Source organism: Lacihabitans sp. CS3-21 (assembly GCF_024343675.1).
Classification (GTDB): Bacteria; Bacteroidota; Bacteroidia; order Cytophagales; family Spirosomataceae; genus Leadbetterella.
Genome location: NZ_RJUD01000112.1, coordinates 115,344 through 173,014 on the forward strand (window position 1 = coordinate 115,344; position 57,671 = coordinate 173,014).

A 57,671-nucleotide genomic window follows, 5' to 3' on the forward strand; every position below is an offset into this window, starting at 1 on the left:
TACACTTTATGGCAATACTTGCTTTACGGCCAATTTGGTTACAAATCCATCATTTGAAGACCCTCAAACTTGCCCGACAAGCTTTGTACCCACACCTTCATCGCCTGGGCAATGGTTGAGCCCCAATCTGGGTTGGACCATACCTACAAGTGGCTCATCAGATTATTTCAACACCTGTGCCGAATACCAGGCTACCATAGAAACGCCTCGAAACACCACATTTGGAATTCAAACACCACGAAATGGCCAAGGTTTTGCGGGTTTGTTTGCAGGTGGAACAGAATATCGTGAGTACCTGCATACAGCTTTGGCATCGCCTATGCAAATTGGTAAAAGGTATCTGTTGAGTATGTATGTCAGCAGGTCTGATTATTATGCTGTAGCTACAAATAATCTCGGTTTTGGCTTAAATGTTAGCCAAAAAGTGGATTTTGCCAGCGATACCCTACAGGTAGAGAAAATGATACTTCCAAGCTCTAATGTGGTCATTCATGAAAAAGACAATTGGGTAAACATAGTGGCAGAAATAACGGCCGACCAAGCTTACCAACATTTGTATTTGGGGAATTTTCGAAGTCAAGCCAACACCATCAGCCAGGCAGCCACCGACATTAGCGGCGGAACAAGCGGAGGTTATGGTGGGCAGTCGGCATCCAGCAATGCATATTATTTCATAGACGATGTTTTTGTAGGCGAAATAGCCAATACCATCGCCTGCGGAGCCAATAACTGCAACAGTACTATTGTGCTAAGCAGCCCAACGGACGACATTTCTGGTGGCACTGCCAACAAAAAAACCAACCTAGAGCTAAAAGCCAACATCACCATACAAGGCAACGCCAATGTGCTGTTCCAGTCCAACAAATCCATCCTGATGGATGCCACCCAAGGTGTTTTTGAGGTGAAAAACGGGGTGGTATTTGAGGCGAAGATTGGTGGGTGTGTGAATTGAGGTTTTTGTTTTCTTTATAATTGACCACCAGAGACTTTTGTTTTTGGTGGTTTTTTTGTTGATTTTAATTTCGGAATGAAAGTTTCAATATTTTGTGTAGACATTTAGAATGTCGGAGAAGAAATGATAAAAAGTAGAATATGCTGTTTTAAAGTAATTACATTAATTTAATCACTTAAAAAAAACATCTGTCAATTTATCTTAAGGAATTAATTATTTTTAGCCCCAAAAACAATCTAGAATGAAACTAACTAAATTAATCTACTTTTACTTATTTATTATTTCAGTCAATGGTTATTCGCAAAATTCAGAAATTGGTAAATCATTTATTAACGCTTTGTTTGTAGTAAAAAACACCCAAAAAGCTTATGCTTTTTTTGATGATAACATAAAAACTAAAATTTCTGAATTACAATTAAAAGAAACCGCAGAAAAATTAGAAACTCAGTTAGGCCAATTTAAATCAATAATCGAAACTAATAATGAAAAAGAAACTTGTTTCTATTATTCTGATTTCGAAAAAATGAAATTAGACTTAAAAATATCATTTAACGAAAATAATAAAATTACAGGTTTTTTCATTATTCCCCACAAAGAATTCCATAGAGAAAATTCACTCGGGAAAGACCTTAGTATCAAAAGTAATAATATTGAATTGAAAGGAACTCTTTTAGTTCCTGAAAAAGAAAATTTAAAGAAACTCCTCATATTTGTTCACGGTTCAGGCCCGAATGATAGAGATGAAACTGTTTTTGAAAACAAACCATTTAAAAACATTGCTGAGAATCTTTATTTTAAAGGTATTTCAACATATCGATTTGATAAAAGAACATTATCAAATCCAGAAAGTTTTAATGATAAAAGTAGCATTGATGACGAAGTAACTAACGATATTTTAAATATTGTATCATATTTCAAAAACAAAATTGAATTTTCAGATTATCAAATAATTGTTTTAGGACATAGTTTAGGAGCATATTTATTACCTAGAATTGCAAATAAATCAAATAATATTTCTAAAATAGTACTTCTTGCCGGTAATTCTCGCCCATTGTCTACGCTAATAGCTGAGCAATATGATTATTTATATAAATTAACTCCTACCGAACAATTAAAACAAGCATCGCAAATAATAAAGGAGCAAATCAAAGTATTAAACTCAAAATCCTTTAATTTAAATACTCAAAAAGAAAAATTACCTTTCAACTTGTCTGCTTTTTATTGGAAATCTGTTTTAGATTATAATCCAACAAAAGAAATAAAAAAGGTTAAAATACCAATTTTAATTCTTCAGGGAGAAAGAGATTATCAAGTAAGTATGAAAGATTTTGACCTTTGGAAAGCAAGTTTAAAAAATAATAAAAGTGCAACATTTATTAGTTATCCAAAACTAAACCACTTGTTTATTACTGGCGATAATCCATCAAATCCCAAAGAGTATGAATTAAAAGGGCAAGTGGATGAAAAAGTAATTAATGACATTATAAAATTCATTATTCAATAATTAAAACTGGCTGTAAAAAGAATACTAATAAACATCACCTAAGTAAATGATAATCAATTACTAAGACAAAATCCAGTTTTCTCCACAAAAACAAACCCAAAACCACCTATATTTACCTAACAAACCATTTGACTTAAAACCCTTTTAGACCCTTGAATATGAAAAAACTGAGTTTACTTTTTATTCTGATATGCTTTGCTGTTGTTGATTTGGTCGCCCAAATACCTATTAACAAGGCATTGAATGATTTTTTTGAGGCAAAATTTGAGGAACAGATTCAGCTGAGTCCTTTCAATGCCACCAACATTGGCGACAACCGATTCAACAACCAATTGGCCATAGAGTGTACGGATAGTTATCGGGCTAAATTGAAGGAAATAGCCAGCTGAACAAAGGTTGGCTCTTTCGTTAGGGCGAAAAGCGGGTTTTACCCTTGAAAAAAATATTTAAATGGAGTTCACATCAACTACTGATGGCAGACAAAAAGAATTATAAACCAATGCAAATTAACCAAAACAAAAAACACGTTACCATAATCTTCTTAGCATTATTCCTCTTAACAAAGGTTTGTTATTCCCAGATAAAGCACGAAACAAAAGCCAAATATGTGGGTGGGGCTAACAGTGCTTTGCCTGGGTTAAATATAGGCATTGTGCTGGGCAGGGTAGATACATCGTATTATATGCGTTGCCAATTGTACATACCTGCCATGCAATACAGCGAGATATACCTGTCCAGAAAAAGTAATCTATCGTTTGTGCTCAAAAGCGGTAAAAGTGTGGATTTGAGCCTCGAAAAGATTCGTACCTCCATAGAGAGTTACCGAGAAATGAACGATTTTATGATTCAGCGTTCACAAGACGGATACATCACTAAACTGATTATTCCGGTGGCTCGGCAACAACTCCTGGAAATAGCCGCAGAACCACTTGAAATGATAACTTTGCCCTACTTTAAAAATCCAACCAAGTCCGAGGAACTAGTATTTTCAAGACCCCCATTTTTTAAAAGCCGAAGTTTTATTCAAGATGAAATTTATCATATTTTGGCAAGGTAAGATTTTTGTCAATCCTGAGTCTACATTCAGGTGACTTTGGACTATGCAAGGAAGCCAAACAGGTAAAAAGACCCCCGTGCAGAACCTCCTCACTCACATGGATTAAATTCTCTACAATTTTGTTATTTGATGAGATAATGATTGTGGATGTTTGGTATTAAACTAGACGGAGTTTATTCAATATTCACCTTATTTAATTGCATCGATAAGTCTTTTTGAACTCATAATTCACAGTCCCGTTCGAATCATTATAACCTACAACTCTAGTCTCATTTCCATATTCATCGTATTCATATTCTAGCATTTTTAGTAAGGTATTGTTAGGGCCAAGTGAGAACTGATATTTAATGTTTGATTTGAGTTTTTGATTATCATGATAGGTGAATTCTTCCAAGAGATTGTAAACCAAAGAATTATAAGAAATGGTTTTGTTTTTTAATAGTTTGTTTTCGTAATAAGTGCTTTTAATGACATAGGTGAATTTTCCATTTTTAAAGTTTCTCTCAAAAACTAATCGGCCGTTTTCATAAATATAGTCGGTAGAATAGCCATCTTGGTTTGAATATTTAATGATTTGCCCACTATCGTTATATTCATACTTATTGATAATTTGGCTATCTGGATGTTTGGCGGTCGTTTCAATTAAAAGATTTTTTGAATTGTATAAATTAATGATTACTATTTTCACGATTCCATTTTCTATACTTTCAGATTTGATAACCTGGCCTTTCTCATTATATGAAGTAAATAATTTAGACAAAGTAGAAAAACTGTCACTAAAAACTAGAGAAATTTGATTTCCCTTTTCATCATATTCATAGATAGTTTGAGACCCAGGAGCCACTTTGGTATGTTTACTAATTTTTCCATTTAAATGATATTCAAAGGTGCTAGTTTCAAATATTGTAGATTCATTTTTAACTACAAATTTAACGAGCTGAGATTTTGAATTATATGTATTTTCATAATTTCTAATATTGACAGACCCATTGGCATTGAGAAAAGTAAGCTTTGAAATATTATTCAATTTGTCATATTCGTATTTTATTAAACCTTTACCATTCCCGACTAGTCGTTCTTCAGACATAAGTAAACATAACTTATTCTCTGAAATTGGCTCAGGATTATCGCTTGGCTTACAAGAGAGAATTAAACCTAAAAAAAGCAAGAAATGTGGAAGTTTCATGATATTTTAAAAATTTAACAAATATAGATTGCATCCATTTCATAGCAAAACCTTTCAAATGATTAAACTTTGATTTAAGAACCAATTGTACAAGGTTATTTCCTTCGTGCAGGTGAAAAGTAGGTTTTATCGGAAGGAATTTCAGAAAATCCTGATTTCCAACACAAAAAACCACAAAAAGTGGCAAAGAAACTTAATCTTAATCATTACCTTTATTTTAATAGAAAATCTTTGAAATAATTGAAACCATTTCTTGAAAAAACTTAAATTGATTTAAAGTCTTTTTTAATTTATCATTCCAGAAAATGGAGATTCAATTATTTGAAAAAGATTCCTGATTTTGCCGAATATTACTCAAATACCATGAATAAAACATTCTCATTTTTGCTATTTTTATTTATTTCAACCTTTGCTTTTGCTCAAAAGAATAAACCGAATATCATTGTTATTTATGCGGATGATTTGGGCTACGGTGATGTTTCTGCGTATAAAAAAGGGACATTGTCAACTCCAAACATAGATAAATTGGCCAATGGTGGCATCCGATTTACGAATGGATATTCGACTTCTGCCACCTGCACGCCCAGCCGATTGGCTTTGCTCACGGGCAATTATCCCTGGAAAAACGACAAAGCAAAGGTTTTGCCCGGCGATGCTCCTTTGTTGATTGATACCTCCTTGATAACCGTACCCAAAATGTTGAAAAAGTCAGGTTATCAGACTGCAGTAGTCGGAAAATGGCATTTGGGAATTGGTAAAGGTGCAATCGACTGGAACAAGGAACTTTCGTTTAGTCCAAATGATGTTGGTTTTGATTATTCGTATATCATGGCAGCTACCACGGACAGAGTGCCGACGGTTTATATTGAAAACAGAAAAGTGGTTGGAATTGAAGAAAGCGACCCGATTTTCGTGAATTATGATAAAAACTTTTCGGGCGAACCCACTGCATTAACCAATCCTGAACTCATGACGCGTCAGAAGTGGCATCATGGGCATAATTACAGTGTACATTTTGGCATTCCCCGAATAGGCTATCAAAAAGGAGGTAAAACGGCACTTTGGAACGATGAAGAAATGTCGGATGTATTTCTCGAAAAATCCTTGAATTTTATCGAAAACAATAAAAAACAGCCATTTTTTCTTTTCTATGCATTACATCAGCCCCATGTACCTCGTACGCCTCACCCGCGTTTTGCCGGTAAATCGGGTATGGGGCCTCGTGGCGATGTCATTCTCGAAGCTGATTGGTGCGTGGGCGAAATCTTAAAAAAATTAGAAGCCGAAGGCATCGATAAAAATACCTTGATTATCTTTTCAAGCGACAACGGGCCAGTTTTGAATGATGGTTATTATGATGAGGCAGTCGAAAAATTAGGAAATCATACACCCGCCGGTGGGCTACGTGGCGGAAAATACAGCTTGTACGAGGCCGGAACAAGGGTTCCATTTTTGGCCTATTGGAAAGGTACTATCAAGCCACAAGTTTCGGATGCTATGGTTTGTCAGATGGATTTTTTAAGTTCATTTGCGGCATTGGTGGGTCAACAAGTGCCATTAACAGATAGTCAGAACTTGCTAAATGCATTTTTGGGGAAAACAAAAAAAGGAAGGAGCAATTTGGTTATCGAATCTTCAACAAGACTGGCGTTTCGGAGTGGAGATTGGGTGATGATTCCGCCTTACAAAGGTGCGGCGGTTGCCAAAGAAGTAAATGTAGAATTGGGTAATTCGATTGATTATCAATTGTATAATCTAAAATCTGACCTTGGCGAAAAGAACAATTTAGCTAAATCTAATCCCAAAAAAGTGGAACAAATGGTCAATGATATGAAGCAAATTGTGGGTGATAAATACAATTTCAATGCACATCCATTGGAATTAAAGTAAATAACTAAAGTTTAGGAGGAAAAAAAACGTTCATTGCAAAGGACATACAAAACTACACTTAATTTTAAATGCTAATTTTCAAGGAGTTAAATTTTTCGATTTGAATACTAATTTTTCCTAATATTTTTTGTGTAGTCCGTTGAAAAATTTCGTTACCACAATTTTTTTTGAATGATAAGTGCCAAAAAAGAAATTTTTCAGAGGATCATTACACAAAAAGTGTTTTTTTTGATTCTTTTTTCGAACGGTGCGACGACTCGCAAAAAAAGAATGCCCGCCTGGCAAGGCACGCAAAGTATATAAATGTTAGATATATTTTAACCCGAAACTTTAGTAGATAACTCTCTGATTTGAATAATAAAACCTAATCTGTTTATAATGAAGAAAATTTTAGTATTCACCGCTATCGGATTATTGGTGCTTGGTCAAATATCTTTCAAGAAACCTGATATTCAGCCCAATGTGATTCTATTTTTTATAGACGACATGGGTGCCATGGACTTGGGTTGCTATGGCAATGTATTTAACCAAACGCCAAATATTGATAAATTGGCTCAAAATGGTGTTAAGTTTAGCAATGCTTATTCGGCCTGCACGGTTTGCTCTCCTTCAAGGGCTGCCCTCATGACAGGGAAATATCCTGCTAGATTGCATATCACTGATTGGATAGCGGGACATGTCAAAAAGAATCCAAAGTTATTGATCCCGGATTGGCAACAATTTTTGCCTCAATCTGAAAAAACAACGGCAGAATACTTAAAAGAAAAAGGCTATTCTACCTGGCATATCGGTAAATGGCACTTGGGCGAAGGCGAACAATATTACCCTAAAAATCAGGGTTTTGATTTAAATATTGGTGGTTCAAACTGGGGACATCCTAAAAAAGGTTTTTTTGCACCTTATCAAATGCCCAATCTCGAGGAGGGCCCAAAGGGCGAGTATCTTACAGACAGATTAGCCAACGAAGCTATCAAACTTATAGAAAATCATGACGCAAGCAAGCCTTTTTATCTCAATTATTGGGATTATGCGGTGCATACGCCTGTGCAGGCTAAAGCTGAGAAAATAGAAAAATACAAAAAGCAAGTCACCACACCCGACAAGCAGAAAAATCCTACTTATGCGGCCATGATAGAAAGTTTGGATGAAAACATCGGCAGAATAATGGAGACCTTGGACAAGAAGAAATTGCTCGAAAACACCCTCATCATATTTGCTGCAGATAATGGTACTTTGATGGGTACGGCTTCAAGCAAGCCATTGAGAGAGGGAAAAGGCTGGTGTTATGAAGGCGGAACTCGCACTCCGCTTTTAATGTTTTGGAAAGGAAAAATAGAAGGCGGTAAAGTAATTGACGAACCCACCATCACCATGGATTTGATGCTCACAATTTTGGATTTTACGCATACCAAGCCAATAGGAAAATTAGATGGGAAATCATTAAAACCAGTTCTTTTCGATAACAAAAACTACCACAGACCACTCTTTTGGCACTATCCGCACTATCATGAAGGTAACAATCCATACAGTGCAGTGCGATTAGGCGATTGGAAATTGATTGAATTTTTCGAAGATAACAAAATAGAATTGTACAACTTAAAGGATGATATTGGCGAAACGGAAAATTTGGTTGCCAGCCATTCAAAAAAAGCCGAAGAGCTTCAAAAACTATTACACAAATGGAGAAAATCTGTTAATGCTCAAGTGCCAAGTCCCAATCCTGATTATATTTCGATTGGTAAATAGCAGAAATAATCTATTTGTCAACCAGTTTATGATTAGCAAATAATTTTTATTCGTTGATAGTTTCTCATTATGGGCTTTGGACTAGGAGAGGGAGCCAAAAAACTTAAGCAGTGTCCTTACTGAGACGCTGTTGGGGTGAGAAAATTCATTTGATTGAAACCATTTCCAAAATCTCATTTATCCTTTTTTCTTTTGTGATGGAGGTTTTGGCACTCATTATTCCATACAGCATAAATTTCTGTTTTGATTTACTTAAAGCTTGAAACTTTTGCTTTGTACCGTCATTTTTGGTAAAAGCCAATTCTAGTTCTTCAGGTATTTCGAGGGCGTCAATACTGTCGAGGATGATCCATGAACCATTTTGCTTGGCTATTTCTATACATTTGATGCCTGCTTGCGTCATTTTTTTGTTGGCCAAAAGGCTTTCAACTTTGTCTTTATTGACTTGGCTCCAGGTACTTTTTGGCTTTCGTTTGCAGTAATATTGTTTGTATGAATGTTCATCGACGCTTACAGCTTTGCTATCAATCCAACCAAAACATAAAGCTTCGTCAACAGCATCGGTCCAAGCAACTGATGGCTTGCCTGCATTTTTTTTGTAATGAATAAGCCAAACAGCATCTTGATGGACATGGTTTTTCTCTAACCATTCACGCCAATGCTGTTTGGTTTCTGGATAAAAATGTTCTATTTCTCGTTTGGTCATTTCTTAGGTATTGCCTGCAAAATTAAGCAAGAAACTAAAATTCCTATCATATGAAAACCACCAACCACTAAACCATAAGACCTTGGGTGTGGGATGTTTGGGTTGATGGCGATATCAAAAGTATTGGCTACCAAAAAGCCCAAACCTATGATTAATGCAAATTCAATAGCTGCTTTATTGGTGTTGATATTGAGTAGTACCATCATTAAGGCCGTAGTAATTATGGTAGGTAGAATAGTGAGAGGTGGACCATAAAAGTAAATAGGGTCTAGATTAGCGGGCATTAAACCCAATTTGCCTAATGAGTTAGCGTATTGGTTTGGAAAAAGTATGGTGAACCAAAGCCAACCTAAAAATGAGTAAAATAGCAAAGAAATGAAAACACCCAACCAACTGATTTTTGAAATTTTTTGTAGCATATTTTTTTGATTTAATTAATGATGCCACAAAGAAAATGTGAGCTCAGGACAACCTTATGTCAGGGGTATTTAATGCTCATGATATTTTTCAAAAAATTCTTGAAGGGTCATTTTGTGAGGGGTAAATTTTTCTCGTTGAATTTGCAATTGCTGAATTCTATCCAAGCGGAAATAGCGAAATTCTTTTCGTAAATAACAAAAACCTACCAATAACCAGCCTTCTGTAATGTGTAATAAAGCAAAAGGCTCGACAGTTCGTTTACTTTCTTTATTCTCTGCATTGATGTAATCAAATTTCACGAGTAAAAAATTAGTAAGTGCAATTTGCAAGGAAGATAAAATTTGACTCTTTATTTCAAAGTTATCAAGTTTTCTGAATTTTGTTCTTAATGAAAGCAAGTTAGCTTTATCTTTCTCTGATTGTCTTAAAACAGCCTTTACCTTATCGATGGCTTCGGCATAATCTTTAATCAATGAGCTGTCTCTGCTCTTTAAAACCAGTTGTTCGGCCAATATTAGGGCATTGGCCTGTGCTTCAGAAAACATTACGGGAGGAATTTTGTAGCCTTCCATGAGGCAATAGCCTTTGCCGTCTTCGGTTATGATGGGCACACCGCTTTGTTCCAAGGCTCTAATGTCGCGGTAAATGGTCCTCACACTCACTCCGAATTTCTCGGCCAAATAAGTGGCTGTGATCAACCTCTTGGATTGCAATGATGTAAGTATGGCCACAAGTCTAGAAAGGCGTTTGGTGTCCTTGTCCTGCATTTGATTTTATTTCTTTTATACAAAAATAAAAGATACAAATGACAAGGGTATGTCAGGAGTCTTTAGAATAAATTTGGTATTGTTTGTTGGGGTTGATATTTAAAAATTAATATTCCTTGATTCAACCATTGGAGGATGATTATGAGTAAAAACACTAAATTTTTTGTGTAGTTGTAATTCGGCATTAATTTGCTTTTGACTTTATGTCTAATCGAAGGACAATCTTATTATAAATTCACAAGAATGTGAAATTTTCAATTTCAATTATTATTTTAATTTATGAAATAGCATACTATTAGAAAGCAGTTTTCAGATAAAGTGGTTCGCTATATTGAATGTGCATATTCCTACAGAATACCCTTAAACAAGAAACGAATACAAGAAATAGATGCTTTGCTCATAACAAAAGTAAATGAAGAACTAAATAAAATTGAAAACAAATCAAGCATACTGATTTGGAATTAATTTTTTCAACAAAGGAGTAAATGTAAGTGGTGCATCTTAAAAAAATAGTGCAAGATATGATTAACATACCTTACACTATTTCTCTTTTCTAAATCGCTTAAAGAACCTATCTATTTAAAGCAAAATTCCTAATCCATACGATTTATTGCATAATTAAATCTAACCTAAGCCCTAAACCTACTCCCAAACCGCCCCATAATTGGCTTCCCAAAGCTTTTTGTTCAGCTCTGGTAATCGCTCGTTCTTAATTTTAAGGCCTTTTTCTTTAAAACTTTGCCATTGTGGGTCCATTTGGGCTCTCAAATCTATTGAGGGCTGATTCAAGCGATACCAGTCGTTCTCGGTTTGGTTGATGAGATAGAGATAGTCTGAGGTGAATTTATTCGGAAAGTTCTCTACGTCATCATAGGCTTTTGACTTACGCTGCACCAAGGCTTCGTCCCAAGCTTTGAGGTCTTTTATCAATGAATCTACAGCAGCAATCAATTTTGAATCAGCAGACTTTTTGGTAAGCGTGCTCTTTAATTTGCTCAATTGTAGTTGTTTTTTATACAACTCATTGATCATCTCATGCATATCTTTGATGTTGGTGTGCATTTGAGCCATGGTTTTTAAATAGTCTGCTTTTTCGATATTTGTGTCTTTCAAATCAGGATGCGAAAGCAATTCTGCTTGGGTTTTTAGGGTGTCTTTGTCGATGATCAATTGTATTTGATACTTGCCTTCAGCCAATTTGTACCCTCGGTAGCTTCCTTCGATATACACGTCTGGTATGCCAGGTAAGTTATTTGTACGCATATCCCACACAAACCTGTTTAAGCCCTTGTTTTTTGGAAGTTTGGGCTCAGCACTTGGACCTCCATCGTATTTTTTAAAGTCAGGATTGGCCTCTGAGCTTAAGGTTCTTAGGTTTTTGCCATTGCTATCAAGTATGTTTAGGCTAATTTTCTTTACCGAATCTGTTTTTGATACATAATAGTTCAAAACCAAACCCGTGGCAGGGTTGATACCCGCACTTTGACCTTCGCCCTTAAAGTCTATTATGGCCTGATTCATCACGCTGCCACTAGCAGTAATCCATTGGTTTTGAGGTGAAAATAGCTTGTGTTTTTTGGGAGTTTCTTTCAGCAACTGTCTCAGCAAATTCAGGTCATCCAATATCCAAATCGACCTTCCTGAAGTACCCGCTATTAAGGCATTTTTATGAATCTTCAAGTCTGTTATTGGGCACACAGGCAGATTTAATTGGAAGGTTTTCCAGTTTCCACCGCCGTCGGTCGAGTAATAAAGGGCATTTTCTGTGCCTGCAAATAGCAAGTCTTTCTGAACATTATCTTCTCTAATAACCCTAGAAATGCTATTTTCGGGCAAACCATTGTTGATTTTTATCCAAGTTTTACCATAGTCTGTCGATTTGTAAAAGCCAGGTTTATGGTCGTTGAATTTGTATCTGTTGGTGGCAATATATACCGTTGATTTGCTATGGGGCGAAACTTCGATGGCATTTATTTGGCATTCTTCTAAGCCTGCAGGTGTTACATTTTTCCATGTTTTGCCATTGTCTGTGGTCACTTGTACCAAGCCATCGTCGCTACCTGTGTAAATTACGCCTTTTTCTAGGGCAGATTCGGCGATGTAAGTGAGCGTTCCGTAGTTTTCTGCACCTACGGCTTCGTTGGTAAAAGGTACTCCGGCTTTTCCTTGCTTAGCCTTTTCGTTTCTGGTCAAATCTGGTGAGGCTTCACGCCATGTTTTGCCTAGGTCACTGGTTTCAAGAAGCATTTGTGAGCCATGGTAAAACACCTTGGGGTCATGAATACTACAAATGATAGGGGCATTCCAATTAAATCGGTATTTCATGTCTTTGGCGTCTTTGCCCAAATATTGTATTGGGGCTGCCATTACATTTACAGAACTTTTATTTCTAGTGTCTAATACCTCGATTGTACCTTGATAACTGCCACCCAAAACATATCTTGGATTGTTTGGATCAAAAGCCAAAAAGGCACTTTCGCCACCTGCAGAATATTCCCAGTCTTTGCGTTCGATACTGCTTCCGCTGATATTCCATGAAGGTATTTTGACAGAGGTATTGTCTTGCTGGCCTACATAAATGTTATACGGAAGCAAGTTGTCGGTATTTATTCTATAGACTTGTGCCGTGGCCATATCTTGGTGCGACCAGCTACTGCCGCCATTGAAGCTAACCGCTGCACCGCCATCGTCAGCTATAATCATGTTTTTGCTGTTTTTTGGATTGATCCACAAATCATGGTAGTCGCCATGCGTACCCGACATGTTGGACCAGGTAACACCGCCGTCGGTGCTATTCAAAGCTGGAGCACTCATGATATACACATTTAGGTCATTGTTGGGGTCAACAAATAGCTCGATATAGTACCAAGACCTTTGAATCAGTCTGTGGTCGCCACTTACCAGAGACCATTTTTTACCACCATTCATAGATACATACAGGCCTCCTTCATTTTTCTCCCAGTCAGCTTCTAAAAGTGCATACACTTTTTGAGGGTTTGATGGACACATGGCTATGGCAGTTTTGCCCAATAATTTTGGCAATCCTTCTGTTAATTTCACCCAAGTGTCGCCGCCATCAGTAGATTTATAAAACCCGCTTCCAGGTCCGCCACTTTTTACTTCCCAAGGTTTACGACCGTGGTCCCACATGGCAGCATAAATGATCCGTGGATTGGTAGGGTCGAGAGACAATTCGCTACAGCCTGTGGTTTCATTGATATACAAGGTTTTAGTCCAGTTTTTTCCGCCATCGGTGCTTTTAAATATGCCACGCTCGGCCGATGGTCCATGAAGAGGCCCTTGTGCACCCACCAAAAGAATGTCTTCATTTTTTGGATGTATTACAATTCTAGATATGTGTTGGGTTTTTATTAGGCCCATGTTTTTCCAAGTTTGTCCTGCGTCGGTGCTTTTATACACGCCATCGCCAAAACTCGTCATCACACCTCTTGGTGCGTGTTCGCCCATGCCCACATATACCACATTGGCGTCATTTTCAGCTACAGCAACGGCCCCAACAGTACCCGTTTTAAAATAGCCATCTGACACATTCTTCCATTGATGGCCTGCATCGTTGGTTTTCCAAAGTCCACCACCGGTTGTACCCATATAATAGGTTTGAGGGTCATTAACTACGCCAGTGGCACACACTGAGCGACCACCTCTAAACGGGCCTATATTTCTAAATTTTAGATTATTAAACAAGGAGCTATCCTTTTGGAAATCTGGAAAAGATTGGGAAAATGCAGAAAGGGAGAAGAAAAAAAATAGGATAGAGGCGAGTTTTTTCATAAAATTTAAAATGGTCTTTTTGTTTTTGAAATGTTTATGGTTAGTCAGGTTAATGGTCAAACTTCTGAATTGAAGCTATTGAATGGATAAAAATAGTTAAATATTTTTAGGTTATTGATATTTTTATGCTTGTCTTTTTTAGAACTATTATTGTATTTATATAAGACACGTATTTAATTTTAATTTCTGTTTACAAGTTTAGTGAAAAAGTCTTAGAAAGAAGAATATTAGTATAGTAAGTGAGGCGATCAATATTGATTCTGAGAAGTTGAGATTGTTCAGACCAAAATTTAAGGTCAGCTTGGAACTTCTGACTTTGCGGCTTCTAAATTGGCAAAATGACAGAAAATGGGTTTCGTAGAAAAAAGATAAAAATTTGAACCAGAAAATTTATAAAATAATATTCAACATTCGCTTCTTGATTTTACTAATTTTCCTATTAATGAAAGGGTAAGTTCTATTTTTGGATAAACCCAAGTTTAACAATAAATCACCCTGAACATAGGAACTTGCAGAACTTAACTTTTGAAGAAAGATTTTGATTTCAAAGATATCTTTAATTATTTGATAATATGAATTCTTTTTATCCTCTTGGTATTTCGACATGTAATCATCTAACTTTGAAGAAGAAAAACTGTTAATATTTAAATCCTCTATTTCAGACAAAATAAGCAAAAGAGCAAATAAATTTCTTTCGATTATTACTCTCTCTTTATAACCAAATTTAAATTTTTCTTGAAAAGATGCTTTTATGGCATCCTCAAGGTTATCAAATATTATTAGAATTTTGTTTTTCAATGTATTCCTTAATTTTTAAAAGTGTAGCATAAATATCATTTTTAAAGTTTTGATTAAATTTTAAACTTGACTTTAGGTTTTCAATACCCCTTTCGTATTTTAATTTATCTCTCAACATGGACTCATAAACTGCTAAACTTATTGGTATCCCATCTATTTGATTTAGAGTTACTAAAAAACAATCTATTCTTCCAAACCTTGGCAGATTCGCTTTATGACTAACAAGAATCGATGCATTTCTTAACAGAGTAAAATAAATACTTATATCAAATATTGGAATATTTCCTATTCTGTTTTGAGATTCAGTAATGTTGTTGAAAATATCAATAATATACTCAATTTCTCTTAAGTGATTATTGAAATTTTTTAGTCTATTGAACTTTTTATGCAAATAGTTGTCTCCATAAAGAACTCTGCCTTCAAGCTTTAAGTGCCATAAAAATAAAGAACCATAATCTAACATTTTATCTAATGATGATTCCTTATAGATTGCAATTGAGTCCGTATTTTCTATAATTTCGCTGTTATTTGTTAGGTTCTTTATTTCAAGAAGAGTTGTATCTGATTCATTATATTTATCATCTATAATTGCACATAAGTCAATATCAGAGTTAATATCATTTTCTTTTTTTGCAGCAGAACCAAATAGAACTATGCTTTTTATAATATTTGAAGTCATTCTATTTTGATATTTTTCGATAAAAAGTCGCTGAAAGCAATCCCATGTACAATATACCTGTAAAACTAATCAATGTTAAGAAAATTTCACCTTTGGTATCTGTCGGTTTGAAAGCTATATTAGAAAAGTTTACAGAAGTTGCAAAAGACAACCTTAGGGCATCAAAGAAGTTTATAGGTTGAGGCACCTCTTGAGAATTGTTTGAAAATTTTATTTGTAATAAAGTCATTAATAAACTGTAAACCAACAATATTACTGTGTAAGAAATTAATAAATTTTTAACTTTGTGGCCATATCCCCAAACAAAAATTTCAAATCTTAATAGACAAAGTTTTAGGACTGCAATGATACGATCGAATGTCTGAAAATTCATTTTATAGTAATCTGAATCACTTATGATAATTGAATTTAGGTTACCAATCTCTGCCTTTATTTCAATATCTAAAAACTTATCAGATTCATTCTGAATCCCCAAGTTTTGAAAATTTACTTTTAAATTTGTGGCTAACTTTTTCTTTAAATTTGATTCTGGTGGTAGAGAATTGATAATCTCATTTACTGGAATAATACAGTTTTGAAAACGGCAATGCCGAATATTACAATTAATTAGCTTTATATTGTCGAAGTTACAGTTGACAAAAAATGTACCTGTAAAGTCTACGTTCTCAAAGGTTACTTCTCTAGCATATAAGTTGTCATATTTGCAATGCTTAAATGTACAATTAAGAAACTTCAAATTTAAGAAACTAATATTTTCAAAGGTTGCGAAATGCAGTTTTTTATCAGAAATTAATTTCTTTTGATTTCTATTTGAGTGGAGCATGCTCTGGTCTCGGAATACGAAATTATGTGGTGAGCTTTCCTCTTCCTGATTAGTAAAAAAAACAGTAATATCGTTGTCCATTCCTTAATTAATAAAATTTGAAAAACAAGTATCTTGTTACAAAAATATCCGAATAATTTTTCATTACCTAAATAATACTTAAGCAAAATTTGCAGGCCTTGTTTAAGTCGAATATTTAATTAACTATAAGATCAAATTCGACCAAAATCATATTTGATTTCGCAGGAAAATGCGAGTTTTAACATCATTATTTTGTGGCAATATTTTTCAATTAAAATAATATTTTTGAAAGCCATAATTTTTATCAAATCTGCAATAGCTACTTCATGAATTATGTCCTTTTGGTAGGATATCGTAGAAGTCAATAAATATCTTAAATGTGTTTTTTTTGAGAGCTAATTCCTTAATTTTAGTTTTTTATCTTTGAATGATAATTTTATCCCAATCCTTGAAGATTATGAAACTTTTCTATTTTCTGTTTTTTATCTGTAATCTTTTTACAAGCCACTATACCTTTATCCCATTAAGTATTAAACAATCGCCAAAAGCCAACCACAAAACCAAAACAGTAAAATACAGTGATTTTGGAGCAAAGGGCGATGGTAAAACAGATGATATCGAAGCCATATTGGCAGCTCACGCCTATGCAAATGAGCATAATCTCAAAGTAAAAGCCGATGAAGGGGCTACATATTATATTGGAGGTAAAGACCGTACAGCTATCATTCAAACAGATACTGATTTTGGCAATGCGAGTTTTATTATTGATGATTCAAATGTGGAAAACAGAACAAGTTCGGTCTTTTTGGTAAGTTCTAAAATGAAAGCCGAGAAAATTGAAGGTATTTCATCTTTAAAACGAAACCAGACCAAAATTGCAGTTAATCTAACGCAAAGAAGCCTTATATCCGTAACGAATACTAAGGTGAAACACTATATTCGTTTTGGGCTAAACCAGAATAATGGCAGCGACCAAACAGATATTTTCTTAGTTGATAAAAACGGATATGTTGATCAATCTGCTCCAATTATTTGGGATTTTGACCAAATTACGGATGTAACTGCATTACCTATAGACGAAAATAGATTGACCATAACAGGAGGGAGGTTTAAAACGATTGCCAATAAAGAACCATCTAAATACAATTATTATAGTCGAAATTTGGCTATAAAACGTTCCAATGTTGTCGTTTCTCGCTTACATCATGAAGTTGTAGATGAAAGAGATCAAGGTGCTCCTTATGGCGGTTTTATACACATTAGCGAATGTTGTTTTGTAAAAGTTGAAAATTGCATTTTAACGGGTCACAAAACCTACGAAACCATCGGCAATGCCGGGAAGCCTGTGTCTATGGGTTCTTATGACCTCTTGGTAAACAGAGCTTTAAATGTTTCTTTTATTAATTGTACCCAAACCAACGACATCGACGACCGTAAATATTGGGGAATATTAGGCTCGAATTTCTGTAAAAACCTATTGTATGATGGCTGTAAACTTTCTCGATTTGACGCTCATCAGGGAGTTGCCAATGCAACCATACGAAATTCAACATTGGGTCACATGGGCATTAATGCCATAGGAAGTGGTATTTTTTTGGTAGAAAACACCATCATAAGAGGAGGGAGTATCGTGAATTTAAGAAATGATTACGGCAGTTCTTGGGACGGAGACTTAATTATCCGTAATTGTCTTTTTGTCCCACGTGAAAATACCCAGGAAAAAGTTCAACTCATTGCTGGATACAATTCTGGCTCACATGATTTTGGATATCCCTGCACCATGCCGACTAAAATATGGATAGAAAACCTCAAAATTGATGACGCTAAACTATCCGCATCCTATCCAGGACCCGCCATTTTTATGGATTTTAATCCAGAAATGAAGGATGATAGCTATTTAGAAAAATTCCATTATCAAATTACCAAAGAGGTTCTTCTCAAGAATGTAAATGCCTCAAGTGGTAAAGCTATTCGCTTAAGTGATAATGCCTATATGTTTAGAAATGTAAAAGTAACAGAGAATTAATAATTCTTCAGGCTATGAAAGTCCACTTTTGAAACTTTACAAATACAAAAGATGAAGATACTTGAAATTAAAGAAACCGTTTCTAAACCTGCTGTTATAGTCGGACGAACGTTTCTTAATCGGAGTTCTTGCGAAAATTCTTTTGGGCGTAAACACCAAACATTGGGCAAATTCAATAATTGAAATACTTCGAATTCGAAAAGCCTCAAATCCTAATTTTCACAAGCAATTCAACATCCACCAGTTCTAGGAAAGGCATAAATGGCTTTTCCTGAAACGTACAGATTATATATTTTGTCCTCTATTGAAGGCGAAATGAGTGTCCAATTCTTTCCTTTATCTGCAGATTTGTAAATACCTTTTGGGTGACCTACAAATAGGTAATCATCCACTTGTAAAACGTTTGCGATTAAATCGTGGGGAGGAAGACCAGCATCAATAGCTTGCCAGGTTTTTCCTGCATCGTAGCTGGTTCTTACTCGTCGAGTTTTTGATGTGGTGTTGTAGCTAATGGCCGCAAATCCGCCCTTAATAATCGCCACATCTATTCCTACGCCACCTTCGCTAATAACCGTTTTCCAGGTTTGGCCATCGTCTGTAGAGCGAATAATGCCTTTTTGACTCGTTGCCACCAACACGCCATTTGACTCCACCATTTTTATTGACCAGCCATCAATCACTTGTTTCCATGTTTTTCCACCATCAATGGATCTATACAATCCACTATCAGAGCCTATTAGAAAGGTGTTTTTTTGTGTCTCGAAAATGGTTCTTAGCATGCTTCGCCCAAAGTTTGAAAATGAAGGCGACCAACCATTTGTTTTGGAATCAAATTTCGAAATTTTTCCGTCGTATGTAACAGCATACATTCCAGATTTGCAAACCGACACTGAACCAAGCTTGTCTACAGCATATTCTTTTTTCCAGCCTGGTGACAATACATTTGCATTTCTATGATACATCGCTTTTTCAGAGTAGTAAAAAAGGCCATTATTATTTACAAAAAACTCTGTATTCTCTAGATTTGCCGGCAAGCCATTGCTAATGTCTTGCCAAGTGTTACCATAATCAACCGATTGGATAATTACGTTTTTTACATCCTTTGCAGTTGTTTTTAGAAAAGTTGGATCTTCTCCAGGGAAATTTATTCCGAAGAAAAGAAAAACTAAATATTGAAAAATGATTAGGAAAGATACCTTGACCGTGTTCATTACAAAATTGGTTTCGTGAAATAATGGGATAAAAGTATGCTTATTTATTTTGGGACATTTGCTTATTTTGTAAAAAAATGTAAAGCAATTGTAAATTCTTATAGGTAATTCGCCGTACTACTGATCTATTTAGGATAAAAATACTAAAACACAAGCTGGAAAACAAGTGAAAAATAGTCATTCAAATCAGTATTTCGAAGACTCCATTTCATTTCCCAGTCAAGGAATCGATCATAATTTATAGATTTCAATTAAACCTTTTGGCTAAATTATTGTCGAAGCTTTATGAGAAAGCCAAATTGAAAATTTATGAAAGTCCAGATTCTTACTTTACTACTTTTAATTCCATTTTTTTCTTGTGAAAAACCCGAAGATGATTCAGAACCAACACCACCAGGCGAAATGTATTTTCCCGCCAAATCAGGCAATGCTTGGGAAACCACCTCATTGGCAAGCTTAGGATGGAACGAAAATGCAGTAAAGCCTTTGAAAGATTTTCTGGTAGAGAAAAACTCTAAGTCGTTTATGATTTTGGTAAATGGTAGAATCGTGATGGAGGAGTATTTTAATGGACATACTGCAAGCACCTCTTGGGCTTGGAATAGTGCAGGTAAAACCTTGGTTTCAGCTACAACAGGAATAGCTCAACAAGAAGGATTGTTGAACATCAACGACAAAGCATCGCAATATTTAGGAACAGGTTGGACCAATGAGCCTTTAGAAAAAGAAAATTTAATTACCACCAGACATTTGTTGACTATGACGACCGGTCTTAATGACGAAAATCAATTGGTCATTAAATCAAACCTCAATTATGTGGCAGATGCTGGTAAACGATGGGCTTATGGGAATGTTTTTCAGAAATTAATGGACGTGGTGTCTGAAAGTAGCGACCAAAGTTTTGAATCGTATTTCGAAGCCAAACTCAAAAATAAAATAGGGATGGAAGGTAAATGGAATATGGGACTTATTTTTAAGCTGTACCAAAGCAATACCCGCAGTATGGCGAGGTTTGGCCTATTGGCCCTCAACAATGGTAAATGGAAAGATGAGCAAATTTTGAATGAATCGTTTTTCAAAGAAAGTGTAAATTCTTCACAAAATATCAATCCATCTTATGGCTATTTGTGGTGGCTAAATGGAAAAAACAATTATATGGTGCCGAGCTCTCAAACGGTGTTTCCGGGCATGTTGGTTTCGAATGCTCCATCAGATATGTATGCGGCTATGGGTGCCGAAGACCAGCGGATTTATGTAATTCCGAGCAAGAAGATGGTGATAATCAGAATGGGCAATGCCGCCGATAAAGCAAATCCATATTTTGCAGTTTCTGGCTTCGATAAGGCTCTTTGGGATAAAATTAATGCGGTCATAAAGTAATTTTTGGATTAACTTCATAGGCAAACTACTATTGGGTAGCCTTTTAGATAGCAATTAATTTCAATATACTATTTTACAGATTTCCAACCAATTTAAAGTAAGATAGCTAAATTTTATATTTGATTGTATTTAATCAAATTTGAAACCGGTGAAATATTGGGTTTACTTAATATTTTAGCCTCTTTTAACAAAAAAATCATCTAGAGTTTTATCTCCAACAATAAAAATGTTTATTTTGGTCTTTCATAATATTTCTACAAAAGGCCTCAATGAATTCTAATCCTAAAAGCAGAAATTTAACTGCATTGTTTTTAATTTCAATTTACTTCTTTTCTGGTTTTGCAGCTCTGGTTTATCAGGTTATTTGGCAACGTTGGCTTGCTTTTTTTACTGGCATCAGCTCGGTCAATATCAGTTTGATTGTATCTGCTTTTATGGCTGGTTTAGGGATAGGTTACTTGGCAGGAGGCTATCTGTCTGACAGGCTTCAGCAAGGAAAACACGTATTTTATTTCTTTTTGGCCGAAATAGGTATTGGAATCTTTGCTTTTTTTAGCAAAAGCATTTTTTATGATTGGCTATTTGTGGAAAATAGTAGTTTTCAGCTTGGTTCGATATACTTGTACATGATTTTGTTTTTGTTACTTTTGGTTCCAACTTTTTTGATGGGCGTATCGCTACCCTTGCTATCCAAGGCTTTCAAGAACATCGGAAATCAAGGTAACTTTATAAGCTTATTGTATTTTACCAATACGCTTGGAGCTGCTATCGGTACTTTTATTACTTCTTTCTACTTAATACCCAATATGGGTTTTGAAAAAGCTATTTATGTAGCTGCAGGTTTGAATTTCTTCTGTGGGCTCTCAGTTTTGCTTTTTAATTACCTAGTTAAAAGAGAAGCAAGCAAGCAAGATGAAAAAGCACCATTGACAGATAAATTGTACGAAGAAGAGTTAAATGTGCCTTTCAAATTTTGGTTAATTCAGTATTTTATTTCTGGTTTCACCGCTATTTCATTAGAAATCATTTGGTTTAGAATGATAGATGTAATGATGAAGTCTTACGCGGTTACGTTTTCTATTATTCTCACCATTTATTTGGGCTCAATGGCCATAGGTACTTGGTTAGGCGTGATATTCAATAAGAAATACAAGAAAGGAAAACTCAAAACTTTTTTATGGATTCAAATCACATTATATTCCTATGTGGCAGTGAGTATAGCTTTGCTTTATTTTTCTGTGGAAAATATTGGTTTTCTTGAGCCATTAAGAGGTTATTTTGAAGGATATGAGGAAATACCAAGTTTTAAGTTGCGGTTAATAACCATGCTTATCATTCCAATTTTTTTGATGTCCATTCCCACTTTTATTATGGGTTTTAGTTTCAGTGTTTCGCAGAATATCATCCAAAACGACTTTTCTTTGGTGGGGAAAAAACTTGGCACTTTACAATTTATTAATATCGCTGGCTCAACCGCTGGTGCATGGTTTGCTTCCTTGATAGGTTTCGAAATACTGGGAACCTCCTTAACTTTAAAGTTACTTCTACTTACGGGTTTTATCTATATAGCCATACTTGGTTATCAACAGTACTTAAGCAAAATAAATGCAGCTTTGATGAGCTTTGTATTGCTAGTTTTGGTGTTTTTAGTTCCAGAAAAACAAGATTTTTGGAGGGTGGTTTCTGGTGTAAATGAGGAGACTGATTTTATTTTTAGTGAAGATAAAACGGCTTTGTCTTCCATAAAAATTGGGGAGGAAAATTCCACAGTTTTTATAAATGGCCTTGGTCAAAGTCATTTTCCAATGAAGACGGACTATTTTCATATCATGTTAGGTGCAGTACCAGCATTTTTGCATCCTAATCCTGAGCGAATAGGAATAATTGGTTTGGGTTCTGCTGGAACACTCTATGGTGCTTCAGGCAGAGCAAGTACCACAGAATTGGTTTGTTGGGAAGTTATCAAGAGTCAGCCAAGTGTACTTTTTGAATATGTAAAGAGAACCCAGGATAGTTCGGCTTATTTTATTTTAAATGATAAAAGACTGGCCTTAAAGTTAGAGGATGGCAGAAAGGAAATTCAAAGCTCCAGCCAGAAATATGATGTTTTGGAAGCGGATGCTCTCCGGCCCAGATCGTCCTACGCTGGAAATCTCTATTCAGTGGAATATTTTAGTCTTTTAAAATCAAAACTAAAACCCAAAGGTTATGCTGTAACATGGGCACCAACTGAAAGAATCAAAAGGAGTTTTAGGGTAGTTTTTCCTTATGTTTATGAAATCCAAGAATCGCTCTATTTAGGTTCTGATTCGCCCATTAATTTTGACAGAAAAGTTATTTTAAATAGATTTGATGAGCCTTTTTCTGAGGCGTTTTATAAAAGAGCCGATATAGATGCCAAGGCCATTATGAATAATTTCCTGAATACTTTGAAAATCATTCAAGAAGGAAAATTGCTTGATAATAAAGATATTAACACAGATATGTGGCCCAAAGATGAGTATCAGGTAAAATAATCGACAGGTCAAATATTATTAACGACCAATTTGACCATACTTTGTCTTTCTTTGAGAATTTGGTTAATTTGAATGCAGATTTTTAAATAAAGTAAAATTAACTTTCTAATGCTCCACCTAATTTGGGGTTTACTAAATCTTGGCCTCCTGATTTATTTTTTAATTGCCTGCTTTAAATTTGTTAAAGTTGCTAGAAATCACATAGGCGGTTTTGGTAGTGTAGTTTTTGTATTTGGACTCTTGTCTTTTGTTGGTGGATCCAAGTCAGAGGGTAATGCAGCTAAGTTATATCAAATAAAAACATTCAATTTTGCCATCAAAGATAGTTTAGAGCAGAATTCAGTTAAGTTTGCTCATTTTATACTTGAAGATCAGATAGTTACAAAATACGATTTGGCCCTTAATTATGGCAAAATACCCCATTCTGAAATCAATACGCCGATAAGTGCATATTCTGGTACAACGGGTTTGGTGATAGGTACTCATTGGAAACCAATAAAAATCAGTGTTTTAAAAACCAGTGATAAAGACACATTTAAATATTTGGTTTATGGAATTTTAGAATGGAAATTGTTGGGTGTTAGGCTTTATACGCAATCTAAAATATATGAGGGAGTTAAACTTTGGAAATAAGTTTTATTGCAAACTTTCAATTTTCAAGAAATTAATCTTAGATTGACTTTTTATATATCAATTCATGAAAACCAAACTTATCTTTATCATAGCAATTATTGCTTACAGCTTTACTTCATTTTCCCAAAATCCTAAAGAGGGATATGCTATCGGCAAGAGAATATTAGATTTAATAAATCAAAACAAGGCAACTGAATTGGCTAAATTGGTGAATTATCCGCTTCAAAGGCCTAGCCCTATTCCTGATATACAAAATGAAAAAGAATTTGTGGCTTATTTTCCTACACTTTTTGATGCAAAATTTAAGAAAATCATTCCAAAGTTTTCTCAAAAAGAGGTAATGGCTAGAAACGGTATGTTTGGAATGGTGGGTGAGGTTTTTACTGGCGAAATATGGTATGATGAATCAGGAATTTATAGTGTTAACTACAATTCGGATAGAGAAATGGCTCTTGAAAAAGCTCTGAATGATAAAACTAAGGCTACGATTCATCCCTCTTTAAAAGACTTTGAAAGCAATATCGTGATGTTGAAATCGAAGAATTTGGAGCTTAGGATTGATTATACAAAAGATGCTAAATGTCGTTATGCTTCTTGGAGTAAGGGGAAACCCATAAGCCAAAAGCCAGATTTGGTACTATTTGGTAATCAAGAAATCAGTGATGCTCATCCTCCATTTCCTTTCTATGTTTTTAAGAATAAAAACTGGAAATACATCGTAACAGAGGAGTTTGAATGCGAAGATTGCGATATTCTGGATAGAATGCTGATTTTGGAAGAGAATGGAGTAGAGAAAAGTAGAATTTTGATGCGAATAACAAAGTAAGAAAGGCTTTTCTTCTTAAAAATAGGAATGCCATTTGACATTCCTATTTCATCACCATTATTAAAAAAATCAATGTGCCTCCAGCCAGTTTTTACCCACACCAATTCCTGTCTCAATTTTTACTTTCATCGGTATGGCATTTACCATGAAGTAATCCACTTTTTCTTTTAAATAATCAATTTCCGAAATGTGAGCATCAAATACCAATTCGTCATGCACTTGCAATATCATCTTTGATTTGAGCTTTTCAGCTTTCATAAAATCATGAATATTTATCATGGCCACTTTAATCATGTCTGCAGCAGAGCCTTGTATGGGAGCATTTATGGCATTTCTTTCCGCAAAACCTCGATTGGTTTGGTTTCTAGAATTGATATCTCTCAAATATCGCCTTCTGCCTAAAATAGTCTCTACGTATTCAGTTTCTCTGGCTTTATTTACACATTCATCCATAAAGGTCTTTACGTTTGGAAACTGTGTGAAATATGCATCAATGATGTCTTTTGCTTCGCCTCTTGGAATACCCAATCTTTGAGCTAAACCAAAAGCTGAAATTCCGTAGATTATACCAAAGTTCACCATTTTGGCTTTTCTACGCATGTCAGAATTTACCGCATCTAAAGCTACCCCAAATACTTTTGCAGCCGTAGTAGAGTGAATATCAATGCCCTGATTAAACGCTTCCACCATGCTAGCGTCCTCACTAAAGGCCGCCATTATACGCAATTCTATTTGCGAATAATCCGCAGAAAGTATCAAATGCTCTGTGTCACGAGGAATAAATGCCTTTCGGATTTCACGTCCTCTCTCCGTTCTGATAGGAATATTTTGCAAGTTAGGATTCGTCGAGCTTAAACGTCCTGTAGCCGTAACTGCCTGATTATATGAAGTGTGTATTCTTCCTGTTTTCTTAGAAATCAATTGTGGAAGTGCTTCTACATAGGTACTTTTAAGTTTGCTTAATTCTCTAAAATCCAATATTTTCTTTACGATTTGGTGCTCGGCTTCATAGTTGCTTAGGACGTCTTCGCCTGTAGCATATTGGCCTGTTGGCGTTTTCTTTGGCTTATCGTCAATTTTCATCTGCTCAAATAGAATCTCTCCCAGTTGCTTTGGCGACCCCACGTTGAACTCCATTCCAGCTATTTCGAAAATCTCCGATTGGGTTTTTACCAAATCCTTTTGAAGTGTGTCAGAAAGATCTTGAAGAGCTTGAACGTCTAATTTTACACCTTCACGCTCCATACTACTTAAAACACTCACCAGTGGCACTTCTACCTCATAAAGCAGCTTTTCTTGATTGGTTTTTTTGAGTTCTTTGTCTAAAATAGTTTTGAGTTGTAGCGTAATATCTGCGTCTTCAGCAGCATATTCTTTGATGGCTTCCAATGGAACATCCCGCATATTTCCTTGTTTTTTGCCTTTGGCTCCAATTAGCGTTTCTATACTTACAGGTTCATAATTAAGGTAATTCATCGCCAAGTAGTCCATGCCGTGTCTTTGTTCCGGTTCAACTATATAGTGAGCCAACATCGTATCATATAATTCTCCTTTGAGTTCTATGCCGTAATTGCTCAATATCGTTAAGTCGTACTTCAAATTTTGAGCAATTTTCATGATTTTCTCATTCTCAAAAACTCGCCTAAATTCTTCTAATACGGCTTTTGCTTCTTCAAATCGAGGTGGACAAGGTACATAATAAGCTTCTTTGGCTCTGTAAGCAAACGAAAGCCCAACGATTTCGGCATCTACTGCATCAACGTCTGTGGTTTCGGTATCGAAGCATATTTCGTCTTGAGCCATCAAATATTCTATCAATTCGGCTCTTTGCTCTTTGCCTTCTATCAAATAATAATCGTGAACAACTGAATTGATGGTGTCTTTTTCTTTCAGTTCTTTCGGTTCTTCTTCTTCCTCTGTGTTACCAAATAGTGAGATTTGGTTGGTTTCCACCTTTACTTTGGTTTTGGGCTCTGGTTTGTTGATGTCCTGATTGGTTCCATCAGATTTGATTAATCGAGTTTTTAAAGTTCTAAATTCCAATTCATCTAGTAAAGCCGAAAGTTCCTCTGTATTGGGCTCACACATTTTTAGGTCTTCTTCATCAAATTCTACTGGGACATTGATTTCTATTCGAGCCAAATGTTTCGACATTATTGCACTTTCTCTTCCTGCCCTAATTTTTTCACCTATTTTGTTTGAGATTTTTTCAACATTTTCTAAAATCCCTTCGATGGTATCATATTCTTGAAGCAATTTCACTGCGGTCTTTTCGCCTACTCCCGGTATTCCAGGTATATTATCTACTTTGTCGCCCATCAAACCTAGCATGTCTATCACCTGGTCTATTCGGCTGATTTCCCACTTAGCCAATATCTCAGGTATGCCCATAATTTCTATGCCATTGCCTAAAAATGCAGGTTTGTATAAGAATATGTGTTCATCAACCAACTGGCCATAGTCTTTATCTGGGGTGTACATAAACACATCAAATTCCTCTTTTGGAGCTTTCTTGGCCAAAGTTCCTATCACGTCATCTGCCTCAAAGCCATCTAATTCAATCAATGGGATATTCATAGCTTTTACCAGCCTTTTTACCAAAGGAATTGCTGTGGTGATGTCTTCAGGTTGAGCTTCTCTATTGGCCTTATATTCAGGGAAATCCACATGACGAAAGGTAGGGGCCTTCGTGTCAAAACAAACGGCAAAGTGTGTTGGTTTTTCTTTTTTTATAACCTCCAGCATGGTGTTTGTAAACCCAAAAACCGCACTTGTATTTACTCCAGTTGAAGTAATTCTAGGATTTTTGATAAATGCGAAATGGGCTCTGTAAATCAAAGCCATGGCATCGAGTAAAAACAATTTTTTAGAACGCATGAGAACTTTTTATGAGATAATGATTAAATTCGGCTTTAAATAAAAAATCAAAATACGGAAATTTTGAACAAGGATAAAATCTATTTTGCAATATTACTATTTTTTGTTGCAAAATTAAGCTTCGGACAAGCACCAGTCCGTCGAGAATTTCAGACAGGAAATACCACACAATTGATTTTGAGTGAAACAGCTTTGCCTAGCAAAAATTATGACTTCAGCACCTCTGATTTACAAGTGAAATGGCATTTGTTGATTTTAGATTTGATAGAACAAACGACAGGTTATACACCTTTGGTGGCCGCTCGTTCGCTTGCATATATTGACTTAGCAGCTTATGAATCTATTTTGCCAGCTTATTCAAAACGAGCATCACTTTCAGGCCAACTTCAAGGATTCGAAAAGCCCAGAGAGTTTGAAATAGATACGACAGATTTTATAAAAGAAATTGCCTTAAACAATGCTCTTTTTGCAACCGTTGACAAGTTCTTTGTAGCAGCTCCATATATTTGGATGGAACGTATAACCGCATTAAAAGATTCTGTGGATGCAAAATTTTCTGTAAATCAATCGAAATTGGCCATTATTAAGTCTAAAAATTACGGTGTTTCTGTTGCCGAAATGGTGATAAAATATGCAGATAAAGATGGCGGTAAAGATGCTTTATTTAGAAGCTATGATTTAAACTATCGACTGCCTTCTTGTGAGTCTTGCTTTGAAATAAACAGGGTAGCAGATTTGGAAAATACAGGCCCTTTGCATCCCAAATGGGGAAAAAACAGAACTTTTTTGGAAGAAAATCAAACTGATTTTGACATAAAGCCAGATTTCGAATATTCCAAATACAAGGATTCTCGATTTTACAAGGATGCCATGGAGGTTTACAATGCCTCAAAAGAGGTTATTGCAGGTTCCGATAAAATGAACATTGCCAACTTTTGGGATGATGCGGCTACTTTTACTTATACGGCTGTGGGACATTCGGTATCAATTTTAACCCAACTACTAAGAGCACATCCTGTTTCAATAGATTCTTCTGCAAAATTGTATGTTTCACTCACTTTGGGACTTAACGATGCCATGATAGCTGCTTGGAAGTCGAAATACAAACATAATTTGATTCGTCCTGGGGCATACATTAAAAAATATATTGATTCCAAATGGGAACCCGCCATACTTACTCCTCCCTTTCCTGAGTTCCCTTCGGGCCATTCGGTTCAGTCAGCTACTATGGCAACCATTTTAACCAAAATGCTGGGTGATAAGGTCAGTTTTACGGATTATTCCAAATATTGGGTAGGGGAGCCTAAAAAGTTCAACAGTTTTTGGGAGTCGGCCAACGAAACCAGTATTTCAAGGCTTTACGGCGGCATACATTTCAGAGAAGCTCTCACCAAAGGTCAAGAAATGGGCAAAAAAGTAGGGGAAAACGTATTGAAATTGAAGTTTGAGAAGGAGTAATTTTCCTGAAATACTTTTTTGTGCCTCGCTAATTTCTTTTCTCTCCTAATGCTTTTAAAATAGTTATAAAAAAGCTATTTTCGTATTCAAATCTATTTTCGCAAATTAGATTTGGATTTATTCAACCTATAAATACTTTTTGATGCTTTTTAAATGCCCAAAATATATCTTTGGATATGCTCTCTTTGTATTTTTTTTTACTACTAATCAGGCCTTAGCTCAAGAAATCGCCCAAGTAGAAGGCGGATTTGATTTTTTACAATTTATCGGTCGGTTTCATATCGTAATTGTACACTTTCCGATTGCTATATTGCTTCTGGCAAGTCTTCTAGAAATATTATCCTTCAAAAATTTCAATTCAAAATACCGGCCTGCCATAAATATATCCGTAATTATTGGTGGTATTTCGGCTATATTTTCCGCTATATTCGGCTATATTTTAGCACAAAATGAAGAAGTCACGGGTCAAACTTTGGATTTGCATCAGTGGGGCGGAATAGCTACCGCTGTTTTAAGTACTATAACCCCATTTATACTTTGGTTAATTCTGAAAAAAGGCCAATCCACTAAAATATCTCTTTACAGATGGTCTCTTTTCGCTGCTTCTTTGGGTGTAGTTTTTACGGGACACTTTGGAGGCTCTTTGACCCACGGAGATGATTATTTTAGTTTTTCTAATAATAAGGAGGCGACGCCAAAAAGTGGCTTTTTAACTTTAAATGCTGATTCAGATAGCCTTTCTAAAGAAAATCAAATAAAACTCATTGGTGAAGTGAGGGCGATTTTTGCCCATAATTGTTACAAATGTCATAGTTCTAACAAGCAAGAGGGCAAATTGCGGCTCGACCAAAAAGAATTCGTTTTTTCTGGTGGCAAACATGGAAAAATAATAGAGCCTGGCAATCCTGAAAAAAGCGAATTGTCACGAAGGATTTCTTTACCTCGAAATCACAAAGAAGCCATGCCAACGAAAGGTAAGGCCTTGAATGCTGATGAAATAGAATTGATAAATTTCTGGATAAAAAAAGGTGCTCCCTGGCCAGATGGTTCATTGCAACCCATGCTATTTAAGGTTGCCAAAATGGAACCCCGAAAACCCAATTTGCCAACCCCAACCGGCGATTTGAAAAATCCAATTGATTTGTGGGTGAATGAATATTTTAAACAAAACGAAATAGATTGGAAACCTAAAGTAAATGACCGTACTTTTTTGAGAAGGACATATTTGGATATTGTTGGACTTTTGCCCACCGCTTCCCAGATTATTGCTTTTGCCAAAGATCAAAATCCTGACAAAAGATCTGCTTTGATTAAGCAACTTTTAGCACAAGAGGAGGAATATACGCAACATTGGTTGACTTTTTGGAACGATGCACTCAGAAACGATTACACCGGTCCCGGATATATCACCAACGGAAGATTCAATATTACAGATTGGCTTTACACGTCTATAAAGCAAAATAAACCCTATGACCAGTTTGCAAAGGAATTGCTCTCGCCGAAAGAGCCTTCTAAAGGCTTTGTGGAGGGTATTCAATGGCGAGGAACCATCAATGCCAGTCAAAGGGTAGAAATGCAAGCCGCTCAGAATGTGGGACAGGTAATTTTGGGATTAAACCTTAAGTGTGCCTCGTGCCATGATAGTTTCATAAGCGACTGGAAATTAGAGGATGCCTATGCTTTTGCCAATATTTTTGCGGAGGAAAGATTGGAAATAAACCGCTGCGACAAACCAACTGGCAAATTTGCTGACACAAGACTGCTGTGGCAAAATTTGGGAAATATAGATTCTACAACTTCGAAGGCGAAAAAAATGGAACAAATGGCCAACCTTTTGGTGCAACCAGCAAATGGCCGAATATACAGAACAATCGTAAATCGTATCTGGAAGCAAATGATGGGAAGGGGAATTATAGAATCGCCTGACGAAATGGACAATGAGCCATGGTCGCAAGATTTGTTGGATTGGTTGGCCTCAGACTTCGCAGAAAAGAAATATGACATCAAAGAGCTGATTTATCTAATTGCAAGTTCGAAAATTTATCAAACAGCATCCGAAAGTGTAAAAAGCACCAATTTGCTTTATGACAATAATTATAGGTTCAAAGGAATGACTCGAAGAAGACTTTCAGCAGAACAGTTTTCTGATGCAGTCAGCCAAATCATAACGCCGATTTTTACTATAAAAGACATGAAATATTCGGGAACGAAGTCTAACCCTATTAAACCTGCATTTGCAAGGGCCTCTTTGGTGGCTAACAATGCTTTTTTGACCGCTTTGGGTAGGCCAAATAGGGAAGTCGTATCCACAAGCAGAGATAGCCAAGCCAGCCTTCTGCAAGCATTGGAGTTGACCAATGGAGAAAGATTAACGAATGTTTTGGCAAGAGGAGCGAAATATTGGAAGGCTCAGTTTAAAACTAGGGATGTAATTATTAGGGTTTTATTCAGTAAAGCATTGGGCAGGCTTCCTAACAAATCGGAAATGAAAGCCGCTCAATCTGCCATGGACGAAAATCCAAGTATTGAACAGATTCAAGACTTGTTTTGGGCAGTTTTGCTTTTACCTGAGTTTCAACTTATTTATTGACAAAAATGAATTCTTTTTCTTAGCGTCCTAGCGGTGAAAAAATATGAAAAATAACAGAAGAGATTTCCTTAAACAAAGTGCGGCCACTATCGCCACAATGGCTGTGGGTAGCCCAATTAGTCAATTGTTGACATCTTGTGGAGTAAAAAACACAGAGAATGCAACAGCAGACTCGGTAATTGTGCTTTTTATGGCAGGAGGAATGGCTCACACCGAAACTTTTGACCCAAAAAAGTATACGCCTTTCAGTAAAGGAATGAAATCTGACAGTGTTTTGAGTACTTTTAAGGCTGTTCCAACTGCATTAGATGGCGTTAGTTTTTCGGAAGGTTTGGAATCTATCGGTAAGGTTTTAAATAAAGGGACAGTAATTCGCTCTTATGTAGCTGCAGATTTGGGACATATTTTGCATACCCGACACCAATACAATTGGCATACTTGCTATGAGCCGCCTCAATCGGTTGTGGTGCCGCATTTGGGTTCTTGGATTGCCAAGGAATTAGGGCCAAAAAATGAAGTAATTCCTCCATTTATAAACATAGGTCAGAGGTTTGACGTCGGAGAAGGTGAAGAACTCAAAGCTTTTCACAGTGCAGGTTTTTTAGGAAGTGAATTCGGACCATTTATGATACCTGACCCCACAAAAGGACTCGATAGCGTGCGTCCGCCTGTGGGAATGTCACTCAAGCGATTCGAAAGTCGAAATCAATTATATGAAAAACTCGTGAATGAATCTGCCATGGGCGAGTTTGGGAGTGATTATCAAAAAGAATCCTTGAAACGCTCGATGGAACAGGCTTATATTTTACTTAATTCTCCTGAAGCCAAAGCATTTGATTTGAGCCAAGAACCCAAAGAAAAATATGATGTTTACAATACAGGAAAATTTGGCTTGGGTTGTTTAATGGCTAAGCGATTAGTAGACCAAGGAGCCAGATACATCACTGTAACTACTGAATATGTGCCATTCGAAGGTTGGGATACGCACGAAAATGGTCATACCAGATTGGTCGACATGAAAAAAATGATAGATGCTCCCATTGCTCAATTAATTAAAGATTTGGATGAAAGCGGTAGATTGGATAGAACTCTAGTGATTGTAGCGAGTGAATTTAGCCGAGATATGCTCATGGAAGGTCGACCTGACTTGCGTGTTTTGGATCAAGTAGAGCAACCCGATGTAATTGAAGATATCAAAAACTATGGTATGCACCGCCACTTTACTGATGGATGCTCCATGTTGATGTTTGGAGGTGGTATAAAAAAAGGAAGTGTTTTTGGCAAAACAGCCGATGAAAGACCCTGTAAAACGGTGGAAAAACCCATAAAAATAGCCGAAGTACACCAAACAATTTACCATGCTTTAGGAATAGCTCCCGACACCAATTATGAAATAGAAAAAAGACCCTTTTATACTACGCCAGACGGAAAAGGGAAAGTAGAGATGGATTTGTTGGAGAAAAAAGTTCAGGGTGTGTCGTAAAAATGTTTTTGTAAAAGAATATTTTTTCATTTCGAAATCATTTTAATCACCAATATTTTTGGTCTCCTTTTTCGGAAAATTATAGTTGCCTTTTTGGATGTGAATTTTCCGATTGAATATTTCTTAAGTTGTTGGCGATTTTCAAAAAGGATTTCTGACTTTGACTTGAAATTATGATTTATTTGCTTCTTCATCGTCTTCTCATCATAACTAAATGATAGTGATATATTATAATTAAAAGTTATATCATAATAAAATCTATCTATTTGTCTTATGTTTAGTTTCTGTTGATATTTGTATGAGTTTTTTGTAAAATATCACTTAAGTCATTTTTTTATCAAAATCAATGTGATTACTTAGTGTGTGTTTTAATAAATGCTCTGTTTTAATTTTAAAATAATTATTTAATAATGGAAAATTATACTTCCTCAGACTCTAATGGTGCAGGCAAATGCCCATTTAACCACGGTGCTGTAAATCAGAGTGCAGGTGGTGGTACCAGAAATCAAGACTGGTGGCCAAATCAATTGAATTTGGGCATACTTCGTCAGCATTCTTCATTATCTGATCCTATGGATCCAGGTTTTAATTATGCCGATGAATTCAAATCATTGGATTTTGCAGCATTGAAGCAAGAAATCTATGCCCTCATGACCAATTCACAAGATTGGTGGCCAGCAGATTACGGCCATTATGGTCCGTTTTTTATTCGTATGGCTTGGCACAGTGCAGGTACTTACCGTATTGCTGATGGCCGTGGAGGTGCAGGAGCTGGTGGACAGCGTTTCGCTCCACTAAATAGCTGGCCAGACAACGGCAACTTAGACAAAGCTCGTCAGTTATTGTGGCCAATCAAACAAAAATATGGTAGAAAAATCTCTTGGGCTGATTTGATGATATTGGCTGGAAACTGTGCTTTGGAATCTATGGGCTTCAAAACTTTTGGTTTTGGTGGAGGCCGTGCGGATGTTTGGGAGCCAGAAGAAGATATTTATTGGGGTTCGGAAGGTGAATGGTTGGCTGACAAGCGTTACTCTGGTGATCGTGAATTGGAAAATCCATTGGCAGCAGTTCAAATGGGACTTATTTATGTAAATCCTGAAGGTCCTAACGGAAACCCAGACCCAATTGCTGCGGCAAAAGATATTCGTGAAACTTTTGGTCGTATGGCGATGAACGACGAAGAAACAGTGGCTTTGATAGCCGGTGGTCATACATTTGGTAAAGCTCACGGTGCAGCAGATCCAGGTCAATATGTAGGTGCTGAGCCAGCTGGTGCAGCTATAGAAGAGCAAGGTTTGGGTTGGAAAAACTCATTCGGAACTGGAAATGGCGAATATACCATAACGAGCGGATTAGAAGGAGCTTGGACAAGCAGTCCAACCAAATGGGATAATAATTACTTCTGGAACCTTTTTGCATTTGATTGGGAACTTACAAAGAGCCCTGCAGGAGCACACCAATGGATACCAAAGCACGGAATGGCTGCTGATACAGTTCCTGATGCTCACAATCCAGAAAAACGTCATGCTCCTATCATGTTTACAACGGATATGTCGTTAAAATTGGATCCTATTTATGGACCTATTTCAAAGCGTTTTCATGACAATCCAGACCAGTTTGCCGATGCTTTTGCTCGTGCATGGTTTAAATTAACACACCGTGATATGGGCCCAAAGGTGCGTTATGTTGGGCCTGAAGTTCCAGCTGAAGACTTAATTTGGCAAGATCCAGTACCAGCGGTTACGCATAAACTAATCGACGATGCTGATGTGGCTGCTTTGAAAGGTAAAATATTGGCTTCGGGACTTTCTGTTTCAGAATTGGTTTCAACCGCTTGGGCTTCGGCATCCACTTTCCGTGGGTCTGACAAACGTGGTGGTGCCAATGGTGCTCGTGTCCGCTTGGCTCCTCAGAAATATTGGGCAGTGAATAATCCTGTTCAGTTGTCGAAAGTTTTGGATGTTTTAGAAGGTATTCAAGCTGAATTTAATGCAACGACTCCCGATGGAAAGGCAGTTTCAATAGCAGATTTGATTGTTTTAGGTGGTTCAGCTGCTATAGAGCAAGCTGCCAAAAATGCAGGTCAGGAAATCATTGTTCCATTTACTGCTGGTAGAACAGATGCTTCACAAGAACAAACTGACGTTGAATCATTTGGTGTTTTGGAGCCTTTGGCTGATGGATTTAGAAATTACAGAAAAGGATTTTATACTACCCCTGAAGAGAAAATGTTGTTAGACAAAGCTCAATTGTTGACTTTGACAGCACCAGAAATGACAGTTTTGGTAGGTGGTATGCGTGTTTTGGATACCAATTTTGATAAATCCAAGCATGGGGTATTCACAAACACACCTGAGGCATTGACCAACGATTTCTTTGTAAACCTGTTGGATATCAGTACTTCATGGAAAGCTACCTCTGCTCATGCAGATATGTTTGAAGGCCGCAACCGCACCACTGGAGAATTGGTAGGCTCAGCGACTCGTGCTGATCTTATCTTTGGCTCAAACTCTGAGTTAAGAGCTATCGCGGAGGTTTATGGTTGTTCAGATTCGCAATCGAAATTCTTGAAGGATTTTGTTGCTGCTTGGACCAAAGTCATGAACTTGGATAGATTTGATTTAGTATAAATTTTAAGATTTATATGTTTCATTAGGTGGCTTGATTTTCAGGCCACCTTTTTTTGTTTTAAGTAAATAGTATTCAGTTTGATTTTTGGATTTGATTGGAAAATTTAGATGTTTCATTTGAAGGAAATTTGAGGTGTTAAACTATTAAATTTTCCTTAAATTTTCAGTTAATAAGTTTAAGTATTTCAGATATTGCATTAAATAATAGAAGATTATAATTTATTGATTTTCAGTAAATTGTATTATATTTACGTAACATTAAAAATAGCTTAAAAGCCATCGTCAATTACTTCTCGATATTTTGCAGCGTGTTTTTCTTCATCTTTAGTGCTTAGATTTGCGTAAATATTTTTTCAAAACAGCAAGAAAAAATCCGAGTTAACCCACGAGATTGTTTTTTTGAAAACGGAAAGGTATTTACCCTAAAAGTAGCTTTTTATTTAAATCATTCAAACAAATTAAAATCATGAAAAAACTATTTTTGTTAATACCTGCGTTTGTAGTTGCGGCAAGTTGTACAAGTCCGAAATCTGAAGTAAATACCCCAGCAGTAGAGAATGCTGCGGTAGAAACTGTTGTGGATTCTACAAGTATCAAAGAATCAGAGAAAGTTGCAGATTCAAAAACTACGGAAGATGAGAATAAAGGTGCGGCAGTATCATCTGGAACTACTAACACCACAAATACAAGTTCTGTAGAATCAAAGCCAGCAAAAAAGAAGTGGTCGAATAAGAAAAAAGGTGCCATTATTGGTGCTACTTCAGGAGCAGTAGTTGGTGCAGTTGTTTCGAAAAAAAGAGTTAAAGGTGCAGTGATTGGAGGAGCAGTTGGTGCTGGAGTAGGATTAGGTGCTGGTGCTATTTTGGACAAAAAAGAGAACTAAAATAGTGTAATATTATTTTCATTATTATGTAAAAAGGCTCTTTGGAACATTTTCGAAGAGCCTTTTTTAGTCTTTCAATCCGGCAAAATCTTCACCATAATATCTTTTACAAACACTTTACTTTTTGGATCGTGTGCTTGAATGGCAAACGTTCCACTGCTTAGTTTTCTGCCTTTGGATTGGTCAATATTATCAGGTTCGGTATAATCTACCACCACTTGGTCGTTAATTTTGGTGATGATGCGTTTGCCCTGAACTAGGATGGTTTCGGTGTACCACTCATTGTCTTTTACATAAGTTTCTTTTACATCTTTGATGTCATATAGGCTTGCGGTACGCTTCCAATCGGTATGTGAATTGTTTACTTGAACTTCATAACCTTTTGATGGCCAACTCTTTTCTTGATATTTGGTATGGAAATACAGCCCGGAATTTGAGCCTGGCATAGTCATTACTTTGGCCTTAAATTCAAAATTTTTGAAATCATGGTTTCCCACTGAGCCATCATAAAACAAATGCCCAACGGGTCCATTTACCACGATTGCACCATCTTCTACTTTAAATGACGCAGCATTTTCTCCAACTTTCCAGCCATTTAAGGTTTTTCCATCAAATAGCGAGACCCATTTAGGTTTTTTTGCCAGAAAGCCCATAGAAACTGTTAGTAGGACGGCCAATGTGGCCATTGAGATAGTTTTTTTCATTTTTGTATTTTTTTGGTTGAAATAAATTTGAAGGTAATATACTTAAATAGACTATTTGATGATTGAAATTTTAAATATATAAATTCAATGATGGATAATCTTGACAATAATATAAAGAACTGTTCGAGAAACCATACTTTTACTTGGTAAGAAAACTAATTTCTTTTCATTACACTATTATAATATTCTTTTAAAGTATTTTGCTTCATATAACCACCATCAAGTACATTTTTAGCGGAAGCATTTACATCTGACCAACTCAATGTAGATTGTGGTTTGATGCCTAAAACATTTTGATATAAATAATTTACTTGAATGGGTAGGATTCTGCTAGGTAAACTACTCCCAAACTCACCCACGTATCCAATGGGAGATGAAAAGAGCACTCTCCAATTGATATTTTTTAAAGATAATTTTTGAAATTGGTCGGAATCGTCGACCAAAATAGGTGGGATCAGCTCCGCTGAATGACTCAACATCCGCATTAATCCACCTAACATCAATAATGCTTTTGAAATTAAAACCGCGTTTTCTTTCCCTAAATATTGAATTGTTGAATAAGAAAGCCCAAAGGTTATTAAACTGGTCAAAATAAAAAACAAGCCAAATTTTTTATCCCCAATGTAGTAGGACTGTAAAAATATAACCGAAAAAGCAAGCAGAACGAAACTCCAGTGCCAGCTTTGAAATATAATAAACCACAATACCACTTCAATGATGATAGTAGAATGGGTAAGTTTGGTCAACCAGGTGGTATGCAAAAGAGCATAACCAATTGATTGATAGTCGAGATCTACATTTGTTTGAGGCTTAAAAACGTTGTGTAAGGGTAAGTACTTGCCAACTATACGGTCTGGTATTGTATTACAAATGATATAAAGAACAATCATGGCAGTAATGGTATAAATCCAAATTTGGTTTATCAAGGGCTCGTAATTTGAAAGCCAGTCAAATATTTCCATAAGTTTGAAGTTTATTTTAGTTTTAGGGCCGAATTTTTAGAATCTGAGAGCTTCTCATGGGTATTTACTCCTCCATTTTTAAAAAAATTTATGATGCTTTCGAATTGTTTTATAAGGTATTGGGGCATTACCATGTTCATGAAAGTAGCTGGGAAGCTTCCACCTTGATTTTCTCTATCTATCAAAACCAATTGACTACTTCCATCTTTATTGGCTTCAAAAAGATGCCCTCCCCACCAATCTATCCTTTTAAAATCTTTTGGAACCGGCATTTCATCAAGAATGATGGATTTAAAACTTGTTTGCCAAGTAGTTTCATCAATTTTTCTAGACCATTGAATATAAAGTAGGTCGCGTTTGGAAATAAACGGAATGCCTGGATTAAATTGTTGATAGATAATCTGTACATTTTCTTCAAGTTCTTTAACCAAAAAACCTCCAGTATATTCAGCAGTCCAGTAATGATGATAGTCAATCATTTTATTGACAAAAACGTCATGCACTTCAGAATGGGCTGCTTTAATTTTCGGAATTCTCCACCTAAAAAGGTCATTTTTATCATCTGGAAAGGATCTTTGCCAAATATTTATTCCATTTTTCTGGGTTCTTTCCCTCCAACCTTCGTCAGATTGCATCAGTGATAAGTCTTGGTCCAACCACTTTTCTTTATTTAACTCCCAATCCTGAAGGGTAATCATTATATTTTTTTTATTTATGAATAAAAATGCAGGATAACAACATATTCTAAAAGAAATATATTTTAGTTCAAAAAGCAAATTTTGCTATTATAATCTTCTGATTTTTTGGAATATAGCTAATTTCAATTTGCCAACTCATTTAAGTTCTTTACAATTTTGAAAAGGCGAGGGAATGGTGGAAAATGATTAATTTATGACAACTCCTTTTTCCATATCTTAACCAATTTGCATTACTTTATAACCCAAAATTTCTAGGATTTTCTATTTGAAAATTATTCCTTATTTTTTTCGATTTCACATAAAATCGTTGCATATGGGGAAAGCTTTTTAGCCAATTTTTTGGTAGCAATAATTATAATGGTAAGGTCGTTTTCTTTATTAGAAAATATTAAATTCGGAACTTTTTTTTACAAATACAAATCAACAATTTATCCTAATTCAGAAGTATTCTTAAAATAAAAGGATGGTGGAAAAGGGCATTATAAACATTCAAAACTCGATGGCCTTGGGCCGATAAATACTGAATTGCGTGTTTTCTTGCCTTTCCTGAACTCCTTTGAACACTAATCGCATAGTTTATTTTATCTAAAAGTATTATTTAGAAAGAATAATTATCAGTTTCAATTTTTTTAAATAAAAATAAAGCCCCAGTCACTTAGGGCTTTTGTAAATATAATTTGTGAAATCAGTCAGATCTGTGTCATCCCTGTCCCAAAACACGCACCTCTTCAATAATTCAAAGCAGGACTCAACCATCTTTCAGCTTCTTCAATCGCTATTCCTCGTTTTTTGGTATAGTCTTCTACTTGGTCTTTTTCTATTTTTCCTAGTCCAAAATACTTGGATTGTGGGTGAGAATAGTAGAAACCACTAACAGCTGAGGCTGGCCACATCGCTAAGCTTTCAGTCAAGGTTACTCCAATGGCGTTTTCTACGTCCAAAAGTTTGAATAAATCGTTTTTCAAGGTATGGTCAGGGCACGCAGGATAACCTGGTGCTGGCCTGATGCCTTGGTATTTTTCCTTTATAATTTCCTCATTGTTAAGGGTTTCTGCATTGGCATAGCCCCAAAGGTCAGTCCTGACTTTTTTATGTAAAAGCTCTGTGAAGGCTTCTGCAAATCTATCGGCCAAGACTTTGAGCATAATTGAATTGTAATCATCATGATTGGCTTCAAAAGCTTTAGCACGTTCGTCTGCTCCAAAAATTCCTACTGCAAATCCACCAAAATAGTCAGTTTTGCCTGCCGAAACAGGAGCTATAAAGTCTGCCAGCGAGATATTAGGTATGCCATCACCTTTTTTGCCTTGTTGTCTAAGATGTTGGAATTTCGCCAAGGTTTTCTCGGTGTCAACAGTATAAACCGTATGATCATGAGCCAAATTTGAACAAGAACTGGTGTGTCCTTCGTCGTTTTTCTCAAATCCATAAATGATTTGCGTGTCGTCATTTTCAACATTGCTCGGCCAAAAACCTACTACGCCGTTAGCAGTCAGCCATTTTTCAGAAATAATTTGTTTCAGCATTACTTGAGCATCGTCGTAAAGTTTTTGTGCCTCTACGCCGACAACCGTATCGCTTAAGATTTTTGGATAATGTCCATGCAGATCCCACGATTGGAAGAAAGGTGTCCAGTCGATAAATTCAGCTATTTCTTTCAAACTATATTTCTCAAAAGTTTTTATGCCTAAAAACTTCGGTTTTGTGATTTGCGTAGCTTCCCAGTCTATTTTCAACTTATTCTGGCGTGCCTCCGAAATTCTGATATAAGCTTTTGCCGTTTGGCGACTTTCATAATCAACTCTAAAACGTTGATAGTCAGCTTTAACTTCTTGGACATAATTTTCTGAAAGTTCTTTGCTCAATAAATTACTCACCACGGGTACCGACTTAGAGGCATCCAAAACATGAACAACTGGCCCAGAGTAAAAAGGATCTATTTTGACAGCAGTATGAACTCTTGAAGTCGTAGCTCCACCAATTAAAAGCGGCATTTTCATGCCTCTTTTTTCCATTTCTTTAGCCATATACACCATTTCGTCGAGCGAAGGCGTAATCAATCCACTCAAACCGATGGCATCCACATGGTGTTCAATGGCCGCAGCTAAGATTTTTTCTGCCGGCACCATTACCCCGATGTCTATGATTTCGTAGTTATTACAAGCTAAAACTACACCTACAATATTTTTTCCGATATCGTGAACGTCGCCCTTCACGGTTGCGAGTAATACTTTGCCATTGTTAGTACTCAAATCACCACTTTTCAGTTTTTCCGCTTCCAGAGCAGGTAGGAGGTAGGCAACCGCCTTTTTCATTACCCTAGCGGATTTTACTACTTGTGGCAAGAACATTTTTCCAGAGCCAAAAAGGTCACCCACTACGTTCATACCATCCATCAATGGGCCTTCAATTATGTGCAATGGTACAGGATATTTATCCAAAGACTCCTGCATATCCTCGTCGATAAATTCTATAATTCCTTTCACCAAAGCGTGTTCAATCCGCTTTTCGAGTGGATAGCTTCTCCACTCTTGGGCTACGGTTTCGGTTTCTTTACTGCTACCTTTTAGGCTTTCAGCTATGTCTAACAATCGTTCGGTTGCGTCTTCTTTTCTATTCAAAAGTACGTCTTCAACTGCTTCCAAAAGGTCTTTCGGAATGTCGTCGTACACTTCTAGCATACTCGGATTTACGATCCCCATGTCCATTCCTGCCTGTGTGGCATGGTACAAAAATGCCGAATGAATGGCTTCACGCACTTTGTCGTTTCCTCTAAATGAGAACGACACATTACTCACACCTCCACTCACATGGGCGTATGGCAAGTTTTCTTTCACCCATTTTGTACCTTCAAAAAACGATATAGCATTGATTTTGTGTTCTTCTATACCTGTGGCTACTGGGAATATATTCAAGTCAAAAATGATGTCTTGTGGTGGAAACTTAACTTTATTCACCAAGACATCATAAGAACGCTTAGCAATTTCTATTCTTCTGGCCGTAGTGTCCGCTTGACCATCTTCATCAAAAGCCATCACGATAACTGCCGCACCAAATTTCCTCACAATATTTGCTTGGCGAATAAATTCTTCCTCTCCAGCTTTTAGAGATATGGAATTTACAACGCCTTTTCCCTGCACACATTTTAAACCAGCTTCAATGATTTCCCATTTCGAAGAGTCAACCATAATTGGAACCTTCGAAATTTCAGGTTCAGAGGCTATTAAATTCAAGAACGTTGTCATTGACTCAATTCCATCTAACATACCTTCGTCCATGTTGATGTCAATCACGTTTGCTCCCCCTTCTACCTGGTCTTGTGCAACAGAAAGGGCTTCTTCAAACTGACGATTTTTAATTAAACGCAAGAATTTCTTCGAACCCGTTACGTTGGTTCTTTCCCCTACATTTACAAAACCTAATTCCTTTGTCAAAGTCATCGGTTCCAGACCGCTCAATCTTAGTTGTGGTTCGATAGTTTTGGGTTGCCTAGGAGCAAATTCACTGGCAATTTTGGCAAATTCTCTGATGTGGTCAGGTGTTGTACCGCAGCACCCACCTAAAATATTTATATAGCCTTCCTCCAAAAACTCACGAACTTGCTCGGCCATATAGGCAGGAGATTCGTCATATTGTCCCATTTCGTTGGGTAAACCTGCATTTGGATAAACACTCACCATACAATCAGCCACTCTCGAAAGTTCAGCCAAATATGGTTTCATGGCTCTCGCTCCCAAGGCACAATTGAGGCCGATTGACATCAGATTTCCGTGAGATACCGAGTTGTAAAATGCCTCTGAAGTTTGGCCAGTAAGTGTTCTTCCTGATTGATCGGTAATAGTCCCTGACACCATTATCGGCATTTCGAAAGATGGATCTTTTTCTTTTCTTTCATCAATAACTTCTGTGGCAGCATAAATGGCAGCCTTGCAGTTGAGTGTATCGGTTACGGTTTCTATCAAAAGCAAATCTACACCACCGTCAATTAAGGCATTTACTTGCTCTTTGAAAGCTACCAAAAGTTCGTCAAAAGTGATGGCTCTAAATCCAGGATTGTTTACATCAGGCGAAAGCGAGGCCATTTTGGTGGTTGGTCCCATTGAGCCTGCCACAAATCTTGGTTTAGCTGGATTGGCTTTGATATATTCGTCAGCTGCAATGCGAGCTAACTTGGCTCCTTCATAGTTGATTTCATATACCAAATCTTCCATGTGGTAGTCGGCCATGGCAACGGTTGTTCCACTGAATGTATTGGTTTCTAGTATGTCTGCCCCAGCGTTTAAGTATTCTTTGTGAATAGCCAAAATGACATCTGGACGAGTAATAGAGAGCAAATCGTTGTTACCTTTTATGTCGTGCGGAAAGTCCTTGAATCGCTCGCCTCTATAATCTGCGTCGTCTAATTTATATCTTTGAATCATGGTACCCATTGCACCATCTAAAACCAATATCCTATCTTTTAAAACTTCAGTTATCTTAATCATGTAGCCTTTCTCTAAATTTTTGTTCAAAATTAATAAATAAAAGATAAAAAAATAAGTGATATTGTATAAATATAGATAAATTATCTATAAATGCTATTTTTTGTGAATACTTTATCTAAATTTGCCTTTCAAATCTCTGATTATGATAAAACTAGACGAAACCGACAAAGACATTTTGAGGTATTTACAACAAGATGCCAAGCTGACCACCAAAGAATTGGCAAGTAGATTGAATCTCTCTCCTACACCGGTTTATGAACGAATTAGGAGGCTTGAAGATCAAGGTGTTATAAAAAAATACGTTGCATTGGTTGATCGAGAGAAGGTAGGTCGCGATTTGATGGTGCTGTGCAATATACGTTTGAAAGAACACGCTCAAGAGGCAGGTGCGAAGTTCGTAAAAGCCATTGTTGGCATGTCAGAGGTAGTAGAGTGTCTGAATATTTCGGGCGATTATGATTTTTTGATAAAAGTTGTAGTGAGCGATATGCGTGAATATCAGTCGTTTATCATGAACAAATTGGCTTCTTTAGAAAATATCGGTTCTACACAAAGTATTTTTGTAATGGGAGAGATAAAGAATGAGACTGCTTTTGAGCCTGAGTAAATAATTTGAAGGATTGAATGAACGAATATCTCAATGCTGGATATTTTTTTACACGAATGCACGAATTGTTCATTTTTTTTTTGATTGAATGCTCGAATCATTAAATGTTTGAAACTATTGTCTATACAATCGCTAATTTTAAATATTTCAAACAGCAAATGAGCTTAAATCAGTGATATTTTAATATCCATGTCACCAGAGTTCTATTTCAAGTTAAAATTTATTATTATTGTTTCAGAATTTAAAACCTGACCATGAAGTTTAACCTGATTTTGATTTCCTCGCTTTTGATTTTAGCTTTGGTCGTAGTTCCTATTTTTACATTTTATTTTGATACCCAACACCCTTTGTCGGTTTTTCAAACCAACACCTTACATTTTTTGGTTAAGCTAATGCTTGGTTTGTCTATTTTCGTTTTTATTGTGGGTGAAATCACTAAAAACAATAGCCAAGTAGATAAACTTTGGAGCATTTTGCCTGCTATTTATGTTTGGATTGTGGCTTATGCCTCTGATTTCAATTCCAGAAATGTTTTAATGGCTATTTTGGCTACAATTTGGGCAGCTAGACTAACTTACAATTTTAATAGAAGAGGTGGGTATTCATGGAAATTTTGGGAAGGAGAAGAGGATTACCGCTGGGAAGTTTTGAGGCAAAATCCTGTTTTTAAAAGTAAAATTGCATGGAAGTTATTCCATCTCCTTTTTATTTGTGTGTACCAAATGGCTTTGATTTTGCTATTTACATTACCAAGTATGGTAGCATGGCAAGGTGAAAACCCGATAGGACTTTTTGACGTGATTCTAACTGGATTGTTTCTGTTTTTTGTGATTTTTGAAACAGTTGCTGACCAACAACAATGGAATTACCAAACTGTAAAATATGCCAAAAAAGCTGCAAAAGAACCGCTGGAAGGCGATTATGCTAAAGGTTTCGTGGATAAAGGACTTTGGAGTAAAATGCGTCACCCAAATTATTTTGCTGAGCAATCTATCTGGCTAGTTTTTTATTTGTTTAGTGTATCCGCAGATGGTCGCTGGCTCAACTGGTCAGTAATGGGTATCATACTTTTACTTTTACTTTTCCAAGGAAGTGCAGATTTTAGTGAGAAAATATCAGCTGAAAAGTATCCTGCTTATAAAGATTACATAAAAAGAGTGCCAAGGTTTTTGCCGAAAATTTGGAGATAAAATCTTATTTGAAGTGATATTTCCCATTTTCATAAATTTCAACTTCCGGCAAATCCTTTTCATTTTCAAAATGTAAAAATCCAGGTTGAATACTCTTCCAAAATATATAATTATTGTCATATTTTCTTGCCTCTAGATTTTTTTCTGACATCTCAAATGGGAAAATATGTACTTCAATTTTCTCTTGTCCACAATTTCGTGCTTGAACTGCCAAAGCATAAACTTCCTTGATTTTGTCATCGGTTAATGGTACACATCCTACTGTAACATCCGATCCATGAATAAAAATATCGCTCCCAGGCTTTTCTTTTCCTAAGATTTTGTCTGATTCGTTTGGGTAATTGATGCCCAAGGAAAGATAATAGCTACTTAATGGGTTAAATCTATCGATATAATAAAATCCTTCGGGTACTTGGAAATCGCCTTCTGCACGTTTTGGACCGAGAATACCAGATGAGCGTGCTATTTGATAAGTTTTCAGTAATTCAAATTTTGATCTGGTATTTTTGCTTATCCAAATTTCTGTTTTTTGTTCTTCCTTAAAAACTCGGATAAATATCCTGAAATTTTTAGCATTAAAACCTTTACTTTTTATCAAATGCTCCAATTCCGGCCATTTGTTCTCAAAGGCATCTTTTACTCGCTCAAAATTGAGTTGTTTTTGTTTAAATGATTGTGAAAACACAGTGATGGCACCAAAGTTCAAGATTAAAAAGATTAGGATTCTCATACACAAAGATCAAATTTCTTTTTTACGAAAAGTACAATAAAAACAAATTTAAGGAAAATGAAAATTCAGTTTACCTTCATTTTTTAGATAAATACCTCAAAATATTTGCTTTCTGTTTTTAATTACTTAATTTTAAATGTCTTATAACCTTAATGCTACCCCATGGAAAGAATTAAAAATGTTCATCATCTCCTTTCGCCAAGCCTTTCTTTCGCTATTTATTCCATTAAAGATTTCGTTGTTAGCCATTGCTATCCATATTGATGCTAAATTGATAAGCATTAATTCAGGAATTGTATTCTTGTTTCGCCATATTCTTTGATCAAAAAAAGGTTATTGCAAAAAAAACTCAGGACTTTTTATCTATTTAACCTCTTGCTATGAAACGAATATTTATTATTCTTATTTTTATAAATAGCCTAACATTCGGACAAAGTATTGACCTTAAAAAGGGTTTGGTGCTACATTACCCTGTCTTGAGTAATTCTCTGAATGATTTTAGCAATCAAAAAAATGATGCGATACTAAACGGAGAGCCAATTTTTTCAAAAGATAGGTTCGGGAATGATAATGGAGCAGTCAAATTAACTGGTTCTAAAGTGGATTTTTCGGCAAAAAATGTGGAGTTGCTAAGTTCCTTAAAAACAAAAAGAGCCATTAGTATTTCTGCCTGGGTATACATAGAAGATTGGGGAAATGCTGGCATATTTCCAATTTTCTCGAAGTCATACAATTTTTCGAAAGACGGTTTTTTTCTTTGGCTAAACCCAAATGGATTTGAGTTAAAAGATGGCGTTGGGGCTTTGTCTTATGAATTTGAGATAAAAACAAAAAAATGGTATCATATCGTGGCCAATTTTGCCTACAAAAATGATGACGAAATTGAATGGGGCTTCTATTTAAACGAATTGGGTTCAATGTCTGTCATACAAAAAATGGGCAATCCTAGTACAGATGATGTGGAGCTTTATTTTGGCAAAATTAAAAGGATAAAAGATGAATTGCCCGAAGTGGTTTATGCCAATGGTTTGTTTGACGAAATCAGAATTTATGATAGGTTGCTCGATAAAAGAGAAATCAAAGCTTTGTTTGAAGAGGAAGATAATTCTGAAAATTTATTGAAATTATCACAAAAACGAAACGAAATTGTGGTTTCGACAACAAACCAGACTAATCAGCAAGCAAAAATAGATAAACCATTGATTGAAAGGACCTCAGAAATTGTAAACGTAGAAAGTCCAACCAAAGAAAATGGGCTTAAGCCAAATCCGGAAATCAATAAATTGGGAAAGTATTATGCCTTGATTATTAGCAATAATGATTATCAAGATCCAAAAATTGCAAAATTAGACAAACCCATTGAGGATGGTGCTAAACTATATGAAACACTGATTACACATTATGTTTTTGAAAAAGAAAACGTTAAATTTCTCAAAGACGCCACTTATGAGCAGATGATTGAGGTGTTTGATTACTTTACCAATATTATTAAACCTCAGGATAATTTTTTGGTTTTTTATGCTGGGCATGGTCATTGGGAAGAAGCCAGGAAGTTGGGTTATTGGCTGCCAGTCGATGCCAAAGAAAAAAATAAAGCCCAGTGGCTTTCCAATAGTTTAATCAAAGATTATATGAGAACGATCGATTCCAAACACACGCTTCTGATAGCGGATGCTTGTTTCAGTGGCAGTATTTTCAAAACTCGAGCGGCTTTTCAAGATGCATCAATGGCCATAAATAAGCTTTATGAATTGCCAAGTAGGAAGGCCATGACCAGTGGGACATTGAAAACCGTACCTGATGAAAGTATGTTTTTGAAATATTTGGTAAAAAAACTGCTTGAAAATCAAGATGATTATATGTCTTCAGACGACCTGTTTTCACGGTTTAGATTGGCTGTAACCAACAATTCACCCACCACGCCTCAATACGGCGTAATACAAGAATCTGGAGATGAAGGCGGTGAGTTTATTTTTGTAAAAAGGAAATGATTATTTTACATAAATCATCAATGAATAAATTATTATTATTTTGTTTTTTGATATCCTCATCCCACTTCGCACAGACGCCCAAAATACATCTCTTGATAGCCAGCGATGTTAAAGACGCCAAATATGGTGTACTTACCTATGGGAAAATAGAAAAATTGAATCAACTGTTTAATCAAGTAAGTAAGTCGCTTAATTATTCTGTAAAAAGCAAATATTGGTTTGAGGAAAACTATAATGCGGATGCTGTAAAAAGATATTTAAAAGACAGTTTACTAAAAATTGGATCAAACGATATTCTGGTTTTTTATTATCTAGGCAGAGGGGAAAATGGCTTAAGTAACGCTACAACTGAGCTTCAATTTAGAAATCCAAAAGAAAATTTGAGTGTCACAGCGGTGGATGCCTTGTTAAAAAATAAAGGAAGACTTGCGATGGTAATTGCCGATTGTTATGAACCTTTTCCGAAATCTAGAACTGCTTTTTTAGGTAATACAAACACAGAGACTAAACCTGAAAAGGAAACCATTCAGACGGATGAATTAGATTCTTTAGAAGTTTTATCAAGAAAAAGGCATTTATCCAAAATTTCTGAGAATGAATTTATAAATTATCAACTAATCAAAGATAGTTTAAATAAATTTATGGACCATATCGTCCTTAAAAGTCAATCAGAGGCGTTTTTTAGTTCAAAATTGCTGATGATGCTTAAACGATTATCTGAATATCCGATGGTTGGATTTCCTGAAAATAGAAAATCATTGCAAAGAAAATTTGACATTTTGCCAGACTTATCGCTCAAGTATATTTCCAACCGTGATTTTTCTTCAGTGATAGACAGTTTATACAAAAAGAAAACTTTGTTAGATTTCCATGACCCCTTGCACATCTACCTCGATACGCTCATCAGAATTCCACTTTATGATACTGAGGAAAGACCTACAACCACAACCGAACGTTTTAACGATTACATAGTCAGGAAAGTATTCTTTTCAAACTGTGGAAATACGGTGGTTTCTAACAGAAAGGACAATTCTTCACCTCACATGGATTATACCAACAGTTTTTATAAGAATTTGTCGGATTTGATGAATCTTACTGACACAAAGTCTATCAATAAACTAGAAATCGCAGATCTGTTAAAACCTCCCAAAGCTGAGCCAATAATTACAATTTCTGACAAAAAATGTCCAATGGTCTCAGAAAAAGAGCTATTTTATATACCAAAAGTTATCTTTTCGGGTCGAGAGATAGAATCGAAGTTTAAAGCCTATTATATCACAGTAGATTTATTATTAAAGAAAAAATTGAAAGATGAAATTTTGGATTTGTTTGTAGAAAATGCTAAAATTACTATCCAAGAAAAGAATGGAAAAATGATGAGTTTGGATTTAGCGAAGTATTTGGATGTGAGTAATGTGTCAAACTTGGTAATTCCAGTTCAGAGAATAGAAAGAATTAAGAATTTCAGTAAAATTAAAACCATTCTTATCGTAGAATCATAATATGAAATAGTATTGGGTAAGATTTAAAAATACATTTCTTTTGGATTAAATACTGGGATTTTAGAGGCTTGGAATAAAGAATTATCGCATGAAAACTAAAATTGTATTCTTTTTTTTGATGACTATTTCGGCTTTTGCACAACGCCCTAAAATGCATTTAATTATTGCCGCTGATGTGGAAGACAATGCTTACACAGTCAGAAATTTTTCGAAAGAAGAAAAAATCAAAAACATGTTTAGCTTGGTTTCTGCCGAATTAGGTTTTAACCTTGAACCCAAATATCTGCATACCTATAATTATGGTTTCAGTGCTAAAGGCGTGTTGGATACTTTGAGCAAGTTAAAAATTTTGACGACTGACGACATAGTTATTTTTTATTATTTGGGGAGAGGTTATTATCACGACCAAAATACAAAAGTTCCACTTTTGGAGTTTCAAGACACAAAAAAAATGCTGTCTTTCGACCAAATAAGGAAAAAACTAGTTCCATTAAAAGCTCGACTGTCCCTTATAATTGCTGATTGTGACGAGAGCTTTTCTTTGCTTAATCCAGGTGTATTACCACATTCTATCATTAAAACAAGTCAGGCAATACCTATTCCTGAAGTTTTTGAAAAGGCAATTTATGCTGCATCAAACGCTGACTTTTCGAATAATTACATCACAGAAGATGCCAAAGACGAAGTTTCGAAGCCTTTAATTATTTCCGAAGATTCCATTTATGCGGAGAAATGTTTATTAGAACTTGATCAATTGTTGACCAATAAAAAAAAACTCAAAGCTGACTTTGATGAGTTAAGACATATTTCGTTGTTGAATGACATAATTTCAGCTTATTTACAGGTTTCTTATCCCGAAACTTTAAATATTGATAGAAAAGTAGATTTAGATTCACTGATGAATCTGGAGAAAAGTTTTTATCGAACTAAAGTAATTTCTTATGAAGATTATAGACTTCTGGTAGATTCTTTGTTTAGACAGCGAGCTGTACTTGATTTCAAAAGTCCTATAAATGTGGCTATCAGAAAGCTATTTGAGTACGAAAAGAAAGTTTTAGTACCATCCTCTTGGCGATTTGAAGATCCTGAAAAATTAAAGTATTTCTTTAATACTATGGATGATTTGAGTCTAAAAATGAGTAAAATAAACTTTGATAAGCCACTTAATAGGAGCGAAGAACACACAAAAGCACTCTTTGCAAGATTAGACACTTATAAATCTTCGGGTTTTCCGGATGGGAGTAAATATTCTTCTGATAATCGAAAGAATCTTTTTAATGGTTTACCAAAAATAACCAATGTGAATTACAAAACTATTGATTTTAAATCATCTGATTATCAGGTGGTTATAGATAGCTTATTTTTGAAGAAGCGTATAAAGGTTGAAAATGACCCCTTAAGTTTACTTTTAGATAGTCTCATTGAGTTTGCAGATCGCCCAATCATTTACCCAATTGAGTTTTTGACACAGAGCGAAGTATTTAAATATTATGATGACTTAGACAAATTAGAGCTATTCGTAACTCAACCGATAAAAAGCTTAGAAGATTCTATCCAAAAAATCAGACTAAAATACTTTTTAAATAGATTGAATGAGTTTCCAAAGATTGGATTTCCTGATAAGAATATCAATTTGGCTATAGTGACTTCCCTTCAAAAAAAGAACAACATCGATAACCTTACGGATTATCTTTTTGTTCAAAATCAGCTTTTTGAACTTCGACACCCACTTCATCTCAAGTTAGACAGTATTATAGATAATTCACTAAGTACCCATACTTTGAAATTGAAAAAAAGTGAATGGAATTATTATTTGAATAGTATAAAAACATTAGATGCTTTAATCCATTCAAATATGCCTCTGGAGACAATTGAACCGTTAAAAGTTGCTTTAGATAGGATAAAACAATATCCAGAAAGTGGTTTTCCGGATTCAACGGAACAATATAAATTTCAAATAGATGCCATTCCAAAGATGACCTACTATTCCTTTTCAGACACTCCATTTGAAGTGAGAATACGAACAAGAAATCAATTTTATGACAAAATTATAGACAGCCTTTATATAACAAAACAAATACATGACTATTCTTCACCCTTGTATTTAAAGATAAATGAATATCTATTCGGTGATTTGCCTAGATGGTACATCCCGTCTCAATCCATGACTATCAAGCCATCAACCAAAGGGGCCGTTATAATGCAGTTGTTTTTATCTGAGTGTGGAATCGTTGAAATAGCTAATGGACACACAGTGCCTTTAAATAAGAATCAATATTTGGGAAATTATACGGACTTTTTAACGAAGTACTTTAACGAGATCATAAACAATCAATTTCTGAATGATATCGGAAAATTAAGCTTATCAAGCCTGTTTTTACCTATTGATGATAAATTTATTCATTATTTTAAAAGGTCTGTTCCAACCAAATGTGAGGTAGTAAGCTCTACTTCCGAATTTTTCTTGCCAGATTTTAAAAAAATACCTACCGAAAGTAAAGTGAACGAACTTTTCTTAGAATACGTAAAAACAAATAGTCGTTCCAGAAAAAAGGCTTTAAAATCAGAAATTACAGATTATTTCGAAAAGAAAGCTCTTTTGAAAGTGAAATCATTGAAACCAATGGGAAATAATGCAGTTGGTTCAGTTAATATTCCAATCAAAGATTATTTTGAGAAATTGGATAATAGTACCCCTAAAGTTGACAGTGTTGGCGTTCGACAAGGTTCAATTAAAAGAAACAAGAATTTTTCGAAGATAACCTCTATGATGGTGGTTGAAAATTAGTGCGATATGAAAATAGTTTATTTGTTTGTCGTTTTTATTTCACTCGAAGCTTTTGGACAAGGCTGGAAAAGTGATTCGCTTTTGTCGGCAAAAGTGCCCCAGAAACCGCAGAATCACGCATCGTCTTATAAAAACCTACCCAAATTCGTAGACTTGTCGAAGTACGTTCCCTCAGTAATAGACCAAGAAAACTTTGATACTTGTATTCCTGTTGCGTCTACGTATTATTTAAGAACGATGCTAGAAGCAATCAGACTAAACATTACCAATAAGAGAGGTTTCCGTAAAATTGATGCTTTAAGATACTCTCCGTCCTATATTTATGCACTTATAAGGAGAGATACCGAGAAAAAAGATTGTAAAACCTACACTTTCATAGAAGATGCCATGGAGGCTCTAAAAACCAAAGGAGCTGTGAAGTATGCAGAACTCGAATATCCAAACTGCAATCCTGATCTATCAAAATTTAAACCCGATCAAAGTTCACAAATACTAGATTATGTACGATTGTTTAGTTTAATAGATGATGGCAACAAAGTGAATGCTACCAAAAAATCATTGTCCGAAAATCTTCCTCTAGTGGTAGGTTTACAAGTAAATGTAACCTTGAAAAAGCTTGGCCGCTTAGGATGGATTTGGCATAAAATCAAAGAATTCTTTGGTTTTGAAGACGAAGAATTTGCTCTATGGAAACCTGACGATGCAAATTTGATTGAAGGTCATGGTGTGTGTGTTGTGGGTTACGACGATAAGAAGTTTAACAATCAAGGAGCCTTTAAAATAGTGAATAGCAGAGGTCCCCGCTGGGGTGATGATGGGTATTTTTGGATATTATACAGTGATTATGAGCGATTGGCCAAGCAGGCTTATCAGGCTATTATGCCAAAGATTGCAAAAGATGAAATTAAGTTTTCGGGGGAAGTCTCTTACCTCACAGATAATTTTGGCTCTGCCGAAGACTTGTTTAGTGCAGAAAATGAAGCCGAGGTTTTGAAAAACTATAATCTTGATGCCAGCAATATTTTAACAGCCTACAACTTCAAAGAACCGATTAAACACAATTCTCATTTCAGGTTTTTTGTAAAAACGGAAAATGATTTCTACATCTATATCTTGGATGAAAACAAAGATTTTGACGAAGTGAATTTGGTATTTCCTCAAGAATTTGAAAATTTCGATTTTTATAAGTTGTCCAAAAACAACAAATATATTTTTCCGTTAGAGAACAATTGGAGTTTGGGTGGACCGAAGGGAAAAGAGAAGGTTGCTTTTTTGTTTTCGCAGCATCAACTTGAAATAACTCAATATCAAAATGAATTGAACAAGCTTAAAAATCTATCTTTTGATGAGAAAATCAAGAAGGTTTTTGCAAAGGAATTGATTAGTTCAGAATTCATAGATTATGACGGTAGAGACCCTAAGAAAATGAAGTTTTATGTAACCAAAAAATATAAGTCAGGCACAATTGTGCCTTTAATCTTTAGCTATGATCATATATAGAACAAAAGACACCCAATTGGATGTCTTTTATTTAGAGTAATTTTTCCTTTTTGGATTTTGTCTTTTTTCAGTTTTTCAACTGAATTTTTAAAGTCTTTTTCACAAATAACAAAAGTTCTATTTGTTGGAATTATTCATGAATTTTCCTCCTAAAAATCCCAAAACTGCACCAACAACCAGTCCAATAATAAGGAACATTAGCCATTCGTTGTCATCACCCGAAGCTCCGCCTCTTCCAGTTGGGCCCTGGGCAAATGAAACTAAACTACTATTTAAAAGAATAAAAGCTAAAGAGAAGTACTTACAAAATGGTTTCATAATAGTTTTGATTAAGGTAAAAAGATATATAAAGATAGTAATTTTATTTGATTTAAATATACTGTTAAACAGGGAATTGGATAATGAAAACGGTGCCTTTTTCAGGCTCTGTTTCTATGTCGATAGATCCGTTGTGGCCGTTAACGATTATCTCCCTGCTCAATGAAAGTCCCAAGCCAGTTCCATAGCCAGAGGGTTTTGTAGTGAAAAATGGCTGAAATACTTTTTCTTTTATTTCATTGGGTATGCCATTGCCATTGTCTTCAATCCGAACTTCAACAATCCCATTTTTTTCATTTGGTCTCCATTTAGAAATTACCCTCACTTTCGGTTTATAATCAGGCTCTTTACTTTCTTTTCTCTTGGTGTTTACTGCATAGAATGCGTTATTGATAATATTTAAAAATACCCTGCCGATATCTCCGCTCATACCTTTGATTAATGGCAAGTTGTCTTCAAAGTTTACTTCAAAATCGGCATTGAATGTATGGTCTTTTGCTCTCATTCCATGATACGACAAATGCAAGTATTCATCTGCTATTTTATTGATATCCACCTCACTAGTTTCAGATTTGCTTGCTCTTGAGTGTTCAAGCATGTTTTTTACAATACTACTGGCCCGATTGCCGTGCGAATTTATCTTTTGTTGGTTGGTGATTAACTCATTCAGGAGTTCGTTTACATTTCCTTGTTCTTTAAGATGAGATTGTTTTATAAAGACTTCTAGTTCCTCAAGGAGCTCAATACTCAATTCTGAGAAATTATTTACAAAATTCAACGGATTCTGAATTTCATGGGCAATTCCTGCCGTTAACTCGCCCAAAGAAGCAAGTTTTTCTTGAAGTACCAATTGTTTTTGGGTAAGCTTTAGCTTTTCAAGTGAAGCATTCAATTCAACTTTTTGATTTTCGATTTCTTTTTTCTGTGCGGTTAATTTTTTATGAGCCTTGGTTTTATTTTTATTTACAAAGAACAAGGCAACAGAGATTATTAGAAAAATGCCCAATACGGAACCCGTTAATCCGATTATCTGCTTATTTCTGAATTCTTTTTTTGCAAATTCTAGGTCCTTATTCAGTATGCTCTCTCGATAAGTTAGTTTTTGAATTTGCAGATTTTTATCAAAATTGTAAAGCTGTCCTTTCGCAATTGCAGCTTTTTTAAAATATTCAAGCGATAGTTTTAGATTAGTATTCTCAACCAATTCTGAAAGCAGTCCGTAAGAATCTGAAATGAGTTCTAAATTTGAAGTTTGTTTGGCAATTGAATTTGACCTTTCAGCAAAATAAAGGGCAGAGTCAATTTTACCGAGGCTTTGGTAGCTTTTGGCCAACATAAAATTGCTCAGCGAAAGAAATCGTTGATTATTAGATTTTTCTGAAAATTGCTTACTTTTCCAGAAATATTTTAAGGCTTCTGTGTGGTTATTTTTTTTTGAATATATATTCCCTAAATTATAAAGGAGAATATCAATTTCTTGACTTTTGTTCTTTACGCCTAAATCGTAAGATTTTTTTAAGTAAACCTGGGCGGAATCAAATAGTTTAAGGGGTACATATTCAGCTCCGATGTTCATCAAAGCCAAATTATAGAGGTTTTGATTGTTTATTTTTTTCGATATTCGCAAAGCTTCTTGATAATATTCTATGGCTTTTCTATGGTCTAACTGTTCTCCATAAATAATTCCTAGGTTAATATTAGCCCTGGCCAATCCCTCCTCATCATTAATCTCCTTGGCCAATGCCAATGCTTCAAATAATATTACCAAGCCTTTTTGGTGGTTTCCCATTCTACTTTGAATAGCCCCAATTCTATTTAGGCATCGACTTTTTCCTTTTTCAAAGTTTATTTTTTCAGCCAATTCTAGGCCTTGATTCGCATATTTCAGAGCATTTTCAAGGTCCGAATTCCATAAGTTTTTTGATATTTGTTCAAGTAAAATGACTTTACTGGTGTCTTCCATTTTTTTTGAAAGAACTATTTTCAAACTGTCTTCCAAATTTCCAACTTCTCCAAAAGCCTTATAAAAGCCAAAGAATAGTATCAAATAAAATACTTTAATATTTATTTTCATGGTGTATTTAGGGAGAAATCCTAAACAAATATAAGTAAAAATTGACTAAATTCATCAATTATAGAAGGGTGCTCTTGTTTTACGTGAATTTACTTTCCATCCTGATAATTTATTTTAACCTTGTTTTTTAAACTTTTTTTTCTGCCAAATCGTTTTAGATTTGTTATGAAGCAAATGGCAAAGAAAATATTTACAATATTTATGGTGCTTACCGTTATGGTTAGTTCCCATGCTTTTGCTTATTACGAACACATCTGCTTGATTACCAAGCAAAAAACACTTTCGTTTGAACCCAAAACTTGTTCAGGCAAGTATGTGATAACGGAAGAAAGTAAATCTCCAGAATTAAAAAGAGCTTCTTGCTGTGAATTAAGTATTAAAGTCCAAAAGGTTGATAACGCTCAGCAAAATCATCTTTTAGCTCCGGTTTTCGTACCATTTGAAGTACATTTTCAGCATCCAAGTTTTGTTTTTTCTTCGATAATTCTTGAAGAGAAAAATTCCAAAGTTTTTATTTCAGGAAATTCATCTCCTCCAAAGAAAAGACTTTTCATTCTCTTCGACCAATTTCTGATTTGAGATATAATCTATTCCCATTGGGGAAAGGTTAAATTATTGTTTTATTAGACAGTCAAATCATGAAAAAATTATTTATTTTATTATTGTTTTCAGTTTCTGGCTTTTCTCAAGTTATAGAAGGAAAAGTTACAGACAAGAATCAGCAAATATTACCTGGTGTAATAGTTTTTTGGAAAAATAATCCCAATTTAGCAGTTTTCACTAATGAAATGGGTAACTTTAAAATTAATAAAACTCTAGAAGATAAGCTGCTCATTTTTAAATTCTTAGGCTACAAAACAGATTCTATTCTTTTGACAAATACTGATTATTTTACTAAAATACTACAAGAAGATAATCAAGATTTGGAGGGCGTGGTGGTTAAAGGTAATGCTACGCTAATCGATAAACTTTCTCCAATTCATACTGAAATTATTACCACCAAAACACTTGCAAAAGCCGCATGTTGCAATTTATCGGAGAGCTTTGAAACCAATGCCTCGGTAAGTGTAAGTTATGCAGATGCAGTAACAGGATCAAAACAAATTCAGCTTTTAGGACTTTCGGGTACTTATGTGCAGACCAATATCGAAAATATACCTAACATAAGGGGATTGGCCTCTACCTTTGGCTTTAATTATGTACCAGGCACTTGGGTACAGTCTATTGATGTTGGAAAAGGAGTGGGTTCGGTGGTAAATGGCTACG

At 35.5% G+C, this 57,671-nt stretch carries 41 protein-coding genes (2 of these 41 cut by a window edge); 24 read left to right on the forward strand and 17 right to left on the reverse strand.

Annotation, left to right across the window (positions count from 1 at the left end):
- The 4 genes from EGI24_RS19650 to EGI24_RS19665 all read left to right on the forward strand — a co-directional run.
- Positions 1-952: the end of a 3-coathanger stack domain-containing protein gene (locus tag EGI24_RS19650; protein ID WP_255050308.1), read on the forward strand. The gene continues 5,762 nt to the left of window position 1, outside the view; only the last 952 of its 6,714 coding nucleotides appear in the window; its start codon lies beyond the left edge, outside the window; the stop codon is at positions 950-952.
- Positions 953-1,193: 241 nt separating this feature from the next.
- Entirely contained in the window at positions 1,194-2,456 is a 1,263-nt protein-coding gene (locus tag EGI24_RS19655; protein WP_255050309.1) for a DUF3887 domain-containing protein, read from the forward strand.
- A gap of 158 nt (positions 2,457-2,614) precedes the next feature.
- Complete coding sequence (locus EGI24_RS19660) at positions 2,615-2,845, forward strand: hypothetical protein (RefSeq protein WP_255050310.1); 231 nt, start codon at positions 2,615-2,617, stop codon at positions 2,843-2,845.
- A 44-nt stretch (positions 2,846-2,889) separates the two neighbouring features.
- Positions 2,890-3,513 carry a hypothetical protein gene (locus EGI24_RS19665; RefSeq protein ID WP_255050311.1) on the forward strand — a complete coding sequence of 208 codons (624 nt, stop codon included), beginning with the start codon at positions 2,890-2,892 and terminating at the stop codon, positions 3,511-3,513.
- A gap of 193 nt (positions 3,514-3,706) precedes the next feature.
- Here EGI24_RS19665 and EGI24_RS19670 read toward each other — a convergent pair whose 3' ends face one another.
- Positions 3,707-4,699 carry a hypothetical protein gene (locus tag EGI24_RS19670; protein WP_255050312.1) on the reverse strand — a complete coding sequence of 331 codons (993 nt, stop codon included), beginning with the start codon at positions 4,697-4,699 and terminating at the stop codon, positions 3,707-3,709.
- A 363-nt stretch (positions 4,700-5,062) separates the two neighbouring features.
- On the opposite strand from EGI24_RS19670, the gene EGI24_RS19675 reads away from it, so the two are divergent.
- Positions 5,063-6,589 (forward strand): arylsulfatase, encoded by a 1,527-nt coding sequence (locus EGI24_RS19675; RefSeq protein WP_255050313.1) that lies wholly within the window; start codon positions 5,063-5,065, stop codon positions 6,587-6,589.
- 378 nt (positions 6,590-6,967) lie between these two features.
- Positions 6,968-8,335, forward strand: a complete 1,368-nt coding sequence (locus EGI24_RS19680) for a sulfatase (protein WP_255050314.1) — start codon at positions 6,968-6,970, stop codon at positions 8,333-8,335.
- Between the two features lie 145 nt (positions 8,336-8,480).
- On the opposite strand, the gene EGI24_RS19685 is transcribed toward EGI24_RS19680, so the two are convergent.
- From EGI24_RS19685 to EGI24_RS19715, 7 genes are all read right to left on the reverse strand, one after another.
- On the reverse strand, positions 8,481-9,041 hold the full coding sequence (locus tag EGI24_RS19685) for a YdeI family protein (protein WP_255050315.1): 561 nt from the start codon (positions 9,039-9,041) through the stop codon (positions 8,481-8,483).
- Positions 9,038-9,460, reverse strand: a complete 423-nt coding sequence (locus tag EGI24_RS19690; RefSeq protein WP_255050316.1) for a DUF1761 domain-containing protein — start codon at positions 9,458-9,460, stop codon at positions 9,038-9,040. Before EGI24_RS19690 ends, EGI24_RS19685 begins: the two co-directional genes overlap by 4 nt.
- Before the next feature lie 69 nt (positions 9,461-9,529).
- Positions 9,530-10,228: a YafY family protein gene (locus EGI24_RS19695; RefSeq protein ID WP_255050317.1), complete on the reverse strand. Its 699-nt coding sequence runs from the start codon at positions 10,226-10,228 to the stop codon at positions 9,530-9,532.
- A 642-nt stretch (positions 10,229-10,870) separates the two neighbouring features.
- On the reverse strand, positions 10,871-14,020 hold the full coding sequence (locus tag EGI24_RS19700; protein ID WP_255050318.1) for a VPS10 domain-containing protein: 3,150 nt from the start codon (positions 14,018-14,020) through the stop codon (positions 10,871-10,873).
- Between the two features lie 390 nt (positions 14,021-14,410).
- Positions 14,411-14,818, reverse strand: coding sequence for a hypothetical protein (locus tag EGI24_RS19705; RefSeq protein WP_255050319.1), 408 nt, complete (start codon positions 14,816-14,818; stop codon positions 14,411-14,413).
- Entirely contained in the window at positions 14,790-15,497 is a 708-nt protein-coding gene (locus tag EGI24_RS19710) for a nucleotidyltransferase domain-containing protein (protein ID WP_255050320.1), read from the reverse strand. Before EGI24_RS19710 ends, EGI24_RS19705 begins: the two co-directional genes overlap by 29 nt.
- A 1-nt stretch (position 15,498) precedes the next feature.
- Entirely contained in the window at positions 15,499-16,401 is a 903-nt protein-coding gene (locus EGI24_RS19715; RefSeq protein WP_255050321.1) for a pentapeptide repeat-containing protein, read from the reverse strand.
- 397 nt (positions 16,402-16,798) lie between these two features.
- Here EGI24_RS19715 and EGI24_RS19720 point away from each other — a divergent pair, with 397 nt between their 5' ends.
- Positions 16,799-18,367 (forward strand): hypothetical protein, encoded by a 1,569-nt coding sequence (locus EGI24_RS19720; RefSeq protein WP_255050322.1) that lies wholly within the window; start codon positions 16,799-16,801, stop codon positions 18,365-18,367.
- Positions 18,368-18,597: 230 nt separating this feature from the next.
- On the opposite strand, the gene EGI24_RS19725 is transcribed toward EGI24_RS19720, so the two are convergent.
- Entirely contained in the window at positions 18,598-19,578 is a 981-nt protein-coding gene (locus EGI24_RS19725) for an exo-alpha-sialidase (RefSeq protein WP_255050323.1), read from the reverse strand.
- 309 nt (positions 19,579-19,887) lie between these two features.
- Here EGI24_RS19725 and EGI24_RS19730 point away from each other — a divergent pair, with 309 nt between their 5' ends.
- The 4 genes from EGI24_RS19730 (at position 19,888) to EGI24_RS19745 (ending at position 24,933) form a co-directional block, all read left to right on the forward strand.
- Positions 19,888-20,958, forward strand: coding sequence for a serine hydrolase (locus EGI24_RS19730; RefSeq protein ID WP_255050324.1), 1,071 nt, complete (start codon positions 19,888-19,890; stop codon positions 20,956-20,958).
- Positions 20,959-21,227: 269 nt separating this feature from the next.
- Positions 21,228-23,474 (forward strand): fused MFS/spermidine synthase, encoded by a 2,247-nt coding sequence (locus EGI24_RS19735; protein ID WP_255050325.1) that lies wholly within the window; start codon positions 21,228-21,230, stop codon positions 23,472-23,474.
- A gap of 108 nt (positions 23,475-23,582) precedes the next feature.
- Positions 23,583-24,107, forward strand: coding sequence for a hypothetical protein (locus EGI24_RS19740; RefSeq protein ID WP_255050326.1), 525 nt, complete (start codon positions 23,583-23,585; stop codon positions 24,105-24,107).
- Between the two features lie 64 nt (positions 24,108-24,171).
- Positions 24,172-24,933, forward strand: coding sequence for a hypothetical protein (locus tag EGI24_RS19745; protein WP_255050327.1), 762 nt, complete (start codon positions 24,172-24,174; stop codon positions 24,931-24,933).
- 69 nt (positions 24,934-25,002) lie between these two features.
- Here EGI24_RS19745 and polA read toward each other — a convergent pair whose 3' ends face one another.
- On the reverse strand, positions 25,003-27,810 hold the full coding sequence (polA, locus tag EGI24_RS19750; RefSeq protein ID WP_255050329.1) for a DNA polymerase I: 2,808 nt from the start codon (positions 27,808-27,810) through the stop codon (positions 25,003-25,005).
- A 63-nt stretch (positions 27,811-27,873) separates the two neighbouring features.
- On the opposite strand from polA, the gene EGI24_RS19755 reads away from it, so the two are divergent.
- From EGI24_RS19755 to EGI24_RS19775, 5 genes are all read left to right on the forward strand, one after another.
- Complete coding sequence (locus tag EGI24_RS19755; RefSeq protein WP_255050330.1) at positions 27,874-29,268, forward strand: vanadium-dependent haloperoxidase; 1,395 nt, start codon at positions 27,874-27,876, stop codon at positions 29,266-29,268.
- 142 nt (positions 29,269-29,410) lie between these two features.
- A complete protein-coding gene (locus tag EGI24_RS19760) occupies positions 29,411-31,858 on the forward strand; it encodes a PSD1 and planctomycete cytochrome C domain-containing protein (RefSeq protein WP_255050331.1) in 2,448 nt (815 codons plus the stop codon).
- 43 nt (positions 31,859-31,901) lie between these two features.
- On the forward strand, positions 31,902-33,341 hold the full coding sequence (locus tag EGI24_RS19765; RefSeq protein ID WP_255050333.1) for a DUF1501 domain-containing protein: 1,440 nt from the start codon (positions 31,902-31,904) through the stop codon (positions 33,339-33,341).
- 410 nt (positions 33,342-33,751) lie between these two features.
- Positions 33,752-35,974 (forward strand): catalase/peroxidase HPI, encoded by a 2,223-nt coding sequence (katG, locus tag EGI24_RS19770; RefSeq protein ID WP_255050335.1) that lies wholly within the window; start codon positions 33,752-33,754, stop codon positions 35,972-35,974.
- 466 nt (positions 35,975-36,440) lie between these two features.
- A complete protein-coding gene (locus tag EGI24_RS19775) occupies positions 36,441-36,857 on the forward strand; it encodes a YMGG-like glycine zipper-containing protein (RefSeq protein WP_255050336.1) in 417 nt (138 codons plus the stop codon).
- A 74-nt stretch (positions 36,858-36,931) separates the two neighbouring features.
- Here EGI24_RS19775 and EGI24_RS19780 read toward each other — a convergent pair whose 3' ends face one another.
- The 4 genes from EGI24_RS19780 to metH all read right to left on the reverse strand — a co-directional run bounded on the left by EGI24_RS19780 (position 36,932) and on the right by metH (position 43,705).
- Positions 36,932-37,561, reverse strand: coding sequence for a DUF1080 domain-containing protein (locus EGI24_RS19780; protein WP_255050337.1), 630 nt, complete (start codon positions 37,559-37,561; stop codon positions 36,932-36,934).
- A 155-nt stretch (positions 37,562-37,716) separates the two neighbouring features.
- The gene (locus tag EGI24_RS19785; protein ID WP_255050338.1) at positions 37,717-38,523 is read right to left on the reverse strand and encodes a hypothetical protein; all 807 of its coding nucleotides are present in this window, start codon (positions 38,521-38,523) and stop codon (positions 37,717-37,719) included.
- 11 nt (positions 38,524-38,534) lie between these two features.
- Positions 38,535-39,221 carry a hypothetical protein gene (locus EGI24_RS19790; RefSeq protein WP_255050339.1) on the reverse strand — a complete coding sequence of 229 codons (687 nt, stop codon included), beginning with the start codon at positions 39,219-39,221 and terminating at the stop codon, positions 38,535-38,537.
- Between the two features lie 728 nt (positions 39,222-39,949).
- Positions 39,950-43,705, reverse strand: coding sequence for a methionine synthase (gene metH / locus EGI24_RS19795; protein ID WP_255050379.1), 3,756 nt, complete (start codon positions 43,703-43,705; stop codon positions 39,950-39,952).
- A 142-nt stretch (positions 43,706-43,847) separates the two neighbouring features.
- Between metH and EGI24_RS19800 the strand changes: the two genes are divergently transcribed.
- Positions 43,848-44,312 carry an Lrp/AsnC family transcriptional regulator gene (locus EGI24_RS19800; protein WP_255050341.1) on the forward strand — a complete coding sequence of 155 codons (465 nt, stop codon included), beginning with the start codon at positions 43,848-43,850 and terminating at the stop codon, positions 44,310-44,312.
- 254 nt (positions 44,313-44,566) lie between these two features.
- Positions 44,567-45,502 carry a DUF1295 domain-containing protein gene (locus tag EGI24_RS19805; protein ID WP_255050343.1) on the forward strand — a complete coding sequence of 312 codons (936 nt, stop codon included), beginning with the start codon at positions 44,567-44,569 and terminating at the stop codon, positions 45,500-45,502.
- A 4-nt stretch (positions 45,503-45,506) separates the two neighbouring features.
- Here the strand turns inward: EGI24_RS19805 and EGI24_RS19810 are convergent, their stop codons facing one another.
- On the reverse strand, positions 45,507-46,232 hold the full coding sequence (locus EGI24_RS19810) for a murein L,D-transpeptidase family protein (RefSeq protein WP_255050344.1): 726 nt from the start codon (positions 46,230-46,232) through the stop codon (positions 45,507-45,509).
- 380 nt (positions 46,233-46,612) lie between these two features.
- On the opposite strand from EGI24_RS19810, the gene EGI24_RS19815 reads away from it, so the two are divergent.
- The 4 genes from EGI24_RS19815 to EGI24_RS19830 all read left to right on the forward strand — a co-directional run bounded on the left by EGI24_RS19815 (position 46,613) and on the right by EGI24_RS19830 (position 54,013).
- Entirely contained in the window at positions 46,613-48,223 is a 1,611-nt protein-coding gene (locus tag EGI24_RS19815; protein ID WP_255050346.1) for a caspase family protein, read from the forward strand.
- A 20-nt stretch (positions 48,224-48,243) separates the two neighbouring features.
- Positions 48,244-49,725, forward strand: a complete 1,482-nt coding sequence (locus tag EGI24_RS19820) for a hypothetical protein (protein WP_255050348.1) — start codon at positions 48,244-48,246, stop codon at positions 49,723-49,725.
- 88 nt (positions 49,726-49,813) lie between these two features.
- Positions 49,814-52,513, forward strand: a complete 2,700-nt coding sequence (locus EGI24_RS19825) for a hypothetical protein (protein ID WP_255050349.1) — start codon at positions 49,814-49,816, stop codon at positions 52,511-52,513.
- 6 nt (positions 52,514-52,519) lie between these two features.
- Positions 52,520-54,013, forward strand: a complete 1,494-nt coding sequence (locus EGI24_RS19830) for a DUF4384 domain-containing protein (protein ID WP_255050350.1) — start codon at positions 52,520-52,522, stop codon at positions 54,011-54,013.
- A 117-nt stretch (positions 54,014-54,130) separates the two neighbouring features.
- Here the strand turns inward: EGI24_RS19830 and EGI24_RS19835 are convergent, their stop codons facing one another.
- Together EGI24_RS19835 and EGI24_RS19840 are read right to left on the reverse strand one after the other, a co-directional pair.
- Positions 54,131-54,331, reverse strand: coding sequence for a YhcB family protein (locus EGI24_RS19835; RefSeq protein WP_255050351.1), 201 nt, complete (start codon positions 54,329-54,331; stop codon positions 54,131-54,133).
- A 64-nt stretch (positions 54,332-54,395) separates the two neighbouring features.
- Positions 54,396-56,405, reverse strand: coding sequence for an ATP-binding protein (locus EGI24_RS19840; protein ID WP_255050352.1), 2,010 nt, complete (start codon positions 56,403-56,405; stop codon positions 54,396-54,398).
- A gap of 174 nt (positions 56,406-56,579) precedes the next feature.
- On the opposite strand from EGI24_RS19840, the gene EGI24_RS19845 reads away from it, so the two are divergent.
- On the forward strand, positions 56,580-56,984 hold the full coding sequence (locus EGI24_RS19845; protein WP_255050354.1) for a hypothetical protein: 405 nt from the start codon (positions 56,580-56,582) through the stop codon (positions 56,982-56,984).
- A gap of 59 nt (positions 56,985-57,043) precedes the next feature.
- Positions 57,044-57,671 carry the 5' end (the start) of a TonB-dependent receptor domain-containing protein gene (locus tag EGI24_RS19850; RefSeq protein WP_255050356.1) on the forward strand. 1,562 nt of this gene lie beyond the right edge of the window, so only the first 628 of its 2,190 coding nucleotides appear in the window; the start codon lies at positions 57,044-57,046; its stop codon lies beyond the right edge, outside the window.

What these genes read in the sequence shown, in the direction of transcription:
- EGI24_RS19655 (WP_255050309.1), top strand. Translation starts at nt 1,194, where the DNA reads ATGAAACTAACTAAATTAATCTACTTTTACTTATTTATTATTTCAGTC.
- EGI24_RS19765 (WP_255050333.1), top strand. Translation starts at nt 31,902, where the DNA reads ATGAAAAATAACAGAAGAGATTTCCTTAAACAAAGTGCGGCCACTATC.
- EGI24_RS19835 (WP_255050351.1), bottom strand. Translation starts at nt 54,331, where the DNA reads ATGAAACCATTTTGTAAGTACTTCTCTTTAGCTTTTATTCTTTTAAAT.
- EGI24_RS19825 (WP_255050349.1), top strand. Translation starts at nt 49,814, where the DNA reads ATGAAAACTAAAATTGTATTCTTTTTTTTGATGACTATTTCGGCTTTT.
- EGI24_RS19845 (WP_255050354.1), top strand. Translation starts at nt 56,580, where the DNA reads ATGGCAAAGAAAATATTTACAATATTTATGGTGCTTACCGTTATGGTT.
- EGI24_RS19745 (WP_255050327.1), top strand. Translation starts at nt 24,172, where the DNA reads ATGAAAACCAAACTTATCTTTATCATAGCAATTATTGCTTACAGCTTT.
- EGI24_RS19700 (WP_255050318.1), bottom strand. Translation starts at nt 14,020, where the DNA reads ATGAAAAAACTCGCCTCTATCCTATTTTTTTTCTTCTCCCTTTCTGCA.
- EGI24_RS19810 (WP_255050344.1), bottom strand. Translation starts at nt 46,232, where the DNA reads ATGAGAATCCTAATCTTTTTAATCTTGAACTTTGGTGCCATCACTGTG.
- EGI24_RS19725 (WP_255050323.1), bottom strand. Translation starts at nt 19,578, where the DNA reads ATGAACACGGTCAAGGTATCTTTCCTAATCATTTTTCAATATTTAGTT.
- EGI24_RS19775 (WP_255050336.1), top strand. Translation starts at nt 36,441, where the DNA reads ATGAAAAAACTATTTTTGTTAATACCTGCGTTTGTAGTTGCGGCAAGT.
- EGI24_RS19780 (WP_255050337.1), bottom strand. Translation starts at nt 37,561, where the DNA reads ATGAAAAAAACTATCTCAATGGCCACATTGGCCGTCCTACTAACAGTT.
- EGI24_RS19785 (WP_255050338.1), bottom strand. Translation starts at nt 38,523, where the DNA reads ATGGAAATATTTGACTGGCTTTCAAATTACGAGCCCTTGATAAACCAA.
- EGI24_RS19805 (WP_255050343.1), top strand. Translation starts at nt 44,567, where the DNA reads ATGAAGTTTAACCTGATTTTGATTTCCTCGCTTTTGATTTTAGCTTTG.
- EGI24_RS19800 (WP_255050341.1), top strand. Translation starts at nt 43,848, where the DNA reads ATGATAAAACTAGACGAAACCGACAAAGACATTTTGAGGTATTTACAA.
- EGI24_RS19840 (WP_255050352.1), bottom strand. Translation starts at nt 56,405, where the DNA reads ATGAAAATAAATATTAAAGTATTTTATTTGATACTATTCTTTGGCTTT.
- katG (WP_255050335.1), top strand. Translation starts at nt 33,752, where the DNA reads ATGGAAAATTATACTTCCTCAGACTCTAATGGTGCAGGCAAATGCCCA.
- EGI24_RS19830 (WP_255050350.1), top strand. Translation starts at nt 52,520, where the DNA reads ATGAAAATAGTTTATTTGTTTGTCGTTTTTATTTCACTCGAAGCTTTT.
- EGI24_RS19670 (WP_255050312.1), bottom strand. Translation starts at nt 4,699, where the DNA reads ATGAAACTTCCACATTTCTTGCTTTTTTTAGGTTTAATTCTCTCTTGT.
- EGI24_RS19715 (WP_255050321.1), bottom strand. Translation starts at nt 16,401, where the DNA reads ATGGACAACGATATTACTGTTTTTTTTACTAATCAGGAAGAGGAAAGC.
- EGI24_RS19735 (WP_255050325.1), top strand. Translation starts at nt 21,228, where the DNA reads ATGAATTCTAATCCTAAAAGCAGAAATTTAACTGCATTGTTTTTAATT.
- EGI24_RS19675 (WP_255050313.1), top strand. Translation starts at nt 5,063, where the DNA reads ATGAATAAAACATTCTCATTTTTGCTATTTTTATTTATTTCAACCTTT.
- EGI24_RS19680 (WP_255050314.1), top strand. Translation starts at nt 6,968, where the DNA reads ATGAAGAAAATTTTAGTATTCACCGCTATCGGATTATTGGTGCTTGGT.
- EGI24_RS19695 (WP_255050317.1), bottom strand. Translation starts at nt 10,228, where the DNA reads ATGCAGGACAAGGACACCAAACGCCTTTCTAGACTTGTGGCCATACTT.
- EGI24_RS19815 (WP_255050346.1), top strand. Translation starts at nt 46,613, where the DNA reads ATGAAACGAATATTTATTATTCTTATTTTTATAAATAGCCTAACATTC.
- EGI24_RS19820 (WP_255050348.1), top strand. Translation starts at nt 48,244, where the DNA reads ATGAATAAATTATTATTATTTTGTTTTTTGATATCCTCATCCCACTTC.
- EGI24_RS19660 (WP_255050310.1), top strand. Translation starts at nt 2,615, where the DNA reads ATGAAAAAACTGAGTTTACTTTTTATTCTGATATGCTTTGCTGTTGTT.
- metH (WP_255050379.1), bottom strand. Translation starts at nt 43,705, where the DNA reads ATGATTAAGATAACTGAAGTTTTAAAAGATAGGATATTGGTTTTAGAT.
- EGI24_RS19790 (WP_255050339.1), bottom strand. Translation starts at nt 39,221, where the DNA reads ATGATTACCCTTCAGGATTGGGAGTTAAATAAAGAAAAGTGGTTGGAC.
- EGI24_RS19685 (WP_255050315.1), bottom strand. Translation starts at nt 9,041, where the DNA reads ATGACCAAACGAGAAATAGAACATTTTTATCCAGAAACCAAACAGCAT.
- EGI24_RS19740 (WP_255050326.1), top strand. Translation starts at nt 23,583, where the DNA reads ATGCTCCACCTAATTTGGGGTTTACTAAATCTTGGCCTCCTGATTTAT.
- EGI24_RS19720 (WP_255050322.1), top strand. Translation starts at nt 16,799, where the DNA reads ATGAAACTTTTCTATTTTCTGTTTTTTATCTGTAATCTTTTTACAAGC.
- EGI24_RS19690 (WP_255050316.1), bottom strand. Translation starts at nt 9,460, where the DNA reads ATGCTACAAAAAATTTCAAAAATCAGTTGGTTGGGTGTTTTCATTTCT.
- EGI24_RS19760 (WP_255050331.1), top strand. Translation starts at nt 29,411, where the DNA reads ATGCTTTTTAAATGCCCAAAATATATCTTTGGATATGCTCTCTTTGTA.
- polA (WP_255050329.1), bottom strand. Translation starts at nt 27,810, where the DNA reads ATGCGTTCTAAAAAATTGTTTTTACTCGATGCCATGGCTTTGATTTAC.
- EGI24_RS19730 (WP_255050324.1), top strand. Translation starts at nt 19,888, where the DNA reads ATGAAAGTCCAGATTCTTACTTTACTACTTTTAATTCCATTTTTTTCT.
- EGI24_RS19710 (WP_255050320.1), bottom strand. Translation starts at nt 15,497, where the DNA reads ATGACTTCAAATATTATAAAAAGCATAGTTCTATTTGGTTCTGCTGCA.